The sequence below is a fragment of the Aeromonas sp. FDAARGOS 1418 genome, from assembly GCF_019048585.1.
Classification (GTDB): Bacteria; Pseudomonadota; Gammaproteobacteria; order Enterobacterales; family Aeromonadaceae; genus Aeromonas; species Aeromonas caviae.
On record NZ_CP077387.1, the window covers coordinates 1,470,001 to 1,527,671 of the forward strand.

45 protein-coding genes, 1 tRNA gene, 2 rRNA genes and 1 riboswitch (2 of these 49 only partly in view) are annotated in these 57,671 nt (G+C 63.4%); of the genes, 32 read left to right on the forward strand and 16 right to left on the reverse strand.

Annotation, left to right across the window (positions count from 1 at the left end; all coding sequences use genetic code 11):
- The 9 genes from I6L48_RS07120 to cbl all read left to right on the forward strand — a co-directional run.
- Window positions 1-1,344 (forward strand): 23S ribosomal RNA (locus I6L48_RS07120); it begins 1,545 nt to the left of the window's first position.
- A 123-nt stretch (window positions 1,345-1,467) separates the two neighbouring features.
- A 5S ribosomal RNA gene (gene rrf / locus I6L48_RS07125) occupies window positions 1,468-1,582 on the forward strand.
- Window positions 1,583-1,680: 98 nt separating this feature from the next.
- Window positions 1,681-1,757, forward strand: a tRNA-Asp gene (locus I6L48_RS07130).
- Between the two features lie 409 nt (window positions 1,758-2,166).
- A complete protein-coding gene (locus I6L48_RS07135; protein WP_216987893.1) occupies window positions 2,167-3,168 on the forward strand; it encodes a sulfate ABC transporter substrate-binding protein in 1,002 nt (333 codons plus the stop codon).
- A 39-nt stretch (window positions 3,169-3,207) separates the two neighbouring features.
- Window positions 3,208-3,783: an alpha/beta hydrolase gene (locus I6L48_RS07140; protein ID WP_039039453.1), complete on the forward strand. Its 576-nt coding sequence runs from the start codon at window positions 3,208-3,210 to the stop codon at window positions 3,781-3,783.
- A 269-nt stretch (window positions 3,784-4,052) separates the two neighbouring features.
- On the forward strand, window positions 4,053-4,892 hold the full coding sequence (gene cysT, locus I6L48_RS07145) for a sulfate ABC transporter permease subunit CysT (RefSeq protein ID WP_039039454.1): 840 nt from the start codon (window positions 4,053-4,055) through the stop codon (window positions 4,890-4,892).
- Window positions 4,889-5,782, forward strand: a complete 894-nt coding sequence (gene cysW / locus I6L48_RS07150; protein WP_113069621.1) for a sulfate ABC transporter permease subunit CysW — start codon at window positions 4,889-4,891, stop codon at window positions 5,780-5,782. The genes cysT and cysW overlap by 4 nt, the downstream gene beginning before the upstream one ends.
- Window positions 5,783-5,813: 31 nt before the next feature.
- On the forward strand, window positions 5,814-6,881 hold the full coding sequence (locus I6L48_RS07155; protein ID WP_010672827.1) for a sulfate/molybdate ABC transporter ATP-binding protein: 1,068 nt from the start codon (window positions 5,814-5,816) through the stop codon (window positions 6,879-6,881).
- Between the two features lie 116 nt (window positions 6,882-6,997).
- A complete protein-coding gene (gene cbl, locus I6L48_RS07160) occupies window positions 6,998-7,945 on the forward strand; it encodes an HTH-type transcriptional regulator Cbl (protein WP_043156146.1) in 948 nt (315 codons plus the stop codon).
- Between the two features lie 111 nt (window positions 7,946-8,056).
- On the opposite strand, the gene gbpA is transcribed toward cbl, so the two are convergent.
- Window positions 8,057-9,478, reverse strand: a complete 1,422-nt coding sequence (gbpA, locus tag I6L48_RS07165; protein ID WP_216987894.1) for an N-acetylglucosamine-binding protein GbpA — start codon at window positions 9,476-9,478, stop codon at window positions 8,057-8,059.
- Window positions 9,479-9,538: 60 nt separating this feature from the next.
- Window positions 9,539-9,624, reverse strand: a riboswitch (cyclic di-GMP riboswitch).
- A 229-nt stretch (window positions 9,625-9,853) separates the two neighbouring features.
- Window positions 9,854-11,533, reverse strand: coding sequence for a methyl-accepting chemotaxis protein (locus tag I6L48_RS07170; protein WP_216987895.1), 1,680 nt, complete (start codon window positions 11,531-11,533; stop codon window positions 9,854-9,856).
- A 295-nt stretch (window positions 11,534-11,828) separates the two neighbouring features.
- On the opposite strand from I6L48_RS07170, the gene I6L48_RS07175 reads away from it, so the two are divergent.
- The 7 genes from I6L48_RS07175 to I6L48_RS07205 all read left to right on the forward strand — a co-directional run bounded on the left by I6L48_RS07175 (window position 11,829) and on the right by I6L48_RS07205 (window position 18,711).
- Window positions 11,829-13,679 carry a M3 family metallopeptidase gene (locus tag I6L48_RS07175; RefSeq protein ID WP_216987896.1) on the forward strand — a complete coding sequence of 617 codons (1,851 nt, stop codon included), beginning with the start codon at window positions 11,829-11,831 and terminating at the stop codon, window positions 13,677-13,679.
- Between the two features lie 400 nt (window positions 13,680-14,079).
- A complete protein-coding gene (locus tag I6L48_RS07180; protein ID WP_029313677.1) occupies window positions 14,080-14,556 on the forward strand; it encodes a murein L,D-transpeptidase family protein in 477 nt (158 codons plus the stop codon).
- Window positions 14,557-14,677: 121 nt separating this feature from the next.
- Entirely contained in the window at window positions 14,678-15,391 is a 714-nt protein-coding gene (locus tag I6L48_RS07185) for an AzlC family ABC transporter permease (RefSeq protein ID WP_113069625.1), read from the forward strand.
- 2 nt (window positions 15,392-15,393) lie between these two features.
- Window positions 15,394-15,729: an AzlD domain-containing protein gene (locus I6L48_RS07190; protein ID WP_010672834.1), complete on the forward strand. Its 336-nt coding sequence runs from the start codon at window positions 15,394-15,396 to the stop codon at window positions 15,727-15,729.
- 122 nt (window positions 15,730-15,851) lie between these two features.
- On the forward strand, window positions 15,852-17,378 hold the full coding sequence (locus I6L48_RS07195; RefSeq protein WP_113069626.1) for a YjjI family glycine radical enzyme: 1,527 nt from the start codon (window positions 15,852-15,854) through the stop codon (window positions 17,376-17,378).
- A gap of 10 nt (window positions 17,379-17,388) precedes the next feature.
- Window positions 17,389-18,270, forward strand: coding sequence for a YjjW family glycine radical enzyme activase (locus I6L48_RS07200; RefSeq protein ID WP_162726147.1), 882 nt, complete (start codon window positions 17,389-17,391; stop codon window positions 18,268-18,270).
- Window positions 18,271-18,387: 117 nt separating this feature from the next.
- Window positions 18,388-18,711: a DUF1820 family protein gene (locus tag I6L48_RS07205; RefSeq protein ID WP_010672837.1), complete on the forward strand. Its 324-nt coding sequence runs from the start codon at window positions 18,388-18,390 to the stop codon at window positions 18,709-18,711.
- Window positions 18,712-18,727: 16 nt separating this feature from the next.
- Here I6L48_RS07205 and I6L48_RS07210 read toward each other — a convergent pair whose 3' ends face one another.
- Together I6L48_RS07210 and I6L48_RS07215 are read right to left on the reverse strand one after the other, a co-directional pair.
- Entirely contained in the window at window positions 18,728-19,660 is a 933-nt protein-coding gene (locus I6L48_RS07210; RefSeq protein WP_113069627.1) for a LysR family transcriptional regulator, read from the reverse strand.
- Window positions 19,661-19,718: 58 nt separating this feature from the next.
- On the reverse strand, window positions 19,719-20,915 hold the full coding sequence (locus tag I6L48_RS07215) for an amino acid aminotransferase (protein WP_113069628.1): 1,197 nt from the start codon (window positions 20,913-20,915) through the stop codon (window positions 19,719-19,721).
- Window positions 20,916-21,308: 393 nt separating this feature from the next.
- On the opposite strand from I6L48_RS07215, the gene bcsG reads away from it, so the two are divergent.
- Genes bcsG through bcsC form a run of 7 tightly spaced genes read left to right on the forward strand, consistent with a single transcriptional unit; the run spans window position 21,309 to window position 33,177 of the window.
- Window positions 21,309-22,955, forward strand: a complete 1,647-nt coding sequence (gene bcsG, locus I6L48_RS07220; RefSeq protein ID WP_216987897.1) for a cellulose biosynthesis protein BcsG — start codon at window positions 21,309-21,311, stop codon at window positions 22,953-22,955.
- 14 nt (window positions 22,956-22,969) lie between these two features.
- The gene (gene bcsR, locus I6L48_RS07225; RefSeq protein WP_010672842.1) at window positions 22,970-23,194 is read left to right on the forward strand and encodes a cellulose biosynthesis protein BcsR; all 225 of its coding nucleotides are present in this window, start codon (window positions 22,970-22,972) and stop codon (window positions 23,192-23,194) included.
- Window positions 23,191-23,853, forward strand: a complete 663-nt coding sequence (gene bcsQ / locus I6L48_RS07230) for a cellulose biosynthesis protein BcsQ (RefSeq protein WP_113069629.1) — start codon at window positions 23,191-23,193, stop codon at window positions 23,851-23,853. Before bcsR ends, bcsQ begins: the two co-directional genes overlap by 4 nt.
- Window positions 23,850-26,417, forward strand: a complete 2,568-nt coding sequence (gene bcsA / locus I6L48_RS07235; RefSeq protein WP_216987898.1) for a UDP-forming cellulose synthase catalytic subunit — start codon at window positions 23,850-23,852, stop codon at window positions 26,415-26,417. The genes bcsQ and bcsA overlap by 4 nt, the downstream gene beginning before the upstream one ends.
- On the forward strand, window positions 26,417-28,639 hold the full coding sequence (gene bcsB / locus I6L48_RS07240) for a cellulose biosynthesis cyclic di-GMP-binding regulatory protein BcsB (protein ID WP_235680088.1): 2,223 nt from the start codon (window positions 26,417-26,419) through the stop codon (window positions 28,637-28,639). Before bcsA ends, bcsB begins: the two co-directional genes overlap by 1 nt.
- A gap of 3 nt (window positions 28,640-28,642) precedes the next feature.
- Window positions 28,643-29,752 (forward strand): cellulose synthase complex periplasmic endoglucanase BcsZ, encoded by a 1,110-nt coding sequence (gene bcsZ, locus I6L48_RS07245; RefSeq protein ID WP_254203234.1) that lies wholly within the window; start codon window positions 28,643-28,645, stop codon window positions 29,750-29,752.
- On the forward strand, window positions 29,737-33,177 hold the full coding sequence (bcsC, locus tag I6L48_RS07250) for a cellulose synthase complex outer membrane protein BcsC (RefSeq protein WP_216987899.1): 3,441 nt from the start codon (window positions 29,737-29,739) through the stop codon (window positions 33,175-33,177). Before bcsZ ends, bcsC begins: the two co-directional genes overlap by 16 nt.
- 28 nt (window positions 33,178-33,205) lie before the next feature.
- Here the strand turns inward: bcsC and I6L48_RS07255 are convergent, their stop codons facing one another.
- Window positions 33,206-33,481, reverse strand: a complete 276-nt coding sequence (locus I6L48_RS07255) for a metal/formaldehyde-sensitive transcriptional repressor (RefSeq protein WP_041214512.1) — start codon at window positions 33,479-33,481, stop codon at window positions 33,206-33,208.
- Window positions 33,482-33,552: 71 nt separating this feature from the next.
- Here I6L48_RS07255 and dmeF point away from each other — a divergent pair, with 71 nt between their 5' ends.
- Complete coding sequence (gene dmeF / locus I6L48_RS07260) at window positions 33,553-34,494, forward strand: CDF family Co(II)/Ni(II) efflux transporter DmeF (protein WP_113069634.1); 942 nt, start codon at window positions 33,553-33,555, stop codon at window positions 34,492-34,494.
- A gap of 15 nt (window positions 34,495-34,509) precedes the next feature.
- Here dmeF and I6L48_RS07265 read toward each other — a convergent pair whose 3' ends face one another.
- The gene (locus I6L48_RS07265) at window positions 34,510-34,911 is read right to left on the reverse strand and encodes a hypothetical protein (protein ID WP_113069635.1); all 402 of its coding nucleotides are present in this window, start codon (window positions 34,909-34,911) and stop codon (window positions 34,510-34,512) included.
- A 261-nt stretch (window positions 34,912-35,172) separates the two neighbouring features.
- On the opposite strand from I6L48_RS07265, the gene pulA reads away from it, so the two are divergent.
- Window positions 35,173-39,225 carry a pullulanase-type alpha-1,6-glucosidase gene (pulA, locus tag I6L48_RS07270; RefSeq protein WP_113069636.1) on the forward strand — a complete coding sequence of 1,351 codons (4,053 nt, stop codon included), beginning with the start codon at window positions 35,173-35,175 and terminating at the stop codon, window positions 39,223-39,225.
- 193 nt (window positions 39,226-39,418) lie between these two features.
- On the opposite strand, the gene I6L48_RS07275 is transcribed toward pulA, so the two are convergent.
- Window positions 39,419-41,842 (reverse strand): zinc/cadmium/mercury/lead-transporting ATPase, encoded by a 2,424-nt coding sequence (locus I6L48_RS07275; RefSeq protein ID WP_216987900.1) that lies wholly within the window; start codon window positions 41,840-41,842, stop codon window positions 39,419-39,421.
- A 254-nt stretch (window positions 41,843-42,096) separates the two neighbouring features.
- Here I6L48_RS07275 and tpx point away from each other — a divergent pair, with 254 nt between their 5' ends.
- Complete coding sequence (tpx, locus tag I6L48_RS07280; RefSeq protein WP_113069638.1) at window positions 42,097-42,600, forward strand: thiol peroxidase; 504 nt, start codon at window positions 42,097-42,099, stop codon at window positions 42,598-42,600.
- 106 nt (window positions 42,601-42,706) lie between these two features.
- On the opposite strand, the gene I6L48_RS07285 is transcribed toward tpx, so the two are convergent.
- Both I6L48_RS07285 and I6L48_RS07290 read right to left on the reverse strand, forming a co-directional pair.
- Window positions 42,707-43,237, reverse strand: a complete 531-nt coding sequence (locus tag I6L48_RS07285) for a hypothetical protein (RefSeq protein WP_113069639.1) — start codon at window positions 43,235-43,237, stop codon at window positions 42,707-42,709.
- Window positions 43,234-45,174: an alkyl/aryl-sulfatase gene (locus I6L48_RS07290; RefSeq protein WP_180321022.1), complete on the reverse strand. Its 1,941-nt coding sequence runs from the start codon at window positions 45,172-45,174 to the stop codon at window positions 43,234-43,236. The genes I6L48_RS07285 and I6L48_RS07290 overlap by 4 nt, the downstream gene beginning before the upstream one ends.
- 229 nt (window positions 45,175-45,403) lie before the next feature.
- On the opposite strand from I6L48_RS07290, the gene I6L48_RS07295 reads away from it, so the two are divergent.
- Entirely contained in the window at window positions 45,404-46,624 is a 1,221-nt protein-coding gene (locus I6L48_RS07295; protein WP_113069641.1) for a DEAD/DEAH box helicase, read from the forward strand.
- A 96-nt stretch (window positions 46,625-46,720) separates the two neighbouring features.
- Here I6L48_RS07295 and I6L48_RS07300 read toward each other — a convergent pair whose 3' ends face one another.
- The 3 genes from I6L48_RS07300 to I6L48_RS07310 all read right to left on the reverse strand — a co-directional run bounded on the left by I6L48_RS07300 (window position 46,721) and on the right by I6L48_RS07310 (window position 50,447).
- Window positions 46,721-48,280: a PAS domain-containing methyl-accepting chemotaxis protein gene (locus tag I6L48_RS07300; protein ID WP_216987901.1), complete on the reverse strand. Its 1,560-nt coding sequence runs from the start codon at window positions 48,278-48,280 to the stop codon at window positions 46,721-46,723.
- 152 nt (window positions 48,281-48,432) lie between these two features.
- Complete coding sequence (locus tag I6L48_RS07305) at window positions 48,433-48,732, reverse strand: hypothetical protein (protein WP_216987902.1); 300 nt, start codon at window positions 48,730-48,732, stop codon at window positions 48,433-48,435.
- 110 nt (window positions 48,733-48,842) lie between these two features.
- Window positions 48,843-50,447, reverse strand: coding sequence for an ABC transporter substrate-binding protein (locus tag I6L48_RS07310; protein WP_069652444.1), 1,605 nt, complete (start codon window positions 50,445-50,447; stop codon window positions 48,843-48,845).
- 173 nt (window positions 50,448-50,620) lie between these two features.
- Between I6L48_RS07310 and I6L48_RS07315 the strand changes: the two genes are divergently transcribed.
- Together I6L48_RS07315 and I6L48_RS07320 are read left to right on the forward strand one after the other, a co-directional pair.
- Window positions 50,621-51,328, forward strand: a complete 708-nt coding sequence (locus tag I6L48_RS07315; RefSeq protein WP_216987903.1) for a ParB-like protein — start codon at window positions 50,621-50,623, stop codon at window positions 51,326-51,328.
- 85 nt (window positions 51,329-51,413) lie between these two features.
- Window positions 51,414-51,842 carry a DUF2753 family protein gene (locus I6L48_RS07320; protein ID WP_010672859.1) on the forward strand — a complete coding sequence of 143 codons (429 nt, stop codon included), beginning with the start codon at window positions 51,414-51,416 and terminating at the stop codon, window positions 51,840-51,842.
- Window positions 51,843-51,844: 2 nt separating this feature from the next.
- Here I6L48_RS07320 and I6L48_RS07325 read toward each other — a convergent pair whose 3' ends face one another.
- Complete coding sequence (locus I6L48_RS07325; protein WP_162726148.1) at window positions 51,845-52,594, reverse strand: enoyl-CoA hydratase-related protein; 750 nt, start codon at window positions 52,592-52,594, stop codon at window positions 51,845-51,847.
- A gap of 89 nt (window positions 52,595-52,683) precedes the next feature.
- On the opposite strand from I6L48_RS07325, the gene I6L48_RS07330 reads away from it, so the two are divergent.
- The 3 genes from I6L48_RS07330 to I6L48_RS07340 all read left to right on the forward strand — a co-directional run bounded on the left by I6L48_RS07330 (window position 52,684) and on the right by I6L48_RS07340 (window position 54,551).
- Complete coding sequence (locus I6L48_RS07330) at window positions 52,684-53,130, forward strand: copper chaperone PCu(A)C (RefSeq protein ID WP_113069644.1); 447 nt, start codon at window positions 52,684-52,686, stop codon at window positions 53,128-53,130.
- Window positions 53,131-53,222: 92 nt separating this feature from the next.
- Entirely contained in the window at window positions 53,223-53,852 is a 630-nt protein-coding gene (locus I6L48_RS07335; protein WP_010672862.1) for a TIGR04219 family outer membrane beta-barrel protein, read from the forward strand.
- Window positions 53,853-53,870: 18 nt separating this feature from the next.
- The gene (locus tag I6L48_RS07340) at window positions 53,871-54,551 is read left to right on the forward strand and encodes an SDR family oxidoreductase (RefSeq protein WP_045523363.1); all 681 of its coding nucleotides are present in this window, start codon (window positions 53,871-53,873) and stop codon (window positions 54,549-54,551) included.
- Window positions 54,552-54,745: 194 nt separating this feature from the next.
- On the opposite strand, the gene I6L48_RS07345 is transcribed toward I6L48_RS07340, so the two are convergent.
- From I6L48_RS07345 to I6L48_RS07355, 3 genes are all read right to left on the reverse strand, one after another.
- Window positions 54,746-55,375, reverse strand: a complete 630-nt coding sequence (locus I6L48_RS07345) for a PolC-type DNA polymerase III (RefSeq protein ID WP_039039479.1) — start codon at window positions 55,373-55,375, stop codon at window positions 54,746-54,748.
- 194 nt (window positions 55,376-55,569) lie between these two features.
- A complete protein-coding gene (locus tag I6L48_RS07350) occupies window positions 55,570-57,294 on the reverse strand; it encodes a proline--tRNA ligase (protein WP_216987904.1) in 1,725 nt (574 codons plus the stop codon).
- Window positions 57,295-57,430: 136 nt separating this feature from the next.
- Window positions 57,431-57,671: the final stretch of a methyl-accepting chemotaxis protein gene (locus I6L48_RS07355; RefSeq protein WP_113069646.1), read on the reverse strand. 1,769 nt of this gene lie beyond the right edge of the window; the window shows 241 of its 2,010 coding nt (coding positions 1,770-2,010); its start codon lies off the right edge, out of view; it ends in the stop codon at window positions 57,431-57,433.

Genomic DNA, 57,671 nt, shown 5'->3' on the forward strand with positions numbered 1-57,671 from the left:
GCTTCCAGGAAAAGCCTCTAAGCTTCAGATTACAAGTCATCGTACCCCAAACCGACACAGGTGGTCGGGTAGAGAATACCAAGGCGCTTGAGAGAACTCGGGTGAAGGAACTAGGCAAAATAGAACCGTAACTTCGGGAGAAGGTTCGCTCTTGATGGTGAAGTCCCTTGCGGATGGAGCTGTCGGGAGTCGCAGTGACCAGATGGCTGGGACTGTTTATCAAAAACACAGCACTCTGCAAACACGAAAGTGGACGTATAGGGTGTGACACCTGCCCGGTGCCGGAAGGTTAATTGATGGGGTTAGCGCAAGCGAAGCTCTTGATCGAAGCCCCGGTAAACGGCGGCCGTAACTATAACGGTCCTAAGGTAGCGAAATTCCTTGTCGGGTAAGTTCCGACCTGCACGAATGGTGTAACCATGGCCATGCTGTCTCCACCCGAGACTCAGTGAAATCGAATTCGCCGTGAAGATGCGGTGTACCCGCGGCTAGACGGAAAGACCCCGTGAACCTTTACTACAGCTTGGCACTGAACATTGAACCTACATGTGTAGGATAGGTGGGAGGCTTTGAAGGCGTGACGCCAGTTGCGCTGGAGCCGTCCTTGAAATACCACCCTTGTATGTTTGATGTTCTAACGCAGGGCCCTGAATCGGGCTCGCGGACAGTGCCTGGTGGGTAGTTTGACTGGGGCGGTCTCCTCCCAAAGAGTAACGGAGGAGCACGAAGGTTGGCTAATCCTGGTCGGACATCAGGAGGTTAGTGCAATGGCATAAGCCAGCTTAACTGCGAGACGGACAGGTCGAGCAGGTACGAAAGTAGGTCATAGTGATCCGGTGGTTCTGAATGGAAGGGCCATCGCTCAACGGATAAAAGGTACTCCGGGGATAACAGGCTGATACCGCCCAAGAGTTCATATCGACGGCGGTGTTTGGCACCTCGATGTCGGCTCATCACATCCTGGGGCTGAAGTCGGTCCCAAGGGTATGGCTGTTCGCCATTTAAAGTGGTACGCGAGCTGGGTTCAGAACGTCGTGAGACAGTTCGGTCCCTATCTGCCGTGGGCGTTGGATGATTGAAGGGAGTTGCTCCTAGTACGAGAGGACCGGAGTGAACGAACCTCTGGTGTTCGGGTTGTCACGCCAGTGGCACTGCCCGGTAGCTAAGTTCGGAATCGATAACCGCTGAAAGCATCTAAGCGGGAAGCGAGCCCTGAGATGAGTCATCCCTGACCCCTTGAGGGTCCTAAAGGGCCGTTGGAGACCACAACGTTGATAGGTGGGGTGTGTAAGCGTAGCGATACGTTGAGCTAACCCATACTAATTACCCGTGAGGCTTAACCATACAACACCCAAGAAGTGTTCTGGGCCTTGTAGCAAGTGCATAAACTACTTACAAATTCAGTGATAATGACCAGCAACTAGCAAAGTCGTTATTCACGTCAGCTTTTTCAGATTGAAGATTTTGCCTGGCGGCAATAGCGCAGTGGAACCACCTGACCCCATGCCGAACTCAGAAGTGAAACGCTGTAGCGCCGATGGTAGTGTGGCATTCGCCATGCGAGAGTAGGACACTGCCAGGCACTCAATTAAACGGTGATGTGAAGAATCACATAACCGGCTGCGAGGATGACACCTCACAAACAAGCAGCAAAAGATTTAGCGAAAGCTAACCGAATGCGGAGCGGTAGTTCAGTCGGTTAGAATACCGGCCTGTCACGCCGGGGGTCGCGGGTTCGAGTCCCGTCCGCTCCGCCACTAAATTGAAAGGCCTTCCCTATCGGGAAGGCCTTTTTGCTTTCTGGCGTCTGGGTAAGAGCTCAGGGAACAAGAGGCAACCGGCGGGTCTGAATCGCCACTTGTCACGGACAACACGCCTCTTCCCCCTGTGGTGCTTGCGTGTCTGGCATTGTCCCTTTACCCAGGGCTTACCCTTCGCTCTGGTTTGCCTTCGTTCCCCCATCTTTTCACAACCCGGCCAATCGACCGGGCTTTGTCGTGTCTGGAGATGAGCATCGCAAGCACGCGAATACGCTCTGGCCGAGAGTGCCAGAGGACCATCGGGAGCTCATATGCGGATAAGAGATAAGCAAAGCGCTTTTTCTTTCTTCATGGAATATGCATAAGCGGGCATGCTGTACTCAACCCAACGATATGGAGTATCACCATGAAACTGCGAATGACCGCTCTCACCGTTCTCTCCCTGCTGGCTCTCGGTCAGGTCCAAGCCGCCGAGGTGCGGCTGCGGAATGTCTCCTATGACCCGACGCGGGAGCTGTTCCGGGAGTACAACAGTGCCTTTGCCAAGGAGTGGAAGGCCAAAACCGGCGACGATGTGGTGGTGAGCCAGTCACACGGTGGCTCAGGCAAACAGGCTCGTGCCGTGGTGGACGGACTGGAGGCTGACGTGGTCTCCCTGGCGCTGGCCTATGACGTGGATGCGGTGGCTAAGGCAGGTCTCACCGCCAGCGACTGGGAAGGGCGCCTGGCCAACAATGCCTCTCCCTATACCTCCACCATCGTCTTCCTGGTGCGCAAGGGGAATCCCAAGCAGATCAAGGATTGGGGCGACCTGGTGCGCAAGGATGTCGCCATCATCACCCCCAACCCAAAGACCTCCGGCGGTGCGCGCTGGAATTATCTGGCTGCCTGGGGCTATGCCCTGAAGAAAAGCGGCACTGAAGAGGGCGCCAAACAGTTTGTCAGCGATCTGTTCAAGAATGTGAAGGTGCTGGACTCCGGGGCACGTGGCGCCACCACCAGCTTCATCGAACGCGGGCTCGGGGATGTGTTGCTGGCCTGGGAAAATGAAGCGTTGCTGGTGCTCAATCAGCCGGGCACCAGCGACAAGTTCGAACTGGTGGTGCCCTCGGTCTCCATCCTGGCCGAGCCGCCGGTAGCCGTGGTGGACAAGGTAGCCAAGAAGCATGGTACCGAGGCCGTCTCCAAGGCTTACCTCGAGTATCTCTACTCCGACGAAGGGCAGCGCATCATCGCCAAATACCACTATCGTCCGAGCAATCCGGCGATCCTGAAGGAGACAGCGGCCCAGTTCCCCAACCTGACGCTCTTTACTGTCAAGGATCTGGAAGGAGATTGGGACAAGGCACAGAAGAAGCACTTCGCCCAGGGCGGATCGTTTGACCAGATTTACCAACCGGGCCGTTAAGAGACGCAGGCCCCTGTGACAACAGATAGGAGTACCACGATGAACAAGATCCTTCTGGTTCCCGGTCTGCATAACAGTGGGCCGGATCACTGGCAGAGCCGCTGGCACCAGCAATTTCCCCAGTGGCAGAGAATGATGGGTCTGCCTTGGGACAAGCCGGATCTCACGGTCTGGAGCGCCAAGCTGGCGAGCAAGCTCAGGAGCCGGCGCAGCCGGGTCCACCTGGTCGCTCACTCCTTCGGCGCTCTGACGGCCATCGCTGCCGCCCGGCTGCAACCGGACAAGGTCTCCTCCATCTTCATCGTTGCCCCTGCCGATCCTGCCCGTTTCGGTATCCCGGATGAGGTGTTGGCGGGGTCCATCAAGGTCTCTGCCCAGTTGATCGCCAGCCGCAATGACCCCTGGATGAGTTTCGAGCGGGCAGAGTTCTGGAGCCGGCAGTGGCAGGTGCCCTTGTTCGATGCGGGGGAGGTGGGCCATATCAATGCCCAGTCCGGCCATGGGGAGTGGCACCAGGGCCTCGCTTTGCTCGGCACCCTATACCGCCGTGCCGAAATGGTGGTGGAGCCTGCTCCTGCCGAGTGGGGCAAGCAGGCTGCACTCAGTTTTCGATGAGGGCGCCTCGGATTGTTTCGGCACGATTTCCAGACAGGCTGGCAACTTGGCCAGCGTGACTGACTTTGCATGTTCCCGGTTTTACCGCTCCGTCTTTTAGGTCTTTTATTTATATAAAAGACCTTTTTTTATGCTTATCGCTCTAAAAGCCTTGTTCCACCATTGTTAGATAAAAAAGTGCTTAGCAAAGGCATTATTGGTGTTTGTTGTCCCTGGCCGCCGTGAGCAAAATCGTCACATCCAAAGTATTTATAACAAACGGATGTGTTATGCGATTAAGTTCTTATTCCGTCCTGCCAGGCCTGGGGCCAACGCTGGGCTTCAGTCTGCTCTATCTGGGCATACTGGTGCTGCTGCCGCTCTCGGCACTGGTGCTGTTTGCGGTGAACAACCTGAGCGCCGCCGAGTTCTGGCAGGTGATCGGCTCCCCCCGGGTGCTCGCCTCCTTTCGCCTGAGCTTTGGTGCCGCCTTCATTGCCGCCCTGCTCAACAGTCTGTTCGGTCTGATACTGGCCTGGGTACTGGTGCGCTATACCTTCCCCGGCCGCAGACTGGTGGATGCGCTGATCGACCTGCCCTTTGCCATGCCGACTGCCGTCTCCGGCATCGCCCTGTGCGCCATCTTTGCCCCCAACGGCTGGATTGGCCAATGGGTCGCTCCGCTGGGCATCGAGCTTGCCTACAACCCCATAGGAGTGGTCATTGCCCTGACCTTTATCGGGCTGCCCTTTGTGGTGCGTACCCTGCAGCCGGTGCTGCGGGAAGCGGAGAGCGAGCAAGAGGAGGCGGCTGCGAGCCTGGGTGCCAACCGCTGGCAGACCTTCATCCGGGTACTGTGGCCGACCCTGGTACCTGCGCTGCTCACCGGTTTTGCCCTGGCGTTTGCTCGCGGCGTGGGGGAGTACGGCTCTGTCATCTTCATTGCCGGCAACCTCCCCATGGTGTCCGAGATTGCCCCCCTGATGATCATGAGTCACCTGGAGGAGTATGACTACGCCGGTGCATCGGCCATTGCGTCCGTCATGTTGCTCATTTCCTTTGTGCTGCTGTTGCTCATCAACAAGTTGCAAGCCTGGAGCTGGGCTCGCATCGGAGGAAGCCGTATATGAACGCCTCTACTGCACATCTCGATCAGGCCCAGGAGTCCGCTCCGGCCACCCCGGCGCGTCATCCCCCGGTGACCCATGAACCGGTCTGGGTAAAATGGCTGCTGGTTACCGTCGGTCTGGGCTGGTTTGCCGCCTTGCTGCTGTTGCCGCTGGCCACCGTCTTCATCCAGGCGCTGAGCCCGGGTCTGGCCTTCTTCTGGCACGCCATCAGCGAGCCGGATGCCCTGAGCGCCCTGGGGCTGACCGCCCTGGTGACGCTCTGCTCGGTGCCCCTGAACCTGCTGTTCGGGCTGGGCGCTGCCTGGGCCATCGCCCGGTTCCGCTTTCCTGGCCGGCAACTGCTTATCACCCTAATCGATCTGCCGTTCTCGGTCTCGCCGGTCATCGCAGGCTTGATGTTCGTGCTGCTGTTCGGCAGTCGCGGCTGGTTCGGCGAGTGGCTCAGCGAGCACGACATCAAGATCATTTTCGCTACCCCGGGGATCATCCTGGCGACCACCTTCATCACTGTGCCCTTCGTGGTACGCGAGCTGCTGCCCCAGATGGAGGCGCGGGGCCCGGAGGAAGAGGAGGCCGCCATCATGCTGGGGGCGAGCGGGTTGCAGATGTTCTGGCGGGTGACCCTGCCCGGCATCCGCTGGAGTCTGATGTATGGCCTGCTGCTCTGTACCGCCCGGGCGGTGGGGGAGTTTGGCGCTGTCTCCGTGGTTTCCGGCCACATTCGCGGCCAGACCAACACGCTGCCGCTGCACATCGAGATCCTTTACAACGAGTACCAGACCGGTGCCGCCTTCGCGGTGGCCAGCCTGCTGGCGCTGTTCGGGATCTTCACCCTGCTGGGTGAGACCCTGCTGGCCAGGCTGCGCGGCCAACCGACCCAGTCCCATTGATCCCGAATTAACGGTTATAGGAGAGGCATTCATGAGCATTCAGGTTCAAGGGCTCAACAAGCATTTCAATCAGTACGCGGCGCTGGCCGACATCAACCTCGATTTTCACGACGGTGAGCTGGTCGCCCTGCTCGGCCCCTCCGGCTGCGGCAAGACCACCTTGCTGCGGATCATCGCCGGGCTGGAGCAGGCGGACAGTGGCAGCGTCATCATCCGCGGCGAAGATGCCTCGGATCTCCATGTGCGCGAGCGCAACGTTGGCTTCGTGTTCCAGCACTACGCCCTGTTTCGCCACATGACGGTGTTCGAGAACGTGGCCTTTGGCCTGAGGGTCAAGCCGCGCAGCGAACGCCCGGACGAGGCGGCCATCCGCACCCGGGTCAAGGAGCTGCTGGACCTGGTGCAGCTTAGCCATGTCGCGGCACGCTACCCGACCCAGCTCTCCGGTGGTCAGCGCCAGCGGGTCGCCCTGGCCCGGGCCCTGGCGGTGCAGCCCAAGGTGCTGCTGCTGGACGAGCCTTTCGGCGCCCTCGATGCCCAGGTACGCAAGGAGCTGCGCCGTTGGCTGCGTGAGCTTCACGACGAGCTGCATGTCACCAGCCTGTTCGTGACCCACGATCAGGAAGAGGCCCTGGAGGTGGCGGATCGGGTGGTGCTGATGAACGCCGGCAAGGTAGAGCAGATTGGCACCCCTGCCGAAGTGTATGATCAGCCCGCCAGTGCCTTCGTGCACAGCTTCCTTGGCAGCGTGAACCTGTTTCGTGGCAGGGTGGCCGGGCAGGGGCTCGGCATCGGTGAGCAGCAACTGGGTGGCCCCATCCCCTCCCATCTGGCAGAAGGGAGTGCGGCCATCGCCTATGTGCGCCCCCACGAGCTGGAGATCCTGCCCTCGGATGCCCCCGGTGGCATTCGCGCCACCATTACCCGCCTGCTGCCCATGGGGCCGCGCATCCGGGTGGAACTGCGTGGCGATGGGGAGACGGGAGGTGCCCACTACGAGGCCGAACTGAGCAAGGAGGCCGCCCGGGCCTTTGCCCCCGGCCAGGGGGTGCGTCTGGTGGCCAGGCAGGCACAGCTCTATCCCGACTACCAGATCTGAGGGCAAGCCGCGAGGTGCGGCCCTCTTTCAGGCTTGCTGCCGGGCTATGATCCCGGCAATCCACAACAAGAGGACGGTGGCACGAGCCACCGCCACTCAGCGCAGGAGGCGATGAGGTGAACTTTCAGCAGTTGCGAATCATTCGGGAGGCGGCACGGCGGGATTACAACCTGACCGACGTGGCCAATGCCCTCTTTACGTCCCAGTCCGGGGTCAGCCGCCACATTCGCGAGTTGGAGGAGGAGCTGGGGCTCGCCCTCTTCATTCGCTATGGCAAGCGTCTGCTCGGCATGACCGAGCCGGGCAAGGAGTTGCTGGTGATCGCCGAGCGTATCCTGGGGGATGCCGACAACATCCGCAAACTGGCGAGCACCTTTGCCAATCGCGACTCAGGCCGGCTGCTCATCGCGACCACTCATACCCAGGCCCGTTATGCCCTGCCGAGGGTAGTGAAGGCGTTTCGGGAGCAATTTCCTCTGGTACAGCTGGAGCTGCGTCAGGGGAGCCCGGAGGAGATAGTGCGGCTGGTGCAGACCGGCGAGGTGGACATCGGCATCAGCAGCGAGCAGCTCGACAAGAGCGAAGGGGTGGTGGCCTTTCCCTACTACCGCTGGCACCACAATATCGTCGTGCCGGAGCAGCACCCTCTCACCGCCGAGCGGGAGCTGACCCTGGCCGCTCTGGCCCACTGGCCCATCGTCACCTATCAGGCCGGCCTCACCGGTCGGGCACGGGTGGATGATGCCTTTGCCGAGGCGGGCATAGTGCCGCAGATCCTGCTGACCGCCCAGGACTCAGACGTCATCAAGACCTATGTCGAGCTGGAGATGGGGGTGGGCATACTGGCGGACATGGCGTTCGATTCCCAGCGGGACAAGGGACTGGTGCAACTGGACGGCAGTCGGTTGTTTGCGCCGCACACCGCCTGGATTGGCCTCAAGCAGGGGCAGTTCCAGCACAACTTTGCCTGGCAGTTCATCCAGCTCTGCAACCCCGATCTGGCGCTGGCGGAGATCCAGGCCCGCGCCATGAGCAACGAGCCTCTGCTCGACTATCAGATCTGAACCGAGGGAAGGATGAAAAACGGGGAGCCATGGGCTCCCCGTTTGTTTGATGTTGACCTGATCTGGCACGGGAAACGCCGAGCGGGTTCCCGCCAGGTCGGATACGTCCCATCACTGCGCTGTCCAGGCCTCCTGCCAGTGGGAGCCTACGCCCGGTTCATACTGGGTGGCCGTGCTCGCCCACTGGCTGCACCAGCCGCTGTAGGGGAAGGGTTTGCACTGATAGACCTTGCCGTTCTTCGGCTGCAGCACCCGGGTGCCGGCGGTGTAGGACTTGAGGCCGTCCGGGAAGGTGAACTGGTAATCGCCCCCGCTTGCCGGATCCTTGAACATGAGGTCCAGGGTCTGCTGCACCGCGTCACCACCGGCCTTGGGTTTGCCCTCGATCACCAGCTGATGGTGGCCTGCACTCAAGCCGGTCAGCGCCATGGAGAAACTCTGGCTGCCGTCCTTGATATCGGCACTGCTCTGTCCCCTGGCGACACCGCCGTGGTCATAGAGGGTGTTGGTGATGGCGAGATCCCCCTGGGCCGTGACGGTGAACATCAGGGTGAGCTTGCCGTTGTCGAGGGGGGAGTCGCTCGCCAGACCGCTCACGCTGATCCCGTTCTCAACCGGGGGCTGCTGTTGCTCAAGCTGGATCTCGACCCGTTGCAGGTTGCTGCCAGCCTTGAGGTAGACCGGGTTCTGGCCATAGACGGGGTTGAACTGGCCGTCCGTACCTTGCTGGCCAGCACGGATCTGGCTCTGCTCGGCGTTGATCTTGCTCGCCAGGGCGTGGGCCCAGTTGTTCTTCTGGCCCTGTCCGGCGCTGGCGATGGTCAGCTCGGTCTGGAGATCGGTGCGCTCGCCATTGGCATCGAATACCCGGGTTCTGGCTTTGTCACCCGCCACCAGGTCGATGGAGGGATAGATGGTCCCTCCCTGGCTCCAGGTCAGCGGGGGCTGGGTGCCATCCTTGAACCGGGCGTCGATCAGGTTGTAGAAGCTGTTGGCGGTATCCCCTACCTCCCACACCCCGAGAATGACCTGATAACCGGTACGTGCGGGCAGGGTGCACTGATGGGTCACCTGTTTGGGGGGCTGCACCATGTTGCCCTCGATGACGCAGAAGGGATTGAGATCGAACGCATCCCGGGTGAGGGGCTGGTTCGGGTTCCAGTCCTGCTTGGTGAGGTAGTAGCGCCAGTTGCGGGTCACGTGGTTGGCAGTGAAGGTCCAGCTGATGGCGAAGGGACCGGCCTGCACCTCACGCTTGGTCCAGCGATCGAGGGTCTGGGTGTTGAGCTCGCCGAATTGGGGGTGACCGGCCGAGGCTATCTGGCCGTCGGCGGGGCCGCCATCGGGGAAGCCGGAGGGGGCTTCCAGGCTCTGGGGTTCCCACTGGATGGCGCCACACTGGCTGTTGCCCCCTGTCTTGCACAGGTAGTTGCGCCCTTCGGGCTGGCTGATGTAGCCGTGAGCGAGTACGCCGCCACTGGCCAGCAGCGCCAGCGCTGCCGCGAGATGGGTGAGTCGGATATTTGCTGCCATACATTCCTCTGTTCGGTGATGTGGGCAGTCACGTTGGCAGGGGAGTTCCCCGAAACACGGTGCTGCAACCCCGCTATCCTGGACAGCTTGTCTTTAGACCGGAGGCTTTGCGTCCTGGCCTTTCAACCAGTTTGCCAAATGACTACAGAAAGGATCATGGTGCCGCCTGTGGCGACCACTCATCATGACTATATTTTGTTAAAAAATTAAGTGTAAAAATTGACAGTGCCATTTCATCGGAGCAGCGCATCAGCGGCAGATGGATTCTCCTGGATCTGCGCACTGGTTCAGTGCGAGAGGGTGGCCCGGGAGAGGCTCCCGTGGCCATGACAGGAAAGGAGCCCCTGCAAGCCTGGCAGGGGCTCACGGGGCCACTCAGTGGCGGGGTTGCATGCCTGCTCGGGAAGAGGACGCCTGGGTCGGTCGCATCATCCTGTCCTGGGCTTGGGCGTTGTCCAGCTTGAACACCGCCAGTCGCTCGTCGAGGCTTCGGGAGAGACCGGCCAGCAGTTCGCTCTCCTGGGCCAACTGGGAGGCCGCCTGGGACATCTCGAGCGCCGAGTCGTTGATGCCGCTGACGTTGCGGTTCATGTCTTCCGCCACCATGCTCTGCTGCTCCGCCGCCGTGGCGATCTGGGTCGCCATGTCGCTCACGTGCTGGATGTGATTGACGATGAGGGAGAGATCCTGCCCCGCCTTCTCGGACTGGTTGACGCTGCTCTCCGCCAGCTTGCGGCTGGCGTCCATGGCGTTGGCGGCGGTGACAGCCCGTTGCTGCAACTGGGTGATGGTACTCTGGATCTCCTCGGTGGAGTGGCGGGTGCGACTGGCCAGCTGGCGCACCTCGTCGGCCACCACGGCGAAGCCACGGCCCTGCTCGCCGGCCCGGGCCGCCTCGATGGCGGCGTTGAGGGCCAGCAGGTTGGTCTGCTCCGAGATGGCGCTGATGACCGCCGTCACCTCGCTTATCTGCATCACTCCCTCCTTGAGCTGGTTGACCTGCGAGGTGGCCTGGTCCACCTCGGTGGCCAGCGCCTGGATGCCGTGCACGCTGGCATGGACATCCTGGTTGCCGAGCCCGGCCTCGCTGGTGGCATCCTGGGTGTCGCGGGCCGTATTCTCTGCGTGACCCGCCACGTCGGCGATGGTGGCGCTCATCTCGTTCATGGCGGTGGCGAGCTGGGCGAGCTGATCCCGCTGACTGTTGACCGCCTGGTTGGTCTGTTCGGCGGAGGCGGCGATGCGCAGGGCGGCATCCGCCACGTTGCGGGCCCCCTGGCTCGCCTCCAGCAGGGCGCGGCGGATGGCATCCAGCCCCTGGTTGGTGGAGCTGGCGACGGCGCCGAGCTCATCCCTGCCCAGCACCGGGATGCTGACCACCAGATCGCCAGCTGCGACCCGGGCCATGGCCTTGTTGATCTCGGCCAGGGGATTGACGATGGAGCGGCTGATGGCGAGTCCCAGCAGCCCCATCAACAGGATCACCAGCAAGGTGGCGCCACCCATCCACTCATATTGGGACCACATGGTGGCCTCAATGTCCTGCAACAACACACCGGAGCCCAGGATCCAGCCCCAGGGCTGGTAGCCCGTCACCAGCGACATCTTCTGGGCCGCCTCGCCGGACGGGGAGACCCACTGATACTCCAGCCTGCCCTGGTGGCCGCCCTTGCCGAGATCCACCATGTGTTGCCAGTGGGACTCGGCAGGGTTGTTGCCCATCTGCTGGCCGACCAGCTCGGGTTTGGCGGGATGCACCACCACCCGACGATCTTCATCCAGTACGAACAGGTAGTTGTCCCCGTCAAAGCGCATGCTGTCGAGCATGGCCTTGGCCTGTGCCTTGGCCTGTTCCGGGGGGAGGGTGGCGGCCAGGGCATGGATCCGGCTCATGGCCAGATCCAGCACCGCCTGCAGCCTGGCTTCCCGTTCACTCATCAGATTGCGGTGCAGGGCACTGGCCGAGATGAGCAGCAGTGCGATGAAGCCGACCAGGGCCAGTGAGAGCAGCAGCATCAGCTTGCGACTCACGGCAATATCACCGAGCTTGAACATAGACTTATCCTTACTTTCCCATGCGAGTCTGATTGTGGCCGAACTGCCGGCCGGACCTGATTGTTGTTGTTTTTAACATGCCATTAACTTTCAATGGGTTGCGGTGGAAAACAGCCAATTGAGCAGTTTGACAACCAGTATAGCCAGCAGACAGAAACCCTCGCTTTTGATAGCGTGATGGCGCGCATCCCGGCGCACAATTTGTCTGCTCAATTTGCAAGAAGTGTGAATGGGTTGGCATTTCACCAAAAAGGAGTGGGCGGCCCCGTGGTCGCCCCATAACAAGAGGGAAGTTATGAGTTCCATTGCCAGGAATTATCTCAACCAGCTCAATGCCGATTACCTGCAGGTGCACAGACGCAAGGAAGACCTGTTCTGGTCCACCTACATGGGCACCAGCGACGATCAGGCAGGCTTCACCGCGGCCGAACAGGCCTACAAGGCATTTTGTGCCGATCCTGACCGCCTGCCGGTGCTGCGGGAGATGCATGCCCAGGCCGAAGAGGCGGATCTCAGGCGCGGCCTGGGGGGCTGGATCGCCTTCTTCGAGTGCAACGTCATCGAAGATCCCGGTGCCTCCGCCCTGATGGACGAGCTGGTGGCCGCCGAGGCGGATCTCTTCGCCCGTCGCAAGGGGCTGAAGCTCACCTTGCTGGATGAGCAGGGCCGCCAGGTCCCCGGCAGCCTGCCCGCCGCCAGCACGGCGCTGGCCGCCAGCAGCGACGAGGCGGTGCGCCAGAGCGCGCTCGCCATGTTCCACACCCTGGAGCAGTGGGTGGTCGACAACGGCTATCTGGCCATCGTCGCGCTGCGCAACCGCTTCGCCCGTGCCATGGGCTATCGCGACTACTTCGATTACAAGGTGCACAAGAACGAGCAGATGAGCCCGGAGCAGCTGTTTGCCATTCTCGACGACTTCATCGCCCGTACCGATGCCCGCTTGCACCAGAGTCTGGCGGAGCTGAAAGCGGCCAAGGGGGACGCAGCCCTGCTGCCCCACAACCTGCGCTACAGCGTGAGCGGCGACGTGACTCGCCAGCTCGACCCTTACGTGCCCTTCTCCCGGGCGCTGAAGGATTGGGTCGAGAGCTTCCGCCGCCTCGGCATCCAGTACCGCGGTGCCACCCTTACCCTGGATCTGCTGACCCGGGAGGGAAAATACGAGAACGGCTTCTGTCACGGCCCGGTGCCGAGCTTCTGGCAGGAGGGGGAGTGGGTGCCGGCGGTGGTCAACTTCACCAGCCTGGCCAATCCGGCCCAGGTGGGCAGCGGCTGGAGCGGGCTCAACACCCTGTTCCACGAGGGAGGCCACGCGGCGCACTTTGCCAACGTCACCGGCAACGCCCCCTGCTTCTCCCAGGAGTTCCCGCCCACCTCCATGGCCTATGCCGAGACCCAGTCCATGTTCTGCGACAGCCTGCTGGACGATGCGGACTGGCTCAAGCGCTATGCCAGAAACGCGGCGGGAGAACCCATCCCCGATGCGCTTATCCAGGCCATGATTGAAGCGCGCCAGCCATTTCGCGCCTTCAACGAGCGCCAGATTGCGCTGGTGGCCTACTTCGAGCGGGATCTCTACGCCATGGCAGAGAGCGAGCGCACCCCGGCCGCCGTGCTGGCCCTGGCCCGCAAGTGGGAGCGCAAGATCCTGGGGGTGGAGAGCCCGCGCCCGCTGCTGGCCATCCCGCACCTTCTGAACCAGGAGTCGGCCTGCGCCTATCACGGCTATCTGCTGGCGCTGATGGCGGTGGAGCAGACCCGCGCCTACTTCTTGAAACGCGACGGCTACCTCACCGACAACCCGCGCATCGGACCGGATCTGGCCGCCCACTACTGGGGACCGGGCAACGGCATGACCCATGACGAGACGCTGCAGAGCCTCACCGGCGAGGGTTTCAGTGCGGTGCCGCTGGCAGAGGCGTGCAACCGGAGTGCCGCCGAGGCGTGGCAACAGGCACAGACGTGCATGGCGGCGGCGCGGCAGCGCCCACCGGCAGGGGAGGGGACGCCCCTCGACGCCCATATCCGGGTGGTGCACGGGGCCGAGCTTATCGCCGACAACAGCGAGTCCGAGGCGCGCATGCTGGCAGACTTCGAGGCCTGGATCCGGCGCCTTGAGACCGCCGAACCAGTGACCCAGGCCTGAGCCCGGTGTTGCACAGTCAAAAGAGCCCCATCAGGGGCTCTTTTTTGTGGGTTGAGATGGCCTGACCCCATGGTGCCAGCCGGGGATTGGCGGGTGGACAGGCTCAAGTGTCACTGGCGGCGGCGCTGCCCGCTGGTTTTTCTCCCTGCCCATCTTCCTGGCCTTGACGACCTGCGCTGAGGTGCCCGGTTGCAGGCAAGAGACGACGCCCAGCCCTTGGCAGGGCCTCTGCATGGCGGGTTGACGGCCATTTCCCCCTGCTGGCCACAGATATGTTTCTCCCGATATATTGAGTATTCACGGCGATCCCATATCATGGCGCTCGCTCGCCACCAGAGAGTGGCGACATTCAGATGATTTGCTAACAAGAGAGCCCAGAAGGCTCGCAGAGGGATGGATAGTGAGAGCCGTATTGCTGTGTTTGCTGGGGCTGTGGCCCGCGTTGAGTTTTGCCACTCTGTCCGCCGATATGGTGGTGGTGAAGAAGTCGAGTTACAGCCTGACCCTGATGAAGGATGGCAAGGAAGTGAAGCGCTACTGGATTGCCCTGGGCCCGGCTCCCAAAGGACACAAGCAGCGTGAGGGGGATCAGCGTACCCCGGAAGGTCGCTATACCCTGGACTACAAGAAGAGCAACTCCGGTTTCTACAAGGCCATTCACATCAACTACCCGAATCTGGACGACATCAAGCGCGCCAACGAGCTGGGTGTGAACCCGGGCGGCATGATCATGATCCACGGCCAGCGCAACAGCCTGGGGGATCGCAGGGTGCAGCCGTCCAACTGGACCAATGGCTGCATTGCGGTGCTGAACCATGAGATGGACGAGATCTGGAACGCCATCGAGCCCGGCACTCCCATCATCATCGAGCCCTGATCCCGCCTGCCAACGCCCGCTCTCATGCGGGCGTTGCATTTGTTGCAGACCATGGCGTGACACTGCCTCCTGCGCCGTGCTAGTTTTCCCGGTTCGCATTGGCTGTGACAAGGATGATCCCATGATGTTGGAAACCCGCCTCCCTGCGCCCGAGCGCACGGGGGCGCTCTGGTGGCGCGCCACTCTGGATATGCTCCCGCTCTCCATTTCCGTCATCCCCTGGGGGATACTGTGCGGCGCCCTGGCGCTTCAGGCGGGTATGAGCCCGCTCCAGGCACAGCTGATGTCGCTGCTGGTCTATGCGGGGGCGGCCCAGCTCTCGGCCACCACCCTGTTCGGGGCGGGGACGCCGCTGCTGCCCATCATGGGCTCCACCATGGTGATCACCTCCCAGCATCTGCTCTATGGCTTCACCTTCCGCCGAGACGTGCTGCCGCTCTCCCTGCGCTGGCGGGCCAGCCTCGCCTTCTTCCTGACCGACGAGATGTTTGCGGTGGCGCTGAAAGAGAGGGAGCGCAGCGGCGCCTTCAATCCCGCCTATGCGCTCATCGCGGGCTTTGTCTTCTATCTGTTCTGGAACCTGGCGACCCTGCTCGGCATCGCCGCCGGCCAGTACATCGAGGGGCTGGACAAGATGGGGCTCGACTTTGCCATCGCCGCCACCTTTATCGCCATGACGCTCCCCGCCATGAAGAACCTGCCCATGGTGGCGGCCACCCTGGTGAGCGGCGGGACGGCGCTCGTCACCAAGCCGCTGCTGGCGGAGATCCACATCATCGTCTCGGCCCTGGCCGGCATGGTGGTGGGCTATGTGCTGCACCGGATGAGGAGGTGATCATGGGCTGGCTGATGATAGGGCTGCTGGCCCTGATCACTTTCTTCAACCGTTTTGCCTTCTTCTCGCGGTTGACCCGCTATCAGCCGGGGGCCGAGATGGGGGCTTTCCTCAGCTTCTCGGCCCAGTCGGTGCTGACCGCCATCTGGCTGCCCATCGTCTTCAGCTATGAGCCCGGCCACGGGCTGGACTGGGATCCGGACTACCTGGCCGCCACCCTGCTGGTGACGGTGCTGACCCTGCTGCGCCTGCCTACCCTGGTGGTGGTCGTCGTCGGCATGGGGGGCTTCTTCCTGCTGCGCTGGCTGGGGGGCGTGGCCCTGTTCTGGCCCTGGTGAAGGGCGTGCCGTGATCCGGCATGGCGGATGTCTTGATGGGATATCCGTCCTGTTGGGAATGTCACTTCAAAAAAGGCCTCTCAAGTGTGAGGATTTTGGTTCCACCCGCCACGGAGTGAACCATGTCCTTCACCGAAACCTGCCAGCGCATCGTGCGCGACCCTCTGCTCTCACCGGCCCAGAAGAGTCGGGCCCTGGCGCTCGCCGCCGAAAACGCGTTGCCTTACCCCGAGTTGCCTGCCGCCGTGCAGGATGCCATGGCACAAGGGATGCTGTGCGACATGTTCGAGGGGCACGCCCCCTACAAGCCGCGCTATGTGCTGCCGGACTACGAGAAGTTCCTGACCCAGGGCTCAGCCTGGCTGGAGCTGGCAGCGCCGCGGGATTTCGATGAAGCGCTCGATGCCCTGCGCATCCTCTATCACCACGTTCCTTCCGTCACCGGCATGCCGGTCTGGCTGGGACGGCTCGATCAGCTGCTGCTGCCCTTTGTCGGCGAGCTGGATGACGAGACTCTCTACCGCAAGCTGAAAGGGTTCTGGATCTATCTGGACCGGGTGCTGCCGGACGCCTTCATGCACGTCAACATCGGCCCCGACGACAACCGGATCTGCCGGCTGATCCTGCGCATCGACAACGAGCTCAAGCAGGTGGCCCCCAACCTCACCTTCTTCCACGATCCGGAGCAGACTCCCGACGATCTGCTGCTGCTGGCGGTGAAGAACATCGCCGAGTGCAGCAAGCCGCATATCGCCAACTACCCGGTCCATCGCGATACCTTCGACCAGCGTGGTTTTGGCATCGTCAGCTGCTACAACGCCCTGCCGCAGGCCGGTGGCGCCAACACCCTGGTGCGGATCTCCCTCAAGCGAGTCGCCGAGCAGGCACAGGGGATCGATGATTTCCTCGGCTGTCTGCTGCCCCACTACTGCCGTCTCACGTCCCAGCTGATCGCGGTGCGCGCCGCCTTCCTGCACGAGGAGTCCGGTTTCTTCGACAGCTTCCTGGTCAAGGAGGGGCTGCTGGATGAGGATCGCTTCGTCCCCATGTTCGGCATCTACGGCATGGCGGAAGCAGTCAACATATTGATGGATAAAGAGAATCTGCCGGGCCGCTACGGTCACGACGAAGAGGCAAATCAGCTTGGCTATCGCATCTCGGCCCAGCTTTCGGAATATGTCACTACGACGCCGCAGGCCCATGCCTGGGGTGGGCACGCTCTGCTGCACTCACAGGGCGGCCTCAGCATCGATGTGGCGGTGACCCCGGGAGTGCGGATTCCCTACGGGCAGGAGCCGGATCCCGCCAGTCACCTGCTGGCCCTGGCGCCCCACCACGGCTACTACCACTCGGGGATCAGCGAGATCCTGACCCTGGATCCCACCATCCGCCAGAATCCGCAGGCGCTGCTGCAGCTCTGCAAGGGGGGGCTCGCCATCGGCATGCGCGAGTTCACCGCCAACGTGGCCGACAGCGATCTGGTGCGGGTGACCGGCTATATGATCCGCAAGAGCGACGTGGCCCGCTTCGCAGAGGAGGGCTCGCGGTTGCAGACCACCTGTCTTGGTGCCGAGGCGAGTGACGTGACCGCTATTCGCCAGCGGGCACCGCGAGTGGTGGCCAATGAGTCGACCATCAGTCAGTACTGAGCCGGGTCCGATGGATGAAGCTCTGCTGACGCGCAGCGCCCTGGTGAGCAGGGTGCTGCCTTTTTCCTGCGTAGACGGGCCGGGCAACCGGCTGGTCTTGTTTCTGCAAGGGTGCAACTTCCGCTGCCCCGGTTGTCACAATCCCCACACTATCGGGCTGTGCGACGATTGCGGCGACTGCCTTGCGGTCTGCCCGAGTGGCGCCCTCACCATGAGCGAGGGCAAGGTTCATTGGCAGGAGGCGCTCTGCACCGATTGCGACGCCTGTCTGGAGGCCTGCCCGCGCAGTGCCAACCCCAAGACGCGCCAGATGTCGGTGGCAGAGGTGCTGGCCCTGCTGCGTCGCTATGGCCCGCTGCTCACCGGCGTCACCGTCTCTGGCGGGGAGGCTACCACCCAGTTGCCCTTCGTGATCGCCCTGTTCACGGCCATCAAGGCTGCGCCGGATCTGGCCCGTCTCACCTGCCTGCTCGACAGCAATGGATCCCTGGGGAAAACGGGTTGGCAGCGGCTGCTGCCGGTGCTGGACGGCGCCATGATAGACCTCAAGGGGTGGCGCGAGCCTGTGCATCTGGCCCTGACCGGGCGGGGCCGCGAGCGGGTGCTGGCGTCGCTGCAACTGCTGGCGCAGGCGGGCAAGCTGGCGGAGGTGCGGCTGTTGCTGGTGCCGGGGCGGAGCGATTTTCTCGATGCCACCGGCGCGCTGCAGGAGGCGTTGACGACCTTCTTGCTGTCGCTGGGACCCGTACTCATCCGCCTCAACGGTTTTCGCCACCACGGGGTGCGAGGGGAGGCGCTGTCATGGCCAGAAGCCGGGTCGGCTGACCTGACAGTGCTTGCCAACGCATTGAAGGACAAGGGGTTTGGGGCCGTGATGCTGCCTGCGATCTGAGCTCTGCGGCACGTCGGGATGCTGAGACCCGATATGACGCAACTGTGAACTCTGTCTATAGGGGCTGTCCGAGGGGACGGCTAGAATGGGCAAACCGTCCATCACCAACAGATACCCATGAGTGAATCCAACGCCCTTTATCGAGTGCAGTTCATTTGTCACAGCGAGCGTTACGAAGTCTATGTAAGAGAGGTGAATCAGGGCCAGCTGTTCGGCTTCATCGAGATCGCCCACTTCGTGTGGGACAACCACACGGCGCTCATCGTCGACCCCAGCCACGAGAAGCTGAAGAGCGAATTTGCCGACGTCACCCGCACCCTTATTCCCATGCACCACGTGCTGCGGGTCGATCAGGTGCGCAAGCAGGGGGCCGCCCGCATCACCGAGCTGGGCAACAACGTCACCTCTTTCCCAGGCCCCATCTACACCAAGAAGCCCTGATTCCTGCGGCCAGGCATCATTGTGGGGCGTCCAGCTCCCGGGCCAGTTGCAGGATGCGCTGACGGAACCAGCGCAGGGCGGGATCTTCCCCCAGGGGGCCATACCACACCAGGCTGTGGGTCACGGCGCCGTAATCGAAGGGAACGGGGCGGCTCACCAGCCCCTGGGTACAAGCCCGGGTAGCCCAGCCCTTCACGGCCGTGAGAATGAGATCGCTCTGGCGCAGCAGGGCGGCGGCGCTGCCAAAATCCGGCAGGGTGACCCCCAGTCTGCGCCGTACCTGGCGCTGGGCCAGACTCTGCTCGAAGAAGGGGTCGGCCAGCTCCTGATCGCGAATGGCGATATGGCGCCAGCTCAGGTAGGCATCGAGATCCCAGGGGCGCGTCAACGCCGGATGATCCGCGCGCATCAGGCAGACCAGCTCGTCCTCCCGCAAGGTTTCCCAGACGAGGCCGGGCTGATTGACCCCGGGCTGGCTCTGATCGTGGGGCAGGATCACGAAGTCGAGCTTGCCCGCCGCCAGAGCAGCCAGTCCCTGCTCGTCCTTGTTACGCACGACGGGCATCAGCCCCGGCACCTCCTGCATCAACTGACCCAGTACGGCTCCCATGGGCCAGATCATGCTGCTCTCCCGCATCGCCAGGTTCAGCTCCCCCTGCCAGTTGGCAGGGGCAAATCCTTCCTGGCTGGTGAGGCCGTTGAGCTCCCCCAGCAGGCGGCGCAGCGTCGGGCCGAGGCGCTCGGCAAACGGGGTCAGCAGCAACTGGTTGCCCTGGCGGTAGAGCAGTTGATCCCCCAGCAGTTCGCGCAACTGGTTGAGGGTCTTGCTGACGGTGGAGGGGGTGGTGCAGAGGCGCTCGGCGCTGCGGGTCACGCTGCGGGTGTCGAGCAGCAGATGCAGGGTCACCAGGTGGCGACCGCCGAGGCGGGAGAGGGCAATGAGATCCATCACGGTTCCACGGGCAAGGGGACAAACGAAAAGCCCCGCCTGAGCGGGGCTTGCGGGCTTAGCCCTTGAGCACGGCGGCCATGGCGTCGGCCACGTAGTCGACGTTGCGGCTGTTGAGGCCCGCCACGCACATGCGACCGGAGCGCACCAGATAGACGGCGAACTCTTCCCGAAGGCGGTCCACCTGCTCCGGCGTGAAGCCGGTGTAGCTGAACATGCCGCGTTGGTTGATGAAGTAGCCAAAATCGCGGCCCGGCACCTTGGCACTCAGCACCTCGAACAGCTTCTGGCGCATGGCCTTGATGCGGGTGCGCATCTCGGTCACCTCACCGACCCACATGGCGTGCAGTTCGGGCTGGCTCATTACCGCCGCAGTGATCTGACCGCCGTGGGTGGGGGGGCTGGAGTAGTTGCGGCGCACGGTGGCCTTCATCTGGCCCAACACCCGGCCCGCCTCTTCGGCATCCTGGCAGATGACCGACAGGCCGCCGCAGCGCTCGCCGTAGAAGGAGAGGTTCTTGGAGAAGGAGTTGCTGACGAAGAAGCTGACGCCGGCGGCCACCATGGCACGAATGGCGTAGGCATCCTCTTCCAGCCCGTCACCGAAGCCCTGATAGGCGATGTCCATGAAGGGGATCAGGTTCTTCTCGACCACCAGGGCGATCACCTGGTCCCACTGGGCACGGGAGAGATCCACCCCGGTCGGGTTGTGGCAGCAGGGGTGCAGCAGCACGATGCTTTTCGCTGGCAGGCTGCTCAGGCAGTCGATCATGGCGTCGAACTGCACGCCGCCGGTGGCCGCATCGTAATAGGGGTAGTCGTGCACCTTGATGCCGGCCCCTTCGAACATCGCCTTGTGGTTGTCCCAGGTGGGATTGCTGACCCACACCTCGGAGGTCGGGAAGTAGCGCTTGAGCAGATCGGCGCCGATCTTCAGCGCGCCGGAGCCGCCGATGGTCTGGATGGTGGCGATGCGACCCGCCTTGACCGCTTCGTGGTCGGCACCGAACAGCAGGTGCTGCACCGCGGTACGGTAGTTGGCGGCGCCTTCCATCGGCTGGTAGGGGCGCGGGGCCGGGGCGGCGGCGCGCTGCGCTTCGGCCTGCTGCACCGACGGCAGCAGCGGAATGCGGCCCTGCTCGTCGTAATAGAGGCCGATCCCCAGGTTGACCTTCTGCTCGCGGGTATCTTTGTGGAAGGTTTCGACTAGCGTCAGTATGGGGTCGCCAGCATAGGCATCGACGTGTTCAAACATGGGGGGTCCTTGAAGTTGACTGTCCAATTCGGCCGGCCATCAGCCGGGCCGATATGATGGCGCAATCCAGAGGTGGCCTCAAGTTGTTCGAGATGGCGACAGGGCTGACAAAGTCTGTCGCAGTGGTGAATGCGGGGCCCTTGCCAGGATCCTGCATCCCGTCTGCACGTTCCCCCCATTTTGTCAGAGAAGGCTGCCTTATCGGCATCGTTTGGATAATATATGGATGCATACGGCCCCTCTCATTCCCCTCCCACCCATCCGGGGGAGCCAGGTTCGGCGCCGCCTGAGACAAAAGAAATAGTTGCATAATAGTCAGGCTATTCTTTTGACAACCATTGCAGTGTGCCCGGCCCCTTCGGGGGGCCCACGATAACAGGTGACTCATCGCCGATGACCCGACATGTTTCTGATGCCGATTCCCCCTGGCTGGACTGGCACGGCCTGGGTGGCTGGAATGTCTATTTTCTTGCCAAGTTCGCCCTGCTCTGGGGGGGATATCTCAACTTCCATCCCCTGATCAACCTGGTGTTTGCCGCCTTCCTGATCTTTCCCCTGCCAAGGGCCGGGTGGCGCCGTGCGCGGCACTGGCTGGCGTTGCCGGTGGGGGCGGGGATCTTCTATCACGATACCTGGTTGCCGGGGATAGAGAGCATTCGTGCCCAGGGTAGCCAGGTCTTCTCCTTCACCCTGGATTACTGGGCTGAGCTGCTCGGGCGTTTCATCAATTGGGAGATGGTCGGCGCGGGGTTCGTGCTGCTGACGCTCTATCTGTTCATCGCCCAGTGGTTGCGCTTCACCCCCTGGATCCTGCTGGCGCTGCTCTGGCTCTGGGTCTCGCCCCAGGTGAGCAATCCCTTCGCGAGCAGCAAGGGGGCGAGCGAGCACGCCCTGAACACGCCCCGGGAGGAGACCCGCCCCTCAGTGCTGCCCATGGAGGAGCAGCTTGACCAGAGTGCCCCGCCGACCAACGAGAACCTCAACGCCTATCTCGATGACTTCTATCGGGAGGAGCAGGAGAGGCTGGTGCACTTCCCGGAGAGCCTGCCAGCCCAGGCGACCCCCTTCGATGTGCTCATCATCAATGTCTGCTCCCTGGCCTGGCGTGACGTGGAGGCGAGCGGCCTGACCGGGCACCCGGTCTGGTCCCACTTCGACATTCGCTTCAACCGCTTCAACTCCGCCACCTCCTACAGCGGCCCGAGCTCCATTCGCCTGCTGCGGGCCAGTTGCGGGCAGACCAGCCACCAGGGGCTCTATGTGACGGCGCCGAAGCAGTGTCTGCTGTTCGAGAACCTGGCCCAGCTCGGCTTTGCCAAACAGGTGGCCATGGATCACTCGGGGGATTTTGGCAACTACCTGACCGGCCTGCAGCAGTATGCCGGGCTGGATGTGACCCCCATGGACAAGAAGGGGCTGGCCCATGACCTCGCCTCCTTCGATGGCGAGCCCATCTATCGCGGGGATGCCCTGTTCGGCCGCTGGCTGAACGAGCGGACACAGAGTCAGGCGGCACGCAACGTCACCTTCTTCAACCTCATCGCCCTGCACGATGGCAACCGCTATGTGGCGAGCCGCCAGATAGCGCCCTACAAGGCGAGGCTCAAGACCCTGCTGGATCAGCTGGACGACTTCATGACGACGTTGGAGCAATCCGGCCGCAAGGTGGCCGTGGTGATGGTGCCTGAGCACGGCGCCGCTCTCACCGGCGACAAGATGCAGATGGCCGGGCTGCGGGACATTCCCAGCCCGAGCATCACCCAGGTGCCGGTGGGGGTTGCCCTGCTCGGTACCAAGGCGCCCCACGAGGCGACCCGCAGCGTGGACACCCCCAGCAGCTTCCTGGCGGTATCAGAACTGGTCTCCAGGCTGGTGGGGAAGGATGTGTTCGGGAGCGAGACCATCGATTGGGATGCCCTGCTGGGCGACCTGCCGCAGACCCCGTCGGTGTCCGAGAACCAGGGCTCGGTGGTGATCGAATATCAGGGCAAGTACCACATCAAGCTGGGGCAGGGGGACTGGGTCCCCTATCCCCAATGAGACCGGAGGTGACGATGCGCAGCGAACGGCAATCAGACATGCAGACCCCCTTCGGCGTCCCGGTGGAGGGCACGGTAATCAATGACGTGGCCATGGTCCAGCAGGCCTTTGGTGTCAGCCTCTCCTACCAGGATATTGCCGCCAGGGAGCGGCTCGCCGCCTTGTGCGCACGCTTCCCCCTGCTGGCGGAGGTGGCGGTGAAAGGGCCCGAGGGGACTGGCGAGGGGAGGTCTGCATGAAGGTGATCGCCCTGCAGGGGATCCGGGGAGGTGTGGGGACCACCGCCATCGTGGCGGGGCTTGCCCAGGCTGCCCATGAGCAGGGGGCAAGGGTGCTGGCGGTGGATCTCTGCCCGGACAACCAGCTTGGCATCCACCTTGGCCTGCCCCATGACGATCCAGGAGGCTGGAGCCGGCTGACCCAGCCGGCGCGGGAGTGGCGAGGAGCGCTTCACCGTCGGGAGGAGGGACTGGATCTGCTCTCCCATGGCGGGGGGGAGGGGGCGTCGGCCGAGTGGCTGGCGGGGATCGATGGCTATGATCTGGTGCTGCTGGATCTGCCCCGGGGCATGGCCCCCGTCATCCCCTGCAGGCGCTTGCTGGTGGTCAATGCGGATGCCAACTGCCATGTGCGGCTTCACCGCCACTCCTGGGCGGACGATGAGCGTCTGCTGGTGACCCAGTTCTCCAGCCAGCGGGCCCTGCAGCAGGGGTTGCTGGATCTCTGGCTGGCAGGGGGGCTCCCTCTGCTCAATCTTCATCTGCACAGGGACGAAGCCATGGCGGAGGCCATGGCCGCCAAGCTGCCGGTCGGCCGCTATGCGCCCACCAGTCTGGTTGCCCACGAGCTGGCCGCCCTGGCGACCTGGTGTCTGGCAGAGGGGGAGGCCCCCCGATGAGAGTGCGGCTGCTGACGCCGGCTGCGGGCCTCTGGTGCTCGCAGCGCTATCGCGCACTGCGTGAGCGGGGGGCTTCCCGCCCGGGGGCGGCCGCATTGACCCTGGGCTGGCTGCTGGCCTGGGCTCTCTTCCCCCTCGAGCGTCATGGCTGGCAATGGGTGCTGGGCCATGCCCGGGGGCTCTATCCCCAGCTGACGCACCCCCGGGTGGGGGATCCCCTGCGCGTTCTGTTGCAGAGCCTCTGGATGATAGTGCGTCGCCCACAGCCCATCCCTCTGCGCTGGCCTGCCTCCTGGCAGCGGCTCTGGCACCGGGGCACCCAGACTCTCGGGGCCTTCCTGGCCCGCCAGGAGGAGAAAGGGCTGGCCGCCGCCAGGGCCACGCCCCGCGAGGCACGCTGGAAGAGCGTGCTGCTCTGCGTGGTGGCCGGGAGCCTCTCCCTGCTCTGCGTCACCCAGCCGTTCACCCTGCAGGCGCAGCTGGTGTTCGTCCTCCTGCTGGCGGCCATGGCCTTCATCCTGCGGGCCGTGCCGGGCCGTTATCCCATGCTGATGATGATGGTGCTCTCCCTCACCATCTCCTGCCGCTACATCTGGTGGCGCTACACCTCGACCCTCGACTGGTTCGACCCCGTCAGCCTGACCTGCGGCCTGCTGCTGCTGGCCGCCGAGACCTATGCCTGGCTGGTGCTGCTGCTCGGCTACTGGCAGACCGCATGGCCCCTGCACCGCCCCCCGGCACAACTGCCGGCGGATCCGGCCCAGTGGCCCAGCGTGGATCTGATGATCCCCACCTACAACGAGGATCTCGCCATCGTGAAGGGGACTGTCTACGCCGCCATGGGGCTCGACTGGCCCGCCGACAAGCTGACCATCTGGCTGCTTGACGACGGGGGGCGGGCGGCGTTTCGCGACTTCGCCGAGGAGGCCGGGATCCGCTATGTGGCCCGGTCGACCCATGAGCACGACAAGGCGGGCAACATCAATCACGCCCTCAAGATGGCCACCGGGGATCTGGTCGCCATCTTCGACTGTGACCACCTGCCGACCCGCTCCTTCCTGCAGATGACGGTGGGCTGGTTCTACCGGGATCCCCGTCTGGGCGTGGTCCAGACCCCCCACCACTTCTTCTCCGCCGATCCGTTCGAACACAACCTGCAACGGTTTCGCAAGATGCCGAACGAGGGGGCCCTCTTCTACGGCCTGGTGCAGGATGGCAACGATATGTGGGACGCCAGCTTCTTCTGCGGTTCCTGCGCCGTCATCAAGCGCACCGCCCTTGACGAGATCGGCGGCATCGCGGTGGAGACGGTCACCGAGGATGCCCACACCTCCCTGCGGCTGCACCGCCTCGGCTACACCTCGGCCTATATCCGGATCCCGCTGGCGGCGGGGCTGGCCACCGAAAGCCTCTCTGCCCACATCGGTCAGCGCATCCGGTGGGCGCGCGGCATGGTGCAGATCCTGCGTCTGGACAACCCCCTCTTCGGCAAGGGGCTCAAGCTGGGGCAGCGGCTGTGCTACTTCAATGCCATGCTGCACTTTCTCTCGGGCATACCGAGGCTCATCTTCCTGACGGCGCCGCTCGCCTTCCTGATCCTGCACGCCTACATCATCTATGCCCCGGCGGCGGCCATCGCCCTCTACATGTTGCCGCACATCTTCCACAGCGCCCTGACCAACTCCCGGTTGCAGGGCAAGGTGCGCCACTCCTTCTGGGGCGAGGTCTATGAGACGGTGCTGGCCTGGTACATCGCCAGGCCGACCACGGTGGCGCTCTTTGCACCTCACAAGGGGACGTTCAACGTGACTGCCAAGGGGGGGATGACGGAGGAGGTGTTCCTCGATCTGTCTGTCTCCCGCCCCTATCTGCTGCTGATCCTGCTCAATCTGTGCGGGCTGGGGTTCGGCCTCTGGCGCATCGGCACCGGCCCTGCCGACGAGGTGCCGACCCTGATCCTCAGCATGATCTGGACCCTCTACAACATGACCATACTGGGCGGCGCCCTGGCGGTGGCCTTCGAGTCGCGGCAGGTCCGTGCCAACCCCAGGGTGGAGATGGTGATGCCGGCGGTCATCAGGCTGGCGAACGGTCACCTCTACCCCTGTACCGTCAGGGATTACTCCAACGGGGGGGTCGGGGTGCTGCTCGAGGCGCCCCTGCCCCTGGCCGACAAGGAGAGGGTCTGGTTGCTGCTGCGCCATGACCAGCGGGAGCAGGCGTTCGCCGCCAAGGTGCAGCGGGTGTTCGGCTGCAAGCTGGGGCTGGAGCTGGAGCCCATGGCGCAGGCACAGCATGTCGAGTTCATCCAGTGCACCTTCGCCCGGGCCGATACCTGGTCCCTGTGGCAGCAGCGTCTGGGCAAGGATCGCCCCCTCCACAGCCTGATCGACATTACCCTGCTCGGCTGGGGGGCTTACTGGCGTCTGGCCCGTACCTCACCCATCGGCTTTGTTTGTATCCTCCTCGAGAAGCTGGCTCGCTGGCTCCTCTCCTTCGTTCCCCGTCGCGTCTCCCCAGATTTCCGGGCCGGGACTCCGACCTCACAGACAGTGAAAGGATGATGAAACCACAACGCTACCTTATTCCTCTCCTGCTGATGGCGCAGGGTGCGACCGCCGCCGAGGCCGTCGGCCCCCTGCCGCCCGTTCCCGCTCCGGTGCGCACCCAGGGAATGAGCTTCGAACAGATGGCGTCATCGCCAGGCACCCTCTCCCTGCGCGGCAATGCGCCAGACGGACTGGCCGACTTCACCGTGCGGCGGGACGAGGTGGTGACCCGGGCCACCCTGGACCTGAACTTCACGCCATCGCCCTCCCTGCTGCCGCTCATCTCCCAGGTCAAGGTCTATCTCAATGACGAGCTGATGGGGGTGGCGGCTCTCAACCAGGATCAGATGGGGACGATGACCCATGCCAGCATCGAGCTGGATCCCCGCTATGCCAAGGATTTCAACCGCCTCAAGGTGAGCTTCGTCGGCCACTATCAGAAAGTGTGCGAGAACCCGGCGAGCGATACCCTCTGGCTCAACGTCAACCGGGACAGCAAGCTGACCCTGCAGTTGCAGACCCTGCCGGTGCGCAACGAGCTCTCCTTCTTCCCCATGCCGTTCCTCGATGTGCGGGACAATGGCAAGCTGACTCTGCCCATGGTGTTCACGGGCTCAGTGCCCCCGGAGCAGCAGCAGGCGGCGGCGGTGCTGGCCTCCTGGTTCGGCACCAAGGCCCAGTGGCGGGGCCAGCATTTCCCGGTGCTCATCAACCAGTTGCCGGATCGCAACGCCGTGATCTTTGCCACCAATGACGCGCGCCCCGATTTCCTGGTGGACTATCCCGAGGTGAAGGGGCCCACCATCGACATGATCAGCTCCCCCGACAATCCCTATGTGAAGCTGCTGCTGATCCTGGGGCGGGATCAGCAGGATCTGCTGACGGCGGTGCAGGGGCTGGCGCGAGGCGATGTCATGCTGCGTGGCCAGAGCGTCATGGTGGACGAGGTGAAGCCGCTCTCCCCGCGTCAACCCTACGACGCCCCGAACTGGGTGCGACTGGATCGCAAGATGCGCTTTGACGAGCTCACGGAGTACCCGGGCCAATTGCAGGCAACGGGGCGCACGCTGTGGCCCATGAGCCTGACGCTGCGCCTGCCGCCGGATCTCTATCTGCTGGGGGAGAACGGCATCAGGACGGAGCTGAAGTATCACCACACCTCGCCCACTCTGCGCGACGGTTCCCGGCTGGATGTGGGGGTCAACGGCCAGCTCATGAAGTCGTTCACGCTCGAGCCCGGCGAGGTCAAGAGTGAGCGGTTGCTGACCCTGCCGCTCTGGTTTGCCGACGACGGCGACACCATGGCGCTGCGCATGCCCGGGCTCAAGACCACCCAGGCCAACAGCCTGAGCTTCTCGTTCGAGTATGCCCAGCAATATATGGGAGGAACGGAGGATGGCCGTTGCGATCTGGTGATGCCGCCTGCCCATCAGGTGCGCATCGACGAGGGCTCCACCATCGACTTCACCGGCTATCGCCACTTCATCGAGATGCCCGACCTCAAGGCGTTCGCCTATGCCGGCTTCCCGTTCAGCCGGATGGCGGATCTCGCCGACACCCAGATTGTCATGCCGGCCAGACCCCATCCCGGGCAGATCACCACCTTGCTCGATGCCATCGGTGCCATCGGGGCCGAGACCGGGTATCCGGCGCTCTCCCTTCAGGTTCTGGACGACTGGGAGCGGGCGCGCACCGCGGATCGGGATACCCTGCTCATCGGCACCCTGCCGGAGGAGTTTCGAGGGGATCTGGCTCCCGACGCCCTGCTGCAATCCACGCGCAGCTGGGTCAACGAGCCAACCCGCCAGCACAAGGGGGATCTGCTGCACACCATGGCCGATCGCCAGCCCCAGGCCCGGGTGGGCATGACGGGCAACCGGGCCATCGCCGTCATCCTGGGGCTGCAATCGCCGACCCATGATCAGCGCAGCCTGGTCGCACTGCTGGCGGATGGACCGGCGGGGGTCACATTGCTCAATGATGTCCTGCAGACCCGGACCCTGCGCGATCAGGTGGCAGGCTCGGTGGCCATCATCCGAGAATCCGGGGTGAAGAGCCTGGTGGTGGGGGATCGCTACGAGGTGGGCTACCTGCCGTGGTGGGAGCGTCTCTGGCAACTGTTTGCCCGTTATCCGGTGCGTCTTGCAGGGCTGACCCTGCTCTGCATGCTGGTACTGGGCTGGGGCCTGCGGGTGCTGCTTGCCAGTGCCAGCCGCCGCCGTCTGAAGGAAGATTAAGAGATGACTCAGATGAAAAATGTCTGTGGTGCCCTGCTCCTCTGGGCCCTTTGTTCCCTCCCGGCGCAGGCCGTCTGCCACTGGCCGGAGTGGGATCACTTTCGCCAGCACTACATCAGCGAAGAGGGCAGGGTCATCGACCCTGCCGACGGGCGCCGCATCACCACCTCGGAAGGCCAGAGCTATGCCCTCTTCTTCGCCCTGGTCAACGATGACAGGGAGACCTTTGCCCGCCTGCTCGACTGGACGGAGCGGCAGCTCGCCCGCGGGGATCTGACCGGCTTCCTGCCATCCTGGCTCTGGGGCAGGCAGCAGGACGGCAACTGGGGTGTGCTGGATGCGAACAGCGCGTCCGATTCGGATCTCTGGATAGCCTACAGCCTGCTGGAGGCGGGTCGCCTGTGGGACAACCACAGCTACTCGGCCCTCGGCACCCTGTTGCTGCGCCGCATCGCCCGGGAGGAGGTCGCCACGCTGCCGGGTCTCGGCCCCGTGTTGCTGCCCGGGGCGAAAGGCTATGAGGGAGAGGGACGCTGGACCCTCAAGCCCAGCTATCTGCCTCCACAACTGCTGGCCAGATTCGCCTCCTTCAAGGGGCCCTGGGGCGAGATGCGGGCCCTCTTGCCCAAGCTGCTGCAGGAGAGTGCGCCCCGTGGCTTTGCCCCGGACTGGGTGGACTGGCAGGCCGACAAGGGATGGCAGGTGACGGCGGACAAGGGCGACACCGGTGGCTATGACGCCATCCGCGTCTATCTCTGGCTCGGCATGTTGAGCGAGGAGGATCCCGCCAGGGCTTCCCTGGTGGCCCACTTTGCCCCCATGCTGGCGCAGCTGACCGAATCGGGTCATCTTCCCGAGCGGGTCTCCAGCCAAAGTGGACAGGTTCAGGGCAAGGGGCCGAGCGGCTTTGCCGCCGCCCTCCTGCCCCTGTCACGGGGCTTGCCAGCGCAGGTCACCTTGCGCAAGCAGGTCTCCGATCACGGGCTGGATGCGGATGCCTACTACGGCAGCGTGCTGACCCTGTTCGGCGCAGGCTGGGATCAGGGGCGTTATCGCTTTGCCGCCGACGGTACCCTGCAGCCGGATTGGAGCGAGTCATGTCAGGCAAAGTGACCCTGGGGTGCCTGCTCGCCTGCCTGATGAGCGGAGCCCTGGCGCAAGGGACGGTACAGCCGGTGGCCTGGCTGCTGGAGCAGGTCAGGATTGGCGAGGCTCGTGGGCGGGAAGATCTCGTCAGCAACAGCCTCTATTCCCTCTCCCTGGTGGAGCCCGATCATCCGGAGCTGCTGGCAGCCCAGGCCCGTCAGGCCCTGCGCCAGGGCAAGGTCAAGGAGGCCGGGGCACTGCTGGCCCGCCTTGGCAAGCAAGACCCCGACTCTGCGCTCTATCGTCAGGGCATGGCCAACCTGGCCCTGAACGAACCGGCCAGGCGCCAGCAACTGCAACAAGCCAGGCTGCTGACCAGCGCCGGCAGGCTGGAGGAGGCCGAGCGTCTCTATCGCTCCCTGTTCTCAGGTGACTTGCCCCCCAATCTCGACGTGGCGGTGGATTATGCCCTGTTGCAGACACGGATCCCGGCCATGAAAGCGAAGGGGCTGGCGGCCCTGGAGGCACTCAACCGGCAATATCCGGGTGAGCCCAGAGTGCGGGGCGGGCTGGCTCGCCTCTATCTGGCGGAGGGTCGGCGCCAGGGGGCGCAGAACCTGTTGCGCGAGATGGCGCGAGATCCCTATCAGCGGGACGAGGCCGCCGAGATCTGGCTCGCGGACATCGAATCCCTGCCCATCGGTCCCGGGAGCATCGCTGCCTTGCAGGAGTACATGGTGCTCTTTGGCGAAGGGGATACCACCAAGGCGGAACAGCTGCTCGCTACCCAGGAGGAGAAGTGGGCCTCGCCTGCCTATCGCGCACGCCAGTCGGCGCTCGCAAGCACGGCGGGAGGTGGTGCCTCCATCTCCCGCTTGCAGCGTGCCCTGGCTGCCAACCCGGGGGATCCCGAACTCATAGGGGCCCTCGGGCAGGCCTACTCCCGCAACGATCAGCGAGCGCTGGCCATCGCCCAGTTTGAACGGGTGCTGGCACACCCCGAGGTGACCGACAAGGACAAATGGCGCAGCCTGCTGGCCACCAACCGCTACTGGCTGCTGGTGAGCCAGGGGCGCAGCGCCCTGGAACGGGAGCAGTGGGATGAGGCGGCGACCCTGTACCGCCGTGCCATCGCCCAGGATGGGCGTGAACCCGAAGCCTGGCTGGGGCTCGGAGACAGCGAGCGTGGCCGTCATCGCGATGCCGACGCGGAGTCCGCCTATCGCAAGGCGCTCGCCATGGGGAGCGCGCGGGAGCGGGCCCTGGCCCGCCTGTTCGATCTCTACAAGGAGCAGGATCCGGCACGTGCCCTGGCCCTGCTGGAGCAGCAGGGCACCCCCGGGATGCAGGCCGAAGGGCGGCGGCTCAAGGCCGGGCTGTTGCAGGAGGAGGCCGATCAGCTTGATCGGGCCGGCAAGGTGGCGGCGGCGCTGCGCCTTCGCGAGCAGGCACTTGCGCTGACCCCGGAAGAGGTGTGGCTGGCCTATCGAGTGGCCGATACCCGGGCCCGCCTCGGGGAGGCCGGCAGCGGGGAGCGGCTCTTGCGGGAACGGCTGGCGGCGCACCCGCAGGATGCCACCCTGCGCTACGCCACCGCCCTCTATCTCTCGGGGCAGGACAAGATGGTGGAGGCGAGAGGGGTGCTGGCCGCCATCCCTAGGTCCGGCTGGACACAGGACATGGATGCGCTGGATCAGCGCCTCGCCCGTGACGAGGTGCTCGCCAGGGCGAGGGCGCGTCACGAGGCCGGGGATGATGAGGGGGCCGAACGCCTGCTTCAGCCGTTGCAGCCGGATGAAGAGGCGAGCCTGATGCTAGCGGAGTGGGCCACGGATCGGGGGGCCTATGCACTGGCGGAGCAGCGCTATCAGGAGGTGCTTGCCCGCACGCCGCAACAGCCCGAGGCCAGGCTTGGCATGGCCGAACTGGCCCAGGCCAGGGGCGATCTGGCAAAGGCCCGTCACTGGCTGCCCGCCTGGCCGGTCAGCCCGCTGCCCCCGGAGGGTGCCAGCTACTACCGCCGGGTAGCCAATCTCTATCAGGCGCTGGGAGAGGGCGAGACAGCCCGCGCCATCTTCACCGACTACGAACCCCTGGTGGCGCTGCAACCGGCCTCCCAGCAGGCGGCACTGTTCTGGCGCGATGCCGCCCGCCAGCGCTTTGCAGAGCATGATGTGGAGGAGGCCCTGGAGCGGGATCGCAAGGGGCTGGTAGCCGCAGGTCTGGCCCCCCGCGAGGATCTGGAGGGGGGCGAGCTGACCCGGCTGGCCCGCAGTCAGGATGGGGAGGGGTGGCTGGCATCCGGCCTGCGCAGCGATCTCGACAGGCATTACCGGCAGAGCCAGACCACCTTCTCCCTCGACAGCGATTACTGGGGCTCCAGCGGTACCGGGGGCTACTCGGATTTGCGGGCGCTGACCCAGATGGCGCAACTGGATACGCCGCTGGCCGGTGGGACCGCCTTCGGCCGCCTTGAACTGGTCGACATGGATGCCGGAGATCTGCCGGACTCCCCTTACCGGGCGCAGTTCGGTACCTGTGCGGCCAGGGACTGCCGCGGGGACGCGCACCAGCAGAGCCGGGGGACCACCCTGGCGGCAGGCTGGCAGCGGGGGGCCTGGGCGTTCGATCTGGGGACCACGCCCCTCGGTTTCGAGGTGGTGGACTGGGTTGGTGGCGCCACCTTGACCGGTGACTGGCACACGCTGGGGTGGGGGATGACCCTCTCGCGTCGGCCCGTCAGCAGCTCGCTGCTCTCCTATGGCGGAACGGTGGATCCGGGCACGGGCATCAGCTGGGGCGGGGGGCGGGCGAACGGGATCCGCCTCGATCTCAGCCGGGATCTGGGAGGGGCCGTCGGGTTCTGGGGCAGCGCCCAGCAGCACCTGCTGACCGGCAAGAACGTGCCCGACAACTGGCGCACCCGGCTCATGGGAGGGGGCTATTACAAGTTCGTCAACGAGACCCATCGCCGTGCCAGCGTGGGGCTAAGCACCATGCTGTGGCACTACCAGCAGGATCTGGGGGGCTATACCCTGGGGCAGGGGGGGTATTACAGCCCGCAGGGGTACTTCTCGCTCTCGGTGCCGGTCAGCTACCGGCAGCGAACCCCGGACTGGTCGTGGGAGCTGGGCGGGTCGGGATCCTGGTCCTACGCCCGTACCGAAGACAGTCGCCGCTACCCGCTGGAAGGCCTGTTGCCAAGCGGTTTGCCAGACAGGAATGCGCCTGTGAAAGGGGGCAGTAGCAGTGGATTCGGCTACACCCTGAATGGCATGGTGGAACACAGGCTGACGGAGCACTGGCGCATCGGTGGCCGGGTGGACATCCAGCAGGCGGATGACTATGCCCCCAGCCATGTCACCCTGTTCCTGCGCTACACCTTCAAGCCCTGGCAAGGGGATCTCGATATGCCGCCAAGGCCTCTCACTCCCTACGCGGACTTCGACTGACAGGGGCGCCCGTCATCACCGGGCGCCCTTATTTCAGATAGGAACGCAGTACCCTCACCACCTGATCCAGATCCTCCAGCCGCTCGGCATGGGTCGCCTCCTCGGCGCCAAGATGCTCGCGCATGTGTCCCTCCAGCACCTCCAGCATCAGGCCGTTGACGGCGCCGCGGATGGCGGCGATCTGCTGCAGGATGGCGGCGCAGTCTGTTTCCTGTTCCAGGGCGCTCTCCAGGGCACCGGTCTGCCCCTTGATGCGCCTGACCCGTGCCAGCAGCTTCTTCTTGTCGTGAACCGTGTGTGACATCCAGGATCCTCTCGATCAATGAAACTATACTGGGGTATAGTATATAGCATCCTCGTTTTCAGGAGAAATCCATGCCATCCCTCGCCTCATCCCACTGCCACCACCCCGTCGTCCACGAAGGGAATCCCCTGGCCGAACAGAAGACCCGCTGGGCCGTGCTGCTCACCGTCGTCATGATGGTGGCGGAGATCGGTGGCGGCTGGTTCTACAACTCCATGGCGCTGCTGGCCGACGGCTGGCACATGAGCTCCCATGCCCTGGCCCTCGGCCTCTCGGTGCTGGCCTATCGCGCTGCCCGCCACTTCGCGCGGGATCACAGGTTCAGCTTCGGTACCTGGAAGATAGAGGTGCTGGGGGGCTTCAGCAGCGCCCTGCTGCTGGTGGGGGTGGCGGGGTTGATGCTGTTCGAGTCGGTGGCCAGGTTGCTGGACCCCAGCCCCATCCATTATCAGCAGGCGATCGGCATTGCCCTGCTGGGCCTGCTGGTGAATCTGGCCTGTGCCTGGCTGCTCAGGGACGATCACGGCCATCACCATGGTCACGACCACCATCACGGTCATCACGACCACTCGCACGATCACCACCACGGCCATCAGGATCTCAACCTGCGCGCCGCCTACCTCCACGTGCTGGCGGACGCGGCCACCTCGGTGCTGGCGATTCTGGCGCTGGTGGGAGGCATGTTGTGGGGGGCGGACTGGCTGGATCCCCTGATGGGCATCGCCGGGGCCGTGCTGGTGGCGGTGTGGGCCAGGGGGCTGCTGCGTGATACCGGGCGCGTCTTGCTGGATGCGGAGATGGATGCGCCCCTGGTGGACGAGATCCGCGAGGTGATCGCCGAGCTGCCTGACGCCGAGATCCGCGATCTGCACATCTGGCGGGTGGGGCAGACGCAGTATGCCGCCGCGATGTCGTTGCAGATGGCGACCCCGGTCCCGGCACAGGCGATCCGCGAGCGCCTCGCCATCCACGAGGAGCTGGTGCACCTGACCATCGAAGTGTCTGCCGACTGATACCCCTGGCGGGTGTCAGCGGGGAGGCTCGCTCCCCTTATCCTGCCAGAGGGAGCCCAGCATCAGCCTCAGCAGCAGTCCCGGCGGGTCGTCGAGCAGGCGGCCCGGCTCCAGCAGCAGGTGGCCGTCGGCATGAAAGCCCAGGCTGGCGTGGACCTTGCCTTCCTCGCCACACACCTGGAGGAGGCCGTTCAGGGAACCCCCCTCGCCGGGTTGACAGCGCAGCCGCAGCTCCCGTGGTTCCCCCAGCAGGGTGAAGGCGCGGGCGAGGGGCGGGCTCTCTTCATAATCCGGCCAGTTGAAGAAGTGATAGCGTTCGGCGAGCACGCCGGCCTGCTGGCAGAACTGATCGAACAACTGGGCAATGCCCTGATACTCCTGGTCCAGCCGCCTGGCCTGCTCCTCAATCCGTTTCATCACCAAGCTCCCTCTATCCATTTGATTGGACATTGATTTCGTCACTCGCTCCCCTCTTCACGCTGGTATGGGCCGAAAGCGGTGCCAGGTCTGTGAGCGCGATCGAATTTTCGTTATGAAAACGTTATCTTGTTGATGCGGATTGGTTTTTTTTGCCCATCCGCTCACATTTACGGCAATTCCCGCTGATTAATATGGCACCGCTCGGCAATGACCGGGTACTCGGATATCGAGACTAACTACAGCGGGAATTATAAAAAAATGGATATGAAAAAGACCAAAGTGGCGCTGGTAACAGCCTCACTGCTCGCGCTTTTGTCAGGCTGTAACGACAACAGTTCTTCTGCTCCTGCCCCTCAGGATGAGCCCGTCGCTCGTCTTCCCAACGTCCAGCCCCCGGCCGAACTGCTGACGGCCGGCCCCGACGAAGCGGTCATCGCCCTGGTTGATACCCAGACCAGCGCGGCGCGCGGTGTCACCGGCCCGTTCGCCAGCCACAGCCTGCACCTGTGGAACAACGACGCCTGCAACTCGACCTCGGAGGGCGGCCTCAACACCGGTTGGGATGACAAGAGCAAGACGCCGTCCGCGGCGGACAGTTTTGGTCCGGCCTGGGTCGTACCGCTCTCCAAGATGGAAGGCTGCATCAACTTCATCGCCCGCAACGGCGATCTCGCGAACCTGACCGGCAGCGACATGAAGGTGGTCTTCAGCGATCACCCGGATCGCACCGTGGCCATCGTCGCCGGCAAGAACGAGATCTTCGGCAGCCGGGCGGAAGCCTTCACCGCCGCCTTCGGCGTGGCGGGGGCCAGTGCCCATCTCATCGACGACAACACCCTGATTTGGCAAGGGGGCAAGGACAAGCCCTATGTGCGCCTCTACTACACAGAGTCAGGCACCATCACCGCAAACAGCGAGGGTGTATTCGATTTCCCCTACCTCAAGCTGACCCCGACCAGCCTGACCGAAGAGCAGCAGGCCAAATACCCGCACCTCAAGGATGCCGCCGCCTTCGCCCTGCCTGCGGGGAAAGATCTCAAGCCCCTGCTCAAGGGTGAGCTGGTCGCCATCGGGACCGATGCGGACGGCATCCTGCAGGGGGCGACCCTGGTGCAGAGTGCCGGTGCCCTCGATGCCCTTTACAGCGAAGCGGCCACCAAGCTGGCCTACGGCGCCGTGGTGGAGGGGGGCAATGTCACCTTCCGGCTCTGGGCTCCGACCGCCAAGTCGGTCAAGCTGGCGCTGTTCGACGAGCAGCACAAGTCGCTTGGCGAGCGCGCCATGACCCTGGACGAGGCCAGCGGCAGTTGGAGCGTGCAGGGGGGCAGCGATCTTGTCGGCAAATACTACCGCTACGATATCCAGGTCTATCACCCGGTCAGCCGCAAGCTGGAATCCTATCAGGTGACCGACCCCTACTCCCTGAGCCTGGCGATGAACTCCGAGTTCAGCCAGGTGGTGGATCTCGACGATCCGGCCCTCAAGCCGGAAGGCTGGGACAGCCTCAAGGCGCCCCACAGCCAGAAGAACCCCGCCGACATCACCATCTATGAGGCCCACGTCCGGGATCTGACCGGCAACGACGAGTCGACGCCGGTGGATCACCGCGGCAAGTTCCTCGGGCTGACCGACAGCGACAGCGTGCCCGTCACCCACCTGAAATCCCTGGCCAAGAGCGGCGTCAGCCACCTGCACCTGCTGCCGGTGTTCGACATCGCCACCGTCAACGAGGATCCGGCCAAGGTGGCCAACATCGGTGATGACTTCAGCAAGCTGTGCGAGGTCAATCCCGAGGTCAAGAACTCCAGGTTTGCCAGCCACTGTGGTGGCGGTGAGACCATCGAAGCCGTGCTCGGTGATCTGCAAGCCAGCGACAGCAAGGAGAACCCCGTGGTGCAGGAGCTGTACGGCTATCTGCGCGGGGTGGACTCCTTCAACTGGGGCTATGACCCCTACCACTACACCACCCCGGAAGGCTCCTACGCCACCAATGCGGAGGGGACGACCCGGATCAAGGAGTTCCGCGAGATGGTGCAGGCCATCAAGCAGAACATCGGCATGAACGTGGTGATGGACGTGGTCTACAACCACACCAACGAATCGGGTCTCGGTTCCAAATCCGTGCTCGACAAGATTGTGCCCTGGTACTACCAGCGCCTCAATCCGGAGACCGGTTCGGTGGAAAACTCCACCTGCTGCTCCAACACGGCGCCGGAACACGCCATGTTCGCCAAGCTGATGGATGACTCTCTGGTCACCTGGGCACGGGACTACAAGATCGATGCCTTCCGCTTCGACCTCATGGGCCATCACCCGAAAGATCAGATGGTGCAGGCCCTGGCCGAGGTGAAGAAGGTCAATCCGGACATGTACTTCTACGGCGAGGGGTGGAACTTCGGCGAGGTGCAGGATGACAAGCGCTTCGTGCAGGCGACCCAGAAGCACCTGGCCGGTACCGGCATCGGCTCCTTCTCCGACCGGCTGCGTGATGCGGTGCGCGGCGGCAGCCCGTTCGACGGCGGCGAAGCCATTCGCAAGACCCAGGGCTTTGGCAACGGCGCCCTGGTGGATGCCAACGAGCTGGACGGCGTCGATCTCGCCACCGCCCTGCATCAGTCCGATCTGGTGCGCCTCGGCATGGCGGGTAACCTCAAGGAGTTCGTGCTGACCGACAAGGACGGCATTCCGAAGAAAGGCTCCGACATCGACTACAACGGTCAACCGGCGGGCTATGCCCAGGATCCGACCGAAATCCAGAACTATGTCGACAAGCACGACAACCAGACCCTGTTCGACAACCTGGTGTACAAGGCACCCGCCGGGGCCGACCTGGTGCGGATGCAGGGGGTCTCTCTGGCGACCGCCATGCTGGGTCAGGGCATTCCCTTCACCCACGCGGGTGTCGAGCTGCTGCGCTCCAAGTCCATGGAGCGGGACAGCTACGACTCCGGTGACTGGTACAACCGGGTTGACTACGGCTTAAATGACAATAATTTTGACAAAGGGTTGCCGCGCAAGGACAAGGACGAGGCCAACTACGAGCTGATCGAGCAGGTGCTCGGCCAGCACGCCAAGCCGGGTTCGGCCGAGATGCATCAGATGGTGAACTTCTACCAGGAGCTCTCCGAACTGCGTCAATCTTCTCGTCTGCTGCGTCTTGGCAGCGGCGCCGAGGTGATCAAGCGGGTCGACTTCCGCAACACCGGCCCTGAGCAGATCCCGGGTCTCATCGTGATGAGCGTGGATGACGGGGTGGGCGCCGGTGCGGATCTGGATCCAGCCATCGACGGCCTGGTGGTGATGATCAACGCCACCAATCAGCCCCAGAGCATCGGCGATTTCCGTGACGGCAAGGATCAGCCCATCGATCTGACCGGCATGGTCCTGAGCGGTGCCCACCGTGACTCCGACAGCATCGCCAGCGGTGCGGCCAATGACAGCGGTCAGCTGACCCTTGGCGCCTGGTCGGCGGCGGTGTTCGTCAAGCCGCAGAGCGGTGCCCAGGGCGCGGGGCTGCCGGTGAGCAAGAAGACGGATCTGAGCACCTTGCCTCCCTTCGGTGACACCGAGGTGTTCGTGCGCGGTTTCCTGAATCAGTGGGATCCGGTCAACAAGATGAACTTCAGTGGCAACTTCACCTATGAGTTCACCACCGAGGTGACGGCGGATCAGCTGGGGTCGACCCAGGTGAAGATCGCTGGCAACGAGTGGAGCGGCCCCGTCAATTACGGCAAGTGCAGCGATACCGACCAGCTTGCGACCGGCCAGGTCAATACGCTCTGTGCCAATGGCGGGGATCTGCCGTTCAACGTGGAGAAGGCTGGCACCTACAAGTTTGTCTTCACCGCCATGAACAAGGACAAGCCCACCCTGAGTGTCAGCTACACCGAACCGGTGCAGAGCTGCAAGGTGCTGGATACCGTCGCGGGCAATCCGCTCGGCTTCCCGCTCTATGTGCGCGGCAGTCTGAGCGACTGGAACGCCCAGCCGGCCTACCAGCTGAGCTACAAGGGGATGGAAGGCAACCTCGCCATCTATCAGGCCGCCTTCAACTACGCGGGCAGCTTTGACTTCAAGTTTGCCAACGACGATGGCAACTGGAGCAAGCAGTTCTTCGTGAAGGATGCCGGTGGCACCCTGATCGCACTGGAGCCCGAGCAGGTTTACCCGCTCCAGCACGGCGACGGTGGCATGGGCAACAACAGCATCACACTGGAACAGGGTCTGTGGAGCTTCCTGGTGAAGGTTGACCCGACTCAGACTTCCGGCGAGGTGGGCAGCGTCATCATCCAGGAGTGCAGCGCCAAGTAAGTCTTTCCCATCGAGCCCGGGGTTGGCTCGGCAGCCCCGGGTTGAATTCCGCCTCGCCAAGGGCGGGATAACACCGAGAGAGTAAGCAAAGCGCGACTGCCGACCGGCAGCCGCGCTTTTTCTTTGCTGTGGGCGAGGCAATAAAAAAGCCGCCCCGTTGGGGCGGCTGTTGGTTGTACCGTTAACGGTCGGCCTAGCGTTTTCGCAGCAGGCGCAGGGCGTTGGCGGTGACCAGGGCGGTGGCGCCGGTGTCGGCCAGCACCGCAATCCACAGGCCGGTGATGCCGAGCAGGCTGGTGACCAGGAAGATGGCCTTGAGCCCCAGCGCCAGCGCGATGTTCTGGTGGATGTTGGCCAGTGCCGCGCGGGAGAGCCGGATCATGGCGGCGACCCCGCCGAGCTGGTTGTGGGTCAGCGCCGCATCGGCGGTTTCCAGCGCCACGTCGGTGCCGCCTCCCATGGCGATGCCGATGCTGGCCCGCTTCATGGCCGGTGCGTCGTTGATGCCGTCGCCGATCATCGCGACTTTCTGGCTGAGGCCGAGCTTGGCGATCTCATCGACCTTGCCCTCCGGCAGCAGGCCGGCGCGCCAGCCCATGCCGAGCTCGGTGGCGATCGCCTCGGCGGCGCGGGGGTTGTCGCCGGTCAGCATGATGCTCTGCAGGCCGAGCTGGTTGAGCTCTTGCAGCGCCGCAGCCGCTTCCGGCCGGATCTGGTCGCGCAGGGCCAGCAGGGCGGCCGGGGCGGCGTCGGGCTGACCGAGCACCACCACCGTCTTGCCTTGCTGCTCCAGGGTGGCGACCCGGGCCTGCATCGCCGCATCCAGGGTGGCGACCCGGCTCGGTGCCAGCAGCTGCCAGAGGACTCCGTCGATGCGACCCTCTACCCCCATGCCGGGCAGGGCGCGCAGCTCCTGGGCGGCAGCGAGGCTGAGGCCCCGCTCACTGGCCGCGGTCACCACGGCGCGGGCCAGCGGGTGGTGGGAGCCCTGCTCGATGGCTGCCGCCAGCGCCAGCAGGTCGGCCTCCGGCTGGCCATTGAGGCTCACCAGTTCGGTCAGCTGCGGCTTGCCCAGGGTCAGGGTGCCGGTCTTGTCGAAGGCCAGGGTATCGATGTGGGCCAACCGCTCCAGCGCGGCGCCCCCCTTGATGAGGGCCCCCTGCCGGGTGGCTGCCGCCAGCGCCGAGGTGACCGCTGCCGGAGTGGAGATGACCAGGGCGCAGGGGCAACCGATCAGCAGCAGCGCCAGCCCGCGATAGATCCACTCGTCCCAGCTCTGGCCGAAGGCGAGCGGCGGTACCAGCACCACCAGCAGGGCGACCAGCATCATGGCCGGGGTATACCAGCGGCTGAAGCGGTCGATGAAGCGCTCGATGGGGGCGCGCTGGGTCTCGGCCTCTTCGATGAGATGCAGAATGCGGTCGATGGCGTTGTTGCCGGGTTCGGACACCACCTCGAGGCGCAGCACCCGATCCGCCGCCAGACTGCCGGCGGGGACCTTGTCACCCCGGCGGCGCTCCACCGGGATGGATTCGCCGGTCAGGGCGCTCTCGTCAAAGGCGCCGAGGGGGTCGAGCAGGCGGGCATCGGCGGCCAGGCGGGCACCCGGGGCGATTTCGATGATGTCACCGGGGCGCAGCTGGTCGGCAGCGACTTCTTCCCGCACCTCGCCCTCGGCAGTGGTGCGGATGCGCAGCGCCTTGTCGGGCACCAGCGCCATCAGGGCGGTGACCCCGGCGCGGGCGCGGCCGGCGGCGTAGGCTTCCAGATGTTCCCCCAGCATGAACAGCAGCAGCACCATGGCCGCTTCGGCGGTTTCGCCGAGGAACAGGGCCCCCACGGCGGCGACCGTCATCAGGGTCTCGATGGCGAAGGGGGAGCCGCTTCTGGTCAGTGCCCACGCCTTGCGGGAGATGGGCCACAGCCCCCAGAGGGTGGCCAGGGTAAAGAGCGGCTGACCGAGCTGGTTCGGCAGCAGGGCCGCCATCCCCATCAATCCGGCGAGCGACAGGGGCTGCCAGTATTTGCCGAGCAGGTTACTGACCCTCTGCATCTGCGGGCTGCGGCCCGGTTCGCTGCGAGCCGTGTTCTGAACTCCCCCTTTGAGCTGGAAGCCGGCGGCCAGCACGGCGGCGGTAACGGGATCGGGGGAGAGGCCGGGGGCCAGATCCACCACCAGCTTCTCGGTGGCAAACAGCACCCGAGCCTGCTGTACGCCCTCCACCCGGCTGACGGCGGTCTCTATCTTGCGTGCACAGCTGGGACAATCCATACCCAGCACCTGCCAGCTATGGCGGCGGCTGTTCTGCTCGGGGGTAGCCAGCGGCGGCTCGGTCGCGGCGGCCGTGTGGGCGTGCTCGTGCCCCTGCTCATGATGATCGTGGTCGTGGGCTGTGTCGGTGGCGCAAGTGCCTCTGGGGGGCTCTTCATCCCCCGGGCCGTCTGCGCCACTTTGCCCCTGATGATCGTGGCGGGTCGGGTTGGCGACACCACTGGCCTGTGTCGCGTTGTCGCAGCAGTGGCTGGTGTGGCTGTGCCCGGCCTGTGGGGTGGCGGCCTTGCTGACGGCCTTGATGGGGGCAGCGGCGTGTTGATGGCTGCAGCAGGATTTGCTCATGATGCGTTCCTCTTGAGGGATCCCGCCCCTGCGGGATCCTGGATGACTGCGCCGAGTGTAAACCTTGGTGTAAAGTCCAAGGTCAAGCCCTCTTCTCCTCTTTGTCCGGGGCCATGTCAGTGGCCGCTGAGCTGCCTCTGGAGCAGGGGGGATGCAAAGGGATGCCAAATCCCTTTCATTAGCGGGTGTTTGTCATCCCGTGGCGGGCCTATACTGGGGACCCTGGATCCCACATCAATCATCAAGGACCTAACATGAGCAATACCGTCACCCTGCAAGGCAACCCCGTCTCCGTCTCCGGCCACTTCCCCGTTGCCGGTGAGCAGGCCAAGCCCTTCTCCCTGGTTGCTGGCGATCTGTCCGATGCGACCCTGGCGACCTTCGCCGGCAAGCGCAAGATCCTGAACATCTTCCCGAGCGTCGACACCCCGACCTGCGCCACTTCCGTGCGCAAGTTCAACGAGCAGGCAAGCGCCCTGAACAACACCGTCGTGCTGTGCATCTCTGCCGACCTGCCGTTCGCCCAGGCCCGTTTCTGCGGCGCCGAGGGTCTGGACAAGGTGGTGAACCTCTCCACCCTGCGTGGCGTCTCCTTCCTGCAGGACTACGGCGTGGCCTTCTCCTCCGGTCCGCTGGTGGGTCTGGCTGCCCGTGCCATCGTGGTACTGGATGAGCATGACAAGGTGCTGCACAGCGAGCTGGTGGCCGAAGTCGCCGACGAGCCGAACTACGCCGCCGCCCTGGCTGCCCTGGCCTGATAGGTTGCCAGCAAAGTCATTGGCTTGAACAAAGCCAAGTGGCTGAAATAGAAAGGGCCCGCAACCTAGCGGGCCCTTTTTGCATGTATCGGAGAGCGATGTTCAACTAGCTGGTTTCTTGGCTAAGGGCGCGGTCCAGACTCTGCGAGAAAGCATCATCCGGGTCATCCTCGATCACCAGTAAGCCAAGCTGCTTTGCCTGCACGACAGAGAGCTGGCCAGACAGCAGCGCCTGGATGCCAGCCTCGCTGGTCAGCATTATCCTGTCCTGCCTGGCGGGCCCCTCGGTGTGGGTCTGCAACAGCAGGCTCTCCTTGCCCCGAACCCTGGACCAGAGTCCGGAGTCTACCAACAGGATGGAGACATTGCCCGGTAACTGGCCATCCTTGAGCGAGCCTTTCAGCTGGTTGAGCCACTGGTAGCTTCGGCTGAACCCATCTGGACCGGTTATCTTGGGCACAGGGTCGAGCTTCCGATCCGAAATGGCTGCTGCCGTGGCCATGGCGACATCGAGGGAACCGGGCCAACTCTGCTCGAAGGGGTTGGGGTAGATGGCATCGTAGCCGCAGGCCATGGCCAGGGGGACGGGCCCCGTGACCATGGCGCAGAGCAGCAGTCTGACGGTTAGTTTACTCATGGGGTCACTATGTTGAACCAGAAGTTGAACTTGTCCAGCATGCCGACGAACTCGCTGAACTTCTTGCTATCTCCGGTGATCTTGACCTGTCCGCTGGCGATCTCCTGCTCCAGTGTGGTCTGTCCAAGCTGGATATCATCCAACACCTTCTTGGTCAGGGTCACAGTGGTATCAGGCTTGTCGGCATAGCGGGTGGTGTGGTTCAGCACCGCATTCTCGATATTCAGCGAGTGTTTCTCGTTGATATCCGTGAAGTCGATGTTGATGGTCATCTTCTTGCCTGCGGCCTTCTCCGGGTTCAGCCGTACCGCCAGATAGTCAAACAGCATGCTGGGCGGCATGGCGCGAATGGTATCGGGTGATGCCGTGTTGGTACCACCTGCATTCGGTACGCCATTACGCAGTTCATAGGCGCCCTGCAGGTAGACGGAACGCCAGGGGCCGGACTCGGCCTGATAGCCCAGCTGCTCCAGGGTATCGGCCAGCAGCAGCTTGCCTTCCTTGTTGTCGGGGTTGGCAAACACCAGATGCTTGAGCACCTCGGCGACCCAGCGATATTCCCCCTTGTCGAAGGAGACCTTGGCCTTCTTCAATACCTCGGCTTCGCCCCCCATGAACTCTATGTATTTGGGGCCCACCATTTCCGGCGGCAAGTTGTCCAGATCGGACGGATTGCCCGAATACCAGCCCATGTAGCGCTGATAGATGGCGCGGCTGTTGTGGCGCAAGGTGCCGTAGTAGCCCCGGTTCGGCCAGAAGTTTTCGAGCTCAGGCGGCAGCTTGATCTGCTCCGAGATCTCCTCGCCCGTGTAGCCCATGTTCATCAGGCGCACCGACTGATCGTGGATGTACTTGTAGAGGTCACGCTGCTTCTTGAAGTAATCGACTATGTTGGCGTTGTCCCAGCGCGGCCAGTGGTGGCTCTGGAACTTGACCTCAACCTGATCGCCCCAGGTCTCGATGGTTTCATTCAGATAGGTTGACCACTTCAGCGCATCCCGCACTTGTGCGCCTCGCAGGGTCAGGATGTTGTGCATGGTGTTGGTGGTGTTTTCCGCCATCCACAGCGCCTTGTGTTGCGGGAACCAGGTGTTCATTTCGGCGGGCGCTTCTGTGCCAGGGGTCATCTGGAAGACCATTTTGACACCGTCGATGTCGAGCTCTTCCCCCGTCTTGGTGATCAGCTTGGTGGGCACGATCAAGGAGGGCAGACCGGTGGAGGTAGTCATGCCCAGACCGCCGTTGACGCCGCCCTGGGCGTTGCGGGGCAGCAGGGCGCCATACATGTAGACGGCGCGGCGCCCCATGGCATTGCCTGCGATCACGTTCTCGGAAACGGCATGCTCGGTGAAGCCTTCCGGGGCGATGATCTGCGCCTGCTCGCGTTCCTCCGGCGTGTTGAACAGGCCGGCGGCGCCACCGTAGTGGTCAACGTGACTGTGGCTGTAGATCACGGCCACCACAGGGCGTTTGCCCTCTTTCTCGTTGATGAAGGCCAGGGCCGCCTTGGCGGTGTCTGGCGAGATGAGGGGGTCGAAGACGATCCAGCCCTTGTCACCCTTGATGAAGGTGATGTTGGAGAGATCGAAACCACGGATCTGATAAATGTCGTCTGTGACCTTGAACAGACCGTACTGCATGGAGAGCTGGGCGTTGCGCCACAGGCTGGGGTTGACGGTATCGGGGGCCGCCTTGTCCAGGCCTATGTAGGCCTTGTACTGCTCCAGATCCCAGACGACGTTGCCCTTGTCATCCTTGATGGTCAGGGTGTCCGGCTTGGCGATAAAGCCTCGCTCGGCGTCGGCAAAATCCTGTTTGTCGTTGAACGGCAGGCTAGCCTTGACGGCCTCGTTCGCCTTGATGGTGCTCGCAGTGGCTGGTTTGGCATCGACCAGGGCGAAGGCCGTGCCCGGGGGCAGGCACAAGGCCGCAATCATCAGGGTTAACAGGCGTTTGGTTGGTGCTTTTGCAGTTGTCATCGATCTTACTCCTTAAGTGGAACAACCTGTTCACTCTAATGCAACTTTATGATTGCATCATGTTTTTACTGGTTTCGAATGAAATCTTGTTCAGTCTGAGTCAAGGAAGCAGGTTATTTTTACTTATGGGGTGGGTCTGGCTAGACTTCGCCTCCACATCCTTGTTCAGCCTGTATCTGCGATCCCCATGACGTTTGACGAACTCGCCCTTGACCCCGACCTGTTGCCCCTGCTGCCCGCCGCGCTGGAAAAACCGACCCCCATTCAGCAGCTAGCCATTCCTGCTGCCTTGTCAGGACGGGATCTGCTTGCCCTGGCCAGGACCGGCAGTGGCAAGACCCTGGCATTCGGCCTGCCGCTGCTGCAGAGGCTGGACGCAGCCAGCGACCGGGTACAGGGATTGGTACTGGTCCCCACCCGGGAGCTGGCAAGCCAGGTGAGCGCCGCCCTGCAGGAGATTGCCGACGGGTTGGGGGTGCGCCTTCTGACCCTGTGTGGCGGGGTGGCCCAGGAGTGGCAGGAGCGGGAACTGGCTCTCGGCCCCCAACTGCTGGTGGCGACACCCGGACGGTTGCGAGACTTGCTGGCCCAGCAGACGCTGGGGCTGGGTGCCCTGCGCATGCTGGTGCTGGATGAAGCGGATCGCCTGCTGGAGATGGGGTTCTGGCCCGACATCCAGTGGCTGATGAAGGCGATGCCGGAGGCGCGGCAGCAGATGCTCTTCTCCGCCACCTTGCCGGTCGAGCTGGAGAGCCTGGCCTCGGGCCTGCTGCAGGATCCGGTGCGCATCGAGGCCGAGCCGCTCAACAGCCTGGTGAGCGACATCGAGGAGCGGCTCTATCTGGTCAACAGGAGCAGCAAGGTGCCTGCGCTGATCGCCCTGCTGGAGGCCGGAGAGTGGCCCCAGGTGCTGGTCTTCATCAGTGCCAGGGACGACGCGGACGGGGTGGCCAAGAAACTCGCCAGGACTGGCATGACGGTGGCAGCCCTGCACGGAAACAAGGATCAGGCCGTGCGGGAGCAGGCGCTGGCGGATTTCAAGGAGGGCAGGGTGCGGGTGCTGGTGGCCACGGACCTGATGGCGCGCGGCATCCACGTGGAGGCATTGCCCGTGGTGATCAATCTGGATCTGCCGGACCATGCGCCCGTCTACGTGCATCGTATCGGTCGTACCGCCCGTGCCGGACAGAGCGGTCTGGCCATCTCCCTTACCTGTCACGGGGATGGGGAGGCGCTCGAGGGGATCCGGGCCCTGACCGGTCGGCCCCTGCCCCTGGCGGCGCTGGCAGGTTTCCCGGTGACCGACAAACCCGCCAGCGGGGAGAGCAAACGGGCGCCAAGAGACAAGCAGGCGAACCGTCGCACCCAGGGCAAGCGCAGCATCAAGCAGTTCAAGGGCAAATCCTGAGACGGACTTCTTGCCCCCGGCGGGAGCCTGTCGTCGTGAAGGAGAGGAGAGATCGGCAGCGCGCCCGGGGGCGCGCCAAACTACACGGCAAGGGGGTCAGTCGTGGAACTGGTTGATCAGGCGGGAGAGGTTTTGCAGCCGCTCCACCAGCAGGGTGATGCCATCGAGGGCCTGACGGCTGTTGTCCGCGGTGTGGCTCGCCAGTTGGTGGATCTGGTGGATCCCCTGATCCAGGGTGCTGGTGACATCCGCCTGCTGGCTCACCGCCTGGGCTATCTCGTCGCTGGTGTGGGTCACCCGGGCCAGCATCCGGTTGATCTGGTCGAGCACCTCGGCGGTGGCCCCCATGTGCTGCTGGCAGAGCACTGATGTCTGGGCCCCTTGCTCCATGCCATCGGACAGTTGCCGGGTACTCTGTTGCAGCGCCCCTATCATGTCGCTTATCTCGCCGGTGGAGCTGCGGGTCTTCTGGGCCAGGGCCCGAATCTCGTCGGCCACCACCGCAAAGCCGCGCCCCTGTTCACCGGCCCGTGCCGCCTCGATGGCCGCATTGAGGGAGAGCAGGTTGGTCTGATCCGCAATCTGCCCGATCACCTCCAGAATGCCGTTGATCTTCTGGCTGTCCTGGGTCAGGCGCGCCAGCACGCTCTGGCTGGCGTCCAGCTCCTGATGAAGCCTGTCGACCGAATCCCGGGTGGTGGCCAGCGCCTGCTGACCACTGGCGGACACCTGCTGGACCTCGCCCACCAGCGCATTGGCCTGGTGGGCATTGTCAGCCACATCACGGATGGACTGGCTCATCTGGGTGATGGCCGCCGCCAGTTGCTCGCTCTGGGCCCGCTGCTGTTGCAGGTGAGTGTCTATGGTCTGGATATGCCCCCTGTCATCCTCCGCCGCCTGCAGGATCTGCTGGTTGGTGTCCGCGCTGCGACCCACCACGGCGCGCAGCTCCGCCTTCTTCATGCGCAGCAGCAGTTCAAGGGCGGCCAGGCTGTCCTGACGCCTGGCATAGAGTACCTGGCAAAGGGCGCTGCCCTGCTCCTCGCCCGCCATGGCCAGCAGCCTGGCCAGCCGCCGTTGCAGATGCCAGCCATGTCCCATCTGGGCCAGCAAGCAGAGCAGGGTGATGACTCCCCACCCCGGCTGGCCGGTGACCAGACTGGCCCCCATGCCGAGCAGGGCGGTGCCAGAGAGCAGCAGACACAGCTGCCCCGGCTCCAGGGTCAGCCGGGTCAGCCAGGGCAGTGCCTTGCCGTCACGGATCCGGGCATAGAGCTGCTCTGCCCAGGCGATGTCGTGATCCTGGGGACGGGTGCGGACAGACTGGTATTCGATGATCTGCTGCTGATCGTTGAGAATCGGCGTGACGTAGGCGTTGACCCAGTAGAACTGACCACTCTTGGCGCGGTTCTTTACCAGCCCCATCCAGCTCTTGCCTTGTTGCAGGCGGCGCCACATGTCGGCGAACGCGGCCTTGGGCATGTCGGGGTGGCGGACCAGATTGTGGGGCTCCCCTTCCATTTCGGTCGCGCTGTAGCCCGCCACATCGCAAAAGTGCTGGTTGGCATAAGTGATGTGACTGGCGGGATCCGTGGTCGAGATCAGTGATATGTGATCGGGGAAACGGATCTCCCCTTCGTGCCGGGTTGTGGTCATGTGCGCATCCTGAATGAGCCAAGTAACTGATAAAATTATTTTTTATTTTTGTGATTGTTACGGCGTCATTGTAGATGCGGACTGTTACACCACCTTGGCTTGGGTCAATAAATCAACACGGCAAAGGCTGAAAAAAGTCGTAGATGGCGGGCTCAGCCGCGGGGAGTGAAGTCGTGGATCTCCCCCGTCCTCGGCTTGAAGCGGGGGTCATTGTCTTCTGCGCTGGCGACCCAGGCTATGGCCTGGCAGAAACTCTCCTGCTTGGCGAAGGCATCCCGGGCCTGATCGATGGCTCGTTCGGCATTGCGCCGCTCCATCTTGCTGGCCTTGCGGTCGCTGAACTGCTTTTGCTGGCTCAACATCCATTCGAGGAAGGCCTGGCGGCATTCGGTTTCATCGGCGGCCTTGGCGGGAAGGGCAACAAACAGGGCAATCAGGAGCAGAGCACGCATGGCAGGATCGGATCACGGGGTTGATGAATGAAAAGAGGCGGCATTTTAGGCCGGGAACTTGAACAGGAACAGTGCCAGGAGGGGTCAGATGTCCCGACCCCTCCCCGGACTCAGTGTTTGACGAGGTAGAGCTGACGGCTATAGGCCACGTCTTCCGGGTTGTTGATGGGATACCCCTTGAGCCAGGGCTTGATGAGCCGGGCATTGGTGTACTGGTAGATGGGGGCGATGGGGGCCTCCTTCTGCAAGATGGCCTCGGCCTCATCGAACAGGCGGGCCCGTTCTGCGGGATCCTGACTGCTGGCCGCCTGCGCCAGCAGCTTGTCGTAAGCCGGGTTGGCGAACCGGGCCATGTTGCCGCTGTGGCCCGATCCCCAGAGCCCGAGGAAGGCGGAGGGGTCGTTGTAATCGGCGACCCAGGAGGAGCGGATCACCTCGAACTGGCCGCTTTGACGGCTGTCGAGATAGGTTTTCCACTCCTGATTGGTGAGCTCGACCCGGGCCCCCAGCTTCTGTTTCCACAGGTTGGCGATGGCCAGTGCCATCTTCTTGTGAATTTCCGCCGTGTTGTAGAGCAGGGTCAGCTTGAGGGGATTGCTTGGGCCGTAGCCCGCTTCTTTCAGCAGGGCTCTGGCACGCTCGTCCAGCGCCTGCTGACTGCTGGTGGAGAGCAGATTGGGCTTGGGGTCGAAGTCGGCGGTCACGTCCGGGGTGAAGTGGTAGGCCGGTTTCTCCCCGGTGCCCAGCACCTTGTCGGCAATCAGGCCCCTGTCGATGGTGTAGGAGAGCGCCTGGCGCACCCGCACATCATTGAGGGGCGGGCGCTGGGTGTTGAAGGCGTAGTAGTAGGTGCCGAGCTGTTCCGGGGTATAGACCTCCCCCGGGATCTGGGCCATCAGGCTCTGGTACTGCTCCTTGGGGAAGGATTCGGTGATGTGCAGATCCCCGGCCAGATAGCGGTGGGTAGCCGCGCTCTCCTGGTTGATGGGCACGAAGGTGACGCGGGTCAGCACCGTGTGGGCGCGATCCCAGTAGTAGGGATTGGGCGTCAGCTCCAGTTTCTCGTTCACCACCCGGTGACTCAGCACGAAGGCGCCGTTGCCCACCAGCTTGCCGGGCTGGGTCCACTGGTTGCCATATTGTTCCATGCTGGCCCGGTGCAGGGGCGACAGGCTGGGATGGGTCAGCAGGCTCAGGAAATAGGGCACCGGCTGGGAGAGGGTCACCTTCAGGGTATGGTCATCGACGGCCTCCACCCCGAGCGCATCGGGGGCCAGCTTGCCTGCCACTATGTCGTCCACCTTGTCGAAGCGGGCGAGCTGGGCGAACCAGGCGAAAGTGGCGGCTTCCCTGGGGTCAACCAGCTTGCGCCAGCCATAGACGAAGTCGGCGGCGCGCACGGGGTCGCCGTTGGACCAGCGGGCATCCGGCCTCAGGTGGAAGGTGAATGTCTGGTTCCCCTCGTTGTCCCAGCGGGATGCCACCCCGGGCAGCACCTTGCCGTCCGGCCCCTGGGTCAGCAGCCCCTCGTAAAGGTCTCTGAGGACCTGCAGCTCCGGCAGTCCCACCAGCTTGAGAGGGCTCAGGCTCGCCGGTTCATCCTTGAGATGACGGACGACGGCCTGTTCGGCGGCGAGTGGGGTGCCGGGCGGCACATCGGCAGCCTGGACGCAGGCACAGCCCAGCAGGGCCAGCAGGGGGCTCCATCCTTTCATGGTGAATCCTTCAAAATGTGTGAAGCGGGGAGAAAACTCGGCGAGAATGCATCGCCGGCAGATGGGAAATCATGATATCCCCTTTGCTGGTCAGACCGCCAGCATGAGTCCCATGATATCCGATGCGGCTGTCAACGAGGGGGCGCCGTGAGCGCCAGGAAAAGGAGAGAGTGATGAGAGCATGGATCTTGTTGGCCTGCGTGCTGAGCCAGGGCGCCTGGGCGTTGTCCCCGTGCGAGAAGAGCAGCCCGGTGGGAAGCTGGTGCGAAGTGAACATAGAGGCGCTGCACCCCACCCAGGGCGGCGTCGGTCAGTTGCAGGTGGATACCACAGCCCGGGAGCTGGCGGACAAGAGCGAGAAGCAGCTCGACAAGCTGATGAAAAAGAAAGAGATCCCCATCGTCATCGCGCCGGATGGGGGTTACTGGCTGGTGGACAGGCACCACCTGACCAAGGCGCTGTGGCAGCAGAGGGTGAAGCAGGTCAGGGTCAAGGTGATTGCACGGTTGCAGGACAGGGCCAATTTCTGGAGCCAGATGCAGAACAACCACTGGGCCTGGCTCAAGGATGAACGGGGTCAACCCCTGACTCCCGAGCAGTTGCCCGGTCATATCGGTGAATTGCCGGATTACCCCTACCGCACCCTGGCGGGGCTGCTGCAGGATGCGGGCTACTTCAGCAAGAAGGATCAGGTCTACTTCGTCGAGTTTGCCTGGGCCAGCTGGCTCGGCCAGCAGATGGCCTGGCAGCCGATCGATGAGGTCAACCTCGCGGATCGCCTCGCCGAAGCCAAACGGCTGGCGTGCAGCAGCAAGGCGGCGGATCTGCCTGGTTACCCCGGCAAGCAGTGTCGCGTCAATCAGCCCAGAACGGCGGGTTGAGGGATCCTGCACAAAGGGTCTGGTTGATATTTGTTCTCGATTGGCCATGATACAGACTCCACTCGTGTCGGCAAAGGAGAGGAACATGGAACATCAGAACTGGCAACGTTACATGCTGGAGGCGGAGAATGCCCTTGGCATGGGGGCTCTGGGCACGGCGATCTGCCTCTATCAGCAGGCCCTGGGGGAAGTGTATGAGCTGGCCTCCGGGGATCTGGACGAACTGGCCAGCATGCGGGTCGCCACCTGTCACCGCATGGCCGACTTCTGGCGTGCCATGGAAGAGCCCGCCTATGAACTGCGCTACCTCAAGCTCGCCTCCGAGCTGGTCACCGCCCTGGTGCCCCAGTGCCCCAACCGGGAGTGCGAATCCCTCATCAGTGAGCTGGGCTGCTGCCGCGCCGCCCTGCTCTCCTTCTTGAAGCGCCACCCCAATCCGGAGATTGCCCGGCTTATCCAGGTGCAGGACAGGGTGCAGGGCTGCGAGTTGATAGGCCGGTTCCGTCTCAACTGAGTTCAGCGCCGTTTTTGCAGCTTGCTGGCGATGCGGCTTTGCGCCTCTTCCCCTTGCAGGGCCTGGGCGAAGGCGCGCGCTTCCAGGTCGATGACGAAATGCACCGCCTGTTTGAGCTCCTGCTTGAGCAGCGCCTTGCTCTTCTGGAGCGCCATCGGCGGCTTGGCCGCCAGTTTCAATCCTTGCTCCCGAGCGAAGGGGAGCAGGTCCGCCGGAGCCAGCACCCGGTTGGCGAGCCCGATACGCAGCGCCTCTTCCCCATCGATGGCCTCTGCCAGCAGCAACAGCTCCGCCGCCTTGAGGTGACCGACGGCGCGTGGCAGCAGCAAGCTGGCGGCAAACTCCGGCACCAGTCCCAGCTCGACGAAAGGCAGCTGCAGCCGGGCGTTGCCACCCAGATAGACCAAGTCGCAGTGCAGCAGCAGGGTAGTGCCTATGCCGACTGCCGGGCCGCCCACGGCGGCGATCACCGGTTTGGGGAAGTCCGCCAGGGTGTGCAGAAATTGCAGGATGGGGTCGTCCGGCTCAAGGGCGTGCTTGCCAACAAAGTCGGCCAGATCGTTGCCGGCGGTGAAGCACTCCGCCTGGCCCTGCAACAGCAGCACATGGACCTCTTCGTCCCAGGCGGCCTGGCGCAGTGCGTCGGTCAGCGCCAGATACGTTTCCGTGTTGAGGGCATTGCGCTTTTCCGGTCGATTGAAGGTCAGGGTGAGCAAGCCGTCCTGCTGTTCGGCCAGAATTGTGAGGGCCATGTCTGAATCCTTGTTGTCGGGGGCTGTCAAAAGCTTGCCACAGGGGTAAGCTTTGTCTCGTTTAACAACATCATAAAAGGATTTCAACCATGTTTAAACGTGCGTTTTATTCCACCATGGCACTGCTTCTGGCCGCCCCGGCCCTGGCCCTGGCCAAGGTCGACGCAGTCGATGGTTATGTGCGTCTGCTGCCCCCTGGCTCGCCGAACACGGCGGCGTTCATGGTGCTCAGGAACGATGGGGACAAACCGGTGAAACTGGTGGCGGGAGCGTCCCCTGAGGCGGGCCGTGTCGAGCTGCACACCCATTTGCACGAGAACGGCGTCATGAAGATGCGCCAGGTGGAGAGCATCGAGATCCCGGCCAAGGGGGAGGCCGTGCTCAAGCCCGGCAGCCTGCACATCATGTTGTTCGACATCCATACCCTGGCCCAGGGCACGCCCTTCCCGCTGACCCTGACCCTGGACAATGGTCAGACGCTGTCACTGAGCCTGCCCGTGAAGCCGGTCGAGCCCATGAAAGGGATGAAGCACTGACATTTATGGACGCTTGTTCAGCTTTTTACTCTAGGTATTCCTTGCCCAGCGGGTAAAATGATGGCCTTTCCAGTCCAAAATGGAGCGAAGTGATGAAGAAGACCCTGATTGCCGGCACTGTGATGGCTCTGCTCAGCCATGGGGCCATGGCCGCCAATGACTGGCGTTTTGCGGCGGGTGCCGATCTGTGGAATGCCCAGGGAAGTGGCCAGGTCAGCAGCGTGGGTGCCGATGGCAGCTACGACGAGAACTACAACTGGAGCGGCTACCTGCAACTGGAGCACGGCATCCTGCTGCTGCCCAACGCCAAGTTTGAAATGTCCGACTTCAGCAGCAGCGGTGGCAGCTTCAACAACGATCTGCTGGCTTACGACCTGAGCCTCTACTATCGCCTGTTCAACAACGATCTGTTCCAGATCGATCTGGGTCTGACCGGTCGTCGCTACGACGGTGATTTCAACACCCAGCACTACTCCTATGACAAGGATGTGCTGATGGCCTACACCGGGGGTGAAGTACGCATCCCGGGGACCGGCTTTGCGGCGTTTGGCGATATGCGGGTGCAGGATGCCGACAACTACGACTACCGTCTGGGCGGCTCCTACAAGTTCTCTTCCGTGCCGCTCAAGATCCGCGCCGGCTGGCGTGAGGCCGAGATGGACTTCGATCGCGTCGATCAGACCATCGACGGCTGGTTCATCGGTGGTGAATTCACCTTCTGATCTCCCTGAGGAGCACACATGGGCCACATCATAGTGACTGGCGCGGGGTCCGGACTGGGCCGCGCCCTGACCATAGGGCTGGTTGAACGCGGCCATCAGGTTTCCATGATGGGTCGCCGTTACCAGAAACTGCAGGAGCAGGAAGAGCTGCTCGGCAAGGCGGTGATCGGCATTGCCGCCGATCTGGCGCACCACGAAGAGGTGGATGTCGCCTTTGCCGCTGCGGTGGAGTGGGGCGGCCTGCCCGATATGGTGATCCACTGTGCCGGTGTCGGCGAGTTCGGCCCGGTGGGTGTCTACACCGCCGAACAGATCCGCCGGGTGGTGGAGAGCAATCTCATCTCCACCATACTGGTGGCCCAGCAGACGGTGCGCCTCATCGGCGACAAGGGCGGGGTGCTGGCGAATGTGCTCTCCTCCGCAGCCCAGACCGGCAAGGCCAACGAGAGCCTCTATTGCGCCTCCAAATGGGGCATGCGCGGCTTTCTCGAATCCTTGCGGGCCGAGCTGAAGAGTGCTCCCCTGCGACTGGTGAACCTCTATCCGAGCGGGATCCGCAGCGAGTTCTGGGAGAATTCGGATCACGTGGATTCGAGTGGCTTCATGACGCCGGAAGACGCGGCAGCCTACATGCTGGATGCGCTGGCCGCGAGAAGCAGCTGCCATGTGACCGATCTCTTCATCGGTCGCAATGCCTGAAGCGCCGTGAACCGGCCCCGTCGCCAGATGACAAGGAAACAAAAAGCGCGCCATTTGGCGCGCTTTTTCATTGATGTGCAGTGCTAAATTATCTGCTTGCCTGCCTCTCTTTACGCCGGGCCATCATGGATGTGAAGGCGGGTAAATTCAGTGCCGACATGGCATGGATGATTGATGATGCATGTCGGCACATATTATTTCCGAGTCGCATATTCACGCAGGAAGGATGGAATCACCTGTTTTGGCTTCTTGCCAAGGGTCAGCAGCAATTCAAAGTCCGGGTCGATAATGCCATGTCGACACGCCAGCTCTTCCAACAAGGCAAGCCAGAGGTGGGCCGTCACCTCTGCATCCGCCAGGGCACGGTGAAACACCCCATCATTGGGCAGACTCCGGTATTGCACCAGGGTACCCAGCTTGTGATCCGGGGCATCGGGAAACAGGCGCCTCGATAGCAGCAGGGAACAGGCGAACTGGCCGCGGTATTGCGCCGGCAATCGCTCTATTTCCGCATCCAGAAAGCGCTTGTCGAAGGAGGCGTTGTGGGCGACCAGATTGTCATCACCGATAAAGTCGACGAAATCCGCCATCACCTCGTTACAGGGGGGAGCCTGTTTCAGCATGGCATTGCTGATCCCGGTATATTGCTCGATGAAGCTGCTCACGTTGAAGCCCGGATTCATCAATGCCGAGAAACGCTCACTGATATGGCCATCCTTGATTCTGACGGCACCGATCTCGATGGCTCTATCCCCTTGTCCGGGTGAAAGCCCTGTGGTCTCGAAGTCGAGCACGACAACGGTATTGGCTGAGGCGATGGACATAACTTCTCGGGCAAGCTGGGTAAAGAGCGCCAGTCTAGGAAATCAGCCGTACCGTGTACAGGGCAATGCAGTTATCTCATTGGTTCACGCTGGAGACGCATCTTTGTGCATCATGGCTGAGAGCCATATAAAAAGCCCCGAATGCCGTGGCATTCGGGGCTTTCCTATGAAAAGCGAAAGGCGGTGTCGCGTTATCAGCGATCCAGCTTGGCCTTGAGCAGGGCAACGATCTCTTTGATCGCCACTTCCTGCTTCTCGCCGGAGCGGCGGCACTTGTACTCCACCACGCCGTTGTCCAGACCACGGTCACCGATGACGATGGCGTGAGGCACACCGATCAGCTCCATGTCGGCGAACATCACACCCGGGCGCTCCTTGCGGTCGTCAAACAGCACGTCCACACCGGCGGCTTTGAGCTCGGCGTAGAACTGCTGCGCCTGCTCGGCCACGCGCTCGGACTTGTGCATGTTCATCGGCACGATGGCTACTTCGAACGGGGCGATGGCATCCGGCCAGATGATACCGTACTGGTCGTTGTTCTGCTCGATGGCGGCAGCCACCAGGCGGGAAACCCCGATACCGTAGCAACCCATCTCCATGGTGACGGACTTGCCGCCTTCGTTCAGCACGCTCGCCTTCATCGCTTCGGAGTACTTGGTGCCCAGCTGGAAGATGTGACCCACTTCGATACCGCGCTTGAGCAGCAGCTTGCCCTGGCCGCACGGGCTCGGGTCGCCTTCCACCACGTTGCGCAGGTCGGCCACTTCATAAGCGGTGATGTCGCGATCCCAGTTGGCACCGGTCAGGTGGAAACCGGTCTCGTTGGCGCCGCAAACAAAATCGCTCAGATGGGCGGCGCTGCGATCGACGATGATGCGACCGGCAAAGCCGACCGGGCCGATGGAGCCTGCGTCGCAACCGGCGGCCGCTTTGATCTGCTCGTCATTGGCGAAGGTCAGCGGGTTAGCCACGCCAGAAAGCTTCTCGGCCTTGATTTCGTTCAGCTCGTGGTCGCCACGCAATACCAGGGCGATGACGGCCTGTTTGCCGTGCTCGTCTTCCTCGGCCAGTACCAGCAGGGTCTTGGCGATGGCGGTCGGCGCCACGTTCAGGAAAGCGGCCACTTCGTCGATGGTGTGGACGGCCGGGGTGGCCACCTTGGTCAGGGCTTTGGTTGCGGCAGCGCGCTCGCCAGCCGGTGCCAGGGCTTCGGCCATCTCGATGTTGGCGGCGTAATCGGATGTATCGGAGAAGGCGATCAAGTCTTCACCGCTCTCGGCCAGCACCTGGAATTCGTGGGAGCCGGTGCCCCCGATGGAGCCGGTATCGGCCTGCACCGGGCGGAAGTTCAGACCCATGCGAGTGAAGGCGGTGCAGTAGGCCGCGTGCATCTTCCCATAGGTATCGACCAGGGAGGCCTTGTCGATGTGGAAGGAGTAGGCATCCTTCATTAGGAATTCGCGGCCGCGCATCACGCCGAAACGGGGGCGCACTTCATCGCGGAACTTGGTCTGGATCTGGTACAGATTCAGCGGCAGTTGCTTGTAGCTGTTCACTTCGTAACGGACCAGCGCGGTGATCACCTCTTCGTGGGTCGGGCCCAGCACGAAGGGGCGGTTGTGACGGTCGGTCAGGCGGCACAGCTCGGGGCCGTAGTCATCCCAGCGGCCGGACTCCTGCCACAGCTCGGCGGGCTGTACCACCGGCATGGACACTTCGACGGCACCCGCATTGTTCATCTCTTCGCGGACGATGTTTTCAATCTTCTTCAGGACCCGCAGGCCGGTCGGCAGCCAGGCGTACATGCCGGAAGCGAGTTTGCGGATCATCCCGGCGCGCAGCATCAGCTGGTGGCTGACAACTTCAGCGTCGGAGGGGGTTTCCTTGAGAGTGGAAAGCAGATATTGGCTGGTACGCATCGCGGTAGACCTTCGCTAGTTCGGGCGGCTTGGCCCTGGAAAATTTCAAGTGCGGAATTTTAACAGGCGAAGTCCCCCGGCCCAAGGGCTAAATTCAGCTGCGCTGGGGTAGGGCGGGGGCCTTGCCCCGCCCGCACTAGACCCGAAATTGCGACAGCAACTGCTGTTGCTGCTGGCTGGCCTGATGGAGGGAGGAGGCCAGTTGCAGGCACTCCTGGGCTTCCTGTTCGCCGGTCTGGGCCTGCAGGCTGATATCCGAAACCTTGCCCGTGGTGTGCCCCAGGGTGTGGGAGAGCTGGCTGGTCGCCTCTGCCACCTGTTGCACCATGTCGGCGAGCTGATCGATGGCCTCTTCTACCTTGAACAGGATCTGCTTG

Coding starts and splice junctions, on each gene's coding strand:
- I6L48_RS07135 (WP_216987893.1), top strand. CDS start 2,167: ATGAAACTGCGAATGACCGCTCTCACCGTTCTCTCCCTGCTGGCTCTC.
- I6L48_RS07140 (WP_039039453.1), top strand. CDS start 3,208: ATGAACAAGATCCTTCTGGTTCCCGGTCTGCATAACAGTGGGCCGGAT.
- cysT (WP_039039454.1), top strand. CDS start 4,053: ATGCGATTAAGTTCTTATTCCGTCCTGCCAGGCCTGGGGCCAACGCTG.
- cysW (WP_113069621.1), top strand. CDS start 4,889: ATGAACGCCTCTACTGCACATCTCGATCAGGCCCAGGAGTCCGCTCCG.
- I6L48_RS07155 (WP_010672827.1), top strand. CDS start 5,814: ATGAGCATTCAGGTTCAAGGGCTCAACAAGCATTTCAATCAGTACGCG.
- gbpA (WP_216987894.1), bottom strand. CDS start 9,478: ATGGCAGCAAATATCCGACTCACCCATCTCGCGGCAGCGCTGGCGCTG.
- I6L48_RS07170 (WP_216987895.1), bottom strand. CDS start 11,533: ATGTTCAAGCTCGGTGATATTGCCGTGAGTCGCAAGCTGATGCTGCTG.
- I6L48_RS07175 (WP_216987896.1), top strand. CDS start 11,829: ATGAGTTCCATTGCCAGGAATTATCTCAACCAGCTCAATGCCGATTAC.
- I6L48_RS07185 (WP_113069625.1), top strand. CDS start 14,678: ATGATGTTGGAAACCCGCCTCCCTGCGCCCGAGCGCACGGGGGCGCTC.
- I6L48_RS07190 (WP_010672834.1), top strand. CDS start 15,394: ATGGGCTGGCTGATGATAGGGCTGCTGGCCCTGATCACTTTCTTCAAC.
- I6L48_RS07195 (WP_113069626.1), top strand. CDS start 15,852: ATGTCCTTCACCGAAACCTGCCAGCGCATCGTGCGCGACCCTCTGCTC.
- I6L48_RS07200 (WP_162726147.1), top strand. CDS start 17,389: ATGGATGAAGCTCTGCTGACGCGCAGCGCCCTGGTGAGCAGGGTGCTG.
- I6L48_RS07205 (WP_010672837.1), top strand. CDS start 18,388: ATGAGTGAATCCAACGCCCTTTATCGAGTGCAGTTCATTTGTCACAGC.
- I6L48_RS07210 (WP_113069627.1), bottom strand. CDS start 19,660: ATGGATCTCATTGCCCTCTCCCGCCTCGGCGGTCGCCACCTGGTGACC.
- I6L48_RS07215 (WP_113069628.1), bottom strand. CDS start 20,915: ATGTTTGAACACGTCGATGCCTATGCTGGCGACCCCATACTGACGCTA.
- bcsG (WP_216987897.1), top strand. CDS start 21,309: ATGACCCGACATGTTTCTGATGCCGATTCCCCCTGGCTGGACTGGCAC.
- bcsR (WP_010672842.1), top strand. CDS start 22,970: ATGCGCAGCGAACGGCAATCAGACATGCAGACCCCCTTCGGCGTCCCG.
- bcsQ (WP_113069629.1), top strand. CDS start 23,191: ATGAAGGTGATCGCCCTGCAGGGGATCCGGGGAGGTGTGGGGACCACC.
- bcsA (WP_216987898.1), top strand. CDS start 23,850: ATGAGAGTGCGGCTGCTGACGCCGGCTGCGGGCCTCTGGTGCTCGCAG.
- bcsB (WP_235680088.1), top strand. CDS start 26,417: ATGAAACCACAACGCTACCTTATTCCTCTCCTGCTGATGGCGCAGGGT.
- bcsZ (WP_254203234.1), top strand. CDS start 28,643: ATGACTCAGATGAAAAATGTCTGTGGTGCCCTGCTCCTCTGGGCCCTT.
- bcsC (WP_216987899.1), top strand. CDS start 29,737: ATGTCAGGCAAAGTGACCCTGGGGTGCCTGCTCGCCTGCCTGATGAGC.
- I6L48_RS07255 (WP_041214512.1), bottom strand. CDS start 33,481: ATGTCACACACGGTTCACGACAAGAAGAAGCTGCTGGCACGGGTCAGG.
- dmeF (WP_113069634.1), top strand. CDS start 33,553: ATGCCATCCCTCGCCTCATCCCACTGCCACCACCCCGTCGTCCACGAA.
- I6L48_RS07265 (WP_113069635.1), bottom strand. CDS start 34,911: ATGAAACGGATTGAGGAGCAGGCCAGGCGGCTGGACCAGGAGTATCAG.
- pulA (WP_113069636.1), top strand. CDS start 35,173: ATGGATATGAAAAAGACCAAAGTGGCGCTGGTAACAGCCTCACTGCTC.
- I6L48_RS07275 (WP_216987900.1), bottom strand. CDS start 41,842: ATGAGCAAATCCTGCTGCAGCCATCAACACGCCGCTGCCCCCATCAAG.
- tpx (WP_113069638.1), top strand. CDS start 42,097: ATGAGCAATACCGTCACCCTGCAAGGCAACCCCGTCTCCGTCTCCGGC.
- I6L48_RS07285 (WP_113069639.1), bottom strand. CDS start 43,237: ATGAGTAAACTAACCGTCAGACTGCTGCTCTGCGCCATGGTCACGGGG.
- I6L48_RS07290 (WP_180321022.1), bottom strand. CDS start 45,174: ATGATTGCGGCCTTGTGCCTGCCCCCGGGCACGGCCTTCGCCCTGGTC.
- I6L48_RS07295 (WP_113069641.1), top strand. CDS start 45,404: ATGACGTTTGACGAACTCGCCCTTGACCCCGACCTGTTGCCCCTGCTG.
- I6L48_RS07300 (WP_216987901.1), bottom strand. CDS start 48,280: ATGACCACAACCCGGCACGAAGGGGAGATCCGTTTCCCCGATCACATA.
- I6L48_RS07305 (WP_216987902.1), bottom strand. CDS start 48,732: ATGCGTGCTCTGCTCCTGATTGCCCTGTTTGTTGCCCTTCCCGCCAAG.
- I6L48_RS07310 (WP_069652444.1), bottom strand. CDS start 50,447: ATGAAAGGATGGAGCCCCCTGCTGGCCCTGCTGGGCTGTGCCTGCGTC.
- I6L48_RS07315 (WP_216987903.1), top strand. CDS start 50,621: ATGAGAGCATGGATCTTGTTGGCCTGCGTGCTGAGCCAGGGCGCCTGG.
- I6L48_RS07320 (WP_010672859.1), top strand. CDS start 51,414: ATGGAACATCAGAACTGGCAACGTTACATGCTGGAGGCGGAGAATGCC.
- I6L48_RS07325 (WP_162726148.1), bottom strand. CDS start 52,594: ATGGCCCTCACAATTCTGGCCGAACAGCAGGACGGCTTGCTCACCCTG.
- I6L48_RS07330 (WP_113069644.1), top strand. CDS start 52,684: ATGTTTAAACGTGCGTTTTATTCCACCATGGCACTGCTTCTGGCCGCC.
- I6L48_RS07335 (WP_010672862.1), top strand. CDS start 53,223: ATGAAGAAGACCCTGATTGCCGGCACTGTGATGGCTCTGCTCAGCCAT.
- I6L48_RS07340 (WP_045523363.1), top strand. CDS start 53,871: ATGGGCCACATCATAGTGACTGGCGCGGGGTCCGGACTGGGCCGCGCC.
- I6L48_RS07345 (WP_039039479.1), bottom strand. CDS start 55,375: ATGTCCATCGCCTCAGCCAATACCGTTGTCGTGCTCGACTTCGAGACC.
- I6L48_RS07350 (WP_216987904.1), bottom strand. CDS start 57,294: ATGCGTACCAGCCAATATCTGCTTTCCACTCTCAAGGAAACCCCCTCC.